This is a genomic window from Azonexus sp. GW821-FHT04F04 (assembly GCF_059420025.1).
The window spans coordinates 1-53,884 of sequence record NZ_JBWKSX010000009.1 but is presented as its reverse complement, the minus strand read 5'-3'; the positions used below and the strand labels follow the sequence as shown (position 1 = coordinate 53,884).

At 58.2% G+C, this 53,884-nt stretch carries 59 protein-coding genes and 1 pseudogene (1 of these 60 cut by a window edge); 47 read left to right on the top strand and 13 right to left on the bottom strand.

Going from position 1 to position 53,884, the window contains the following annotated elements; translation table 11 throughout:
• From ilvB to AC07TV_RS16690, 5 genes are all read left to right on the top strand, one after another.
• Positions 1-200 carry the end of a biosynthetic-type acetolactate synthase large subunit gene (gene ilvB, locus AC07TV_RS16710; RefSeq protein ID WP_494649495.1) on the top strand. 1,501 nt of this gene lie to the left of the window's left edge, so only the last 200 of its 1,701 coding nucleotides appear in the window; its start codon lies beyond the left edge, outside the window; its stop codon occupies positions 198-200.
• A 19-nt stretch (positions 201-219) separates the two neighbouring features.
• On the top strand, positions 220-711 hold the full coding sequence (gene ilvN, locus AC07TV_RS16705; RefSeq protein ID WP_494649494.1) for an acetolactate synthase small subunit: 492 nt from the start codon (positions 220-222) through the stop codon (positions 709-711).
• A 28-nt stretch (positions 712-739) separates the two neighbouring features.
• Positions 740-1,756, top strand: coding sequence for a ketol-acid reductoisomerase (gene ilvC / locus AC07TV_RS16700; protein WP_494649493.1), 1,017 nt, complete (start codon positions 740-742; stop codon positions 1,754-1,756).
• Between the two features lie 175 nt (positions 1,757-1,931).
• Positions 1,932-2,684 carry a CDP-diacylglycerol--serine O-phosphatidyltransferase gene (gene pssA / locus AC07TV_RS16695; RefSeq protein WP_494649492.1) on the top strand — a complete coding sequence of 251 codons (753 nt, stop codon included), beginning with the start codon at positions 1,932-1,934 and terminating at the stop codon, positions 2,682-2,684.
• 12 nt (positions 2,685-2,696) lie between these two features.
• A complete protein-coding gene (locus tag AC07TV_RS16690; protein ID WP_494649491.1) occupies positions 2,697-4,238 on the top strand; it encodes a 2-isopropylmalate synthase in 1,542 nt (513 codons plus the stop codon).
• Positions 4,239-4,267: 29 nt separating this feature from the next.
• On the opposite strand, the gene AC07TV_RS16685 is transcribed toward AC07TV_RS16690, so the two are convergent.
• Complete coding sequence (locus tag AC07TV_RS16685; RefSeq protein WP_494649490.1) at positions 4,268-4,639, bottom strand: DUF2069 domain-containing protein; 372 nt, start codon at positions 4,637-4,639, stop codon at positions 4,268-4,270.
• 2 nt (positions 4,640-4,641) lie between these two features.
• Positions 4,642-5,232, bottom strand: a complete 591-nt coding sequence (wrbA, locus tag AC07TV_RS16680) for an NAD(P)H:quinone oxidoreductase (protein WP_494649489.1) — start codon at positions 5,230-5,232, stop codon at positions 4,642-4,644.
• Between the two features lie 21 nt (positions 5,233-5,253).
• On the opposite strand from wrbA, the gene AC07TV_RS16675 reads away from it, so the two are divergent.
• A complete protein-coding gene (locus tag AC07TV_RS16675; RefSeq protein WP_494649488.1) occupies positions 5,254-6,087 on the top strand; it encodes a YihY family inner membrane protein in 834 nt (277 codons plus the stop codon).
• Here the strand turns inward: AC07TV_RS16675 and AC07TV_RS16670 are convergent.
• Positions 6,065-7,573, bottom strand: a complete 1,509-nt coding sequence (locus AC07TV_RS16670; protein WP_494649487.1) for a cyclic-di-GMP receptor FimW-related protein — start codon at positions 7,571-7,573, stop codon at positions 6,065-6,067. The genes AC07TV_RS16675 and AC07TV_RS16670 overlap by 23 nt on opposite strands.
• Positions 7,574-7,738: 165 nt before the next feature.
• Between AC07TV_RS16670 and rpsP the strand changes: the two genes are divergently transcribed.
• The 4 genes from rpsP to rplS are packed head-to-tail and all read left to right on the top strand — an operon-like array spanning position 7,739 to position 9,683.
• Entirely contained in the window at positions 7,739-7,993 is a 255-nt protein-coding gene (rpsP, locus tag AC07TV_RS16665) for a 30S ribosomal protein S16 (protein WP_494649486.1), read from the top strand.
• A 9-nt stretch (positions 7,994-8,002) separates the two neighbouring features.
• Entirely contained in the window at positions 8,003-8,515 is a 513-nt protein-coding gene (gene rimM / locus AC07TV_RS16660; protein WP_494649485.1) for a ribosome maturation factor RimM, read from the top strand.
• Positions 8,512-9,276 (top strand): tRNA (guanosine(37)-N1)-methyltransferase TrmD, encoded by a 765-nt coding sequence (gene trmD, locus AC07TV_RS16655; protein ID WP_494649484.1) that lies wholly within the window; start codon positions 8,512-8,514, stop codon positions 9,274-9,276. The genes rimM and trmD overlap by 4 nt, the downstream gene beginning before the upstream one ends.
• Before the next feature lie 26 nt (positions 9,277-9,302).
• The gene (gene rplS, locus AC07TV_RS16650; protein WP_494649483.1) at positions 9,303-9,683 is read left to right on the top strand and encodes a 50S ribosomal protein L19; all 381 of its coding nucleotides are present in this window, start codon (positions 9,303-9,305) and stop codon (positions 9,681-9,683) included.
• 113 nt (positions 9,684-9,796) lie between these two features.
• Here the strand turns inward: rplS and folE2 are convergent, their stop codons facing one another.
• The 4 genes from folE2 to xseB are packed head-to-tail and all read right to left on the bottom strand — an operon-like array spanning position 9,797 to position 13,619.
• Positions 9,797-10,615 (bottom strand): GTP cyclohydrolase FolE2, encoded by an 819-nt coding sequence (gene folE2, locus AC07TV_RS16645; RefSeq protein ID WP_494649482.1) that lies wholly within the window; start codon positions 10,613-10,615, stop codon positions 9,797-9,799.
• 18 nt (positions 10,616-10,633) lie between these two features.
• A complete protein-coding gene (gene dxs, locus AC07TV_RS16640; RefSeq protein ID WP_494649481.1) occupies positions 10,634-12,490 on the bottom strand; it encodes a 1-deoxy-D-xylulose-5-phosphate synthase in 1,857 nt (618 codons plus the stop codon).
• Positions 12,490-13,383, bottom strand: coding sequence for a polyprenyl synthetase family protein (locus tag AC07TV_RS16635; protein ID WP_494649480.1), 894 nt, complete (start codon positions 13,381-13,383; stop codon positions 12,490-12,492). Before AC07TV_RS16635 ends, dxs begins: the two co-directional genes overlap by 1 nt.
• Positions 13,380-13,619, bottom strand: a complete 240-nt coding sequence (xseB, locus tag AC07TV_RS16630; protein ID WP_494649479.1) for an exodeoxyribonuclease VII small subunit — start codon at positions 13,617-13,619, stop codon at positions 13,380-13,382. The genes AC07TV_RS16635 and xseB overlap by 4 nt, the downstream gene beginning before the upstream one ends.
• A 105-nt stretch (positions 13,620-13,724) precedes the next feature.
• Between xseB and AC07TV_RS16625 the strand changes: the two genes are divergently transcribed.
• From AC07TV_RS16625 to AC07TV_RS16605, 5 genes are all read left to right on the top strand, one after another.
• Positions 13,725-14,858, top strand: a complete 1,134-nt coding sequence (locus AC07TV_RS16625; protein WP_494649478.1) for an aromatic ring-hydroxylating oxygenase subunit alpha — start codon at positions 13,725-13,727, stop codon at positions 14,856-14,858.
• Positions 14,859-14,961: 103 nt separating this feature from the next.
• Entirely contained in the window at positions 14,962-15,813 is an 852-nt protein-coding gene (locus tag AC07TV_RS16620) for a DMT family transporter (RefSeq protein WP_494649477.1), read from the top strand.
• Between the two features lie 36 nt (positions 15,814-15,849).
• Positions 15,850-16,191 carry a SpoIIAA family protein gene (locus tag AC07TV_RS16615; protein WP_494649476.1) on the top strand — a complete coding sequence of 114 codons (342 nt, stop codon included), beginning with the start codon at positions 15,850-15,852 and terminating at the stop codon, positions 16,189-16,191.
• Between the two features lie 6 nt (positions 16,192-16,197).
• Entirely contained in the window at positions 16,198-17,037 is an 840-nt protein-coding gene (locus AC07TV_RS16610) for a sulfurtransferase (protein WP_494649475.1), read from the top strand.
• An 18-nt stretch (positions 17,038-17,055) separates the two neighbouring features.
• On the top strand, positions 17,056-17,229 hold the full coding sequence (locus tag AC07TV_RS16605) for a hypothetical protein (protein ID WP_494649474.1): 174 nt from the start codon (positions 17,056-17,058) through the stop codon (positions 17,227-17,229).
• On the opposite strand, the gene queG is transcribed toward AC07TV_RS16605, so the two are convergent.
• Entirely contained in the window at positions 17,210-18,256 is a 1,047-nt protein-coding gene (gene queG, locus AC07TV_RS16600; protein WP_494649473.1) for a tRNA epoxyqueuosine(34) reductase QueG, read from the bottom strand. The two genes, AC07TV_RS16605 and queG, sit on opposite strands and share 20 nt — an antisense overlap.
• Between queG and tsaE the strand changes: the two genes are divergently transcribed.
• Together tsaE and AC07TV_RS16590 are read left to right on the top strand one after the other, a co-directional pair.
• Entirely contained in the window at positions 18,251-18,766 is a 516-nt protein-coding gene (gene tsaE / locus AC07TV_RS16595) for a tRNA (adenosine(37)-N6)-threonylcarbamoyltransferase complex ATPase subunit type 1 TsaE (protein ID WP_409558009.1), read from the top strand. The two genes, queG and tsaE, sit on opposite strands and share 6 nt — an antisense overlap.
• Entirely contained in the window at positions 18,700-20,046 is a 1,347-nt protein-coding gene (locus AC07TV_RS16590; RefSeq protein WP_494649472.1) for an N-acetylmuramoyl-L-alanine amidase, read from the top strand. Before tsaE ends, AC07TV_RS16590 begins: the two co-directional genes overlap by 67 nt.
• A 7-nt stretch (positions 20,047-20,053) precedes the next feature.
• Here the strand turns inward: AC07TV_RS16590 and AC07TV_RS16585 are convergent, their stop codons facing one another.
• Positions 20,054-21,091: a GGDEF domain-containing protein gene (locus AC07TV_RS16585; RefSeq protein ID WP_494649471.1), complete on the bottom strand. Its 1,038-nt coding sequence runs from the start codon at positions 21,089-21,091 to the stop codon at positions 20,054-20,056.
• A 163-nt stretch (positions 21,092-21,254) separates the two neighbouring features.
• On the opposite strand from AC07TV_RS16585, the gene AC07TV_RS16580 reads away from it, so the two are divergent.
• Genes AC07TV_RS16580 through ispH form a run of 5 tightly spaced genes read left to right on the top strand, consistent with a single transcriptional unit; the run spans position 21,255 to position 26,813 of the window.
• Entirely contained in the window at positions 21,255-22,175 is a 921-nt protein-coding gene (locus AC07TV_RS16580; RefSeq protein WP_494649470.1) for a bifunctional riboflavin kinase/FAD synthetase, read from the top strand.
• 9 nt (positions 22,176-22,184) lie between these two features.
• Positions 22,185-24,983: an isoleucine--tRNA ligase gene (gene ileS / locus AC07TV_RS16575; protein ID WP_494649469.1), complete on the top strand. Its 2,799-nt coding sequence runs from the start codon at positions 22,185-22,187 to the stop codon at positions 24,981-24,983.
• The gene (gene lspA, locus AC07TV_RS16570; RefSeq protein WP_494649637.1) at positions 24,976-25,455 is read left to right on the top strand and encodes a signal peptidase II; all 480 of its coding nucleotides are present in this window, start codon (positions 24,976-24,978) and stop codon (positions 25,453-25,455) included. The genes ileS and lspA overlap by 8 nt, the downstream gene beginning before the upstream one ends.
• The gene (locus AC07TV_RS16565; protein WP_494649468.1) at positions 25,455-25,886 is read left to right on the top strand and encodes an FKBP-type peptidyl-prolyl cis-trans isomerase; all 432 of its coding nucleotides are present in this window, start codon (positions 25,455-25,457) and stop codon (positions 25,884-25,886) included. The genes lspA and AC07TV_RS16565 overlap by 1 nt, the downstream gene beginning before the upstream one ends.
• A complete protein-coding gene (gene ispH / locus AC07TV_RS16560; protein ID WP_494649467.1) occupies positions 25,887-26,813 on the top strand; it encodes a 4-hydroxy-3-methylbut-2-enyl diphosphate reductase in 927 nt (308 codons plus the stop codon).
• A gap of 28 nt (positions 26,814-26,841) precedes the next feature.
• Here ispH and AC07TV_RS16555 read toward each other — a convergent pair whose 3' ends face one another.
• Positions 26,842-27,333, bottom strand: a complete 492-nt coding sequence (locus AC07TV_RS16555; protein WP_494649466.1) for a hypothetical protein — start codon at positions 27,331-27,333, stop codon at positions 26,842-26,844.
• A gap of 318 nt (positions 27,334-27,651) precedes the next feature.
• Here AC07TV_RS16555 and AC07TV_RS16550 point away from each other — a divergent pair, with 318 nt between their 5' ends.
• The 7 genes from AC07TV_RS16550 (at position 27,652) to rpsT (ending at position 35,760) form a co-directional block, all read left to right on the top strand.
• Positions 27,652-28,170, top strand: coding sequence for a GspH/FimT family pseudopilin (locus AC07TV_RS16550; RefSeq protein WP_494649465.1), 519 nt, complete (start codon positions 27,652-27,654; stop codon positions 28,168-28,170).
• An 11-nt stretch (positions 28,171-28,181) separates the two neighbouring features.
• A complete protein-coding gene (gene pilV, locus AC07TV_RS16545) occupies positions 28,182-28,601 on the top strand; it encodes a type IV pilus modification protein PilV (RefSeq protein ID WP_494649464.1) in 420 nt (139 codons plus the stop codon).
• A complete protein-coding gene (locus tag AC07TV_RS16540; RefSeq protein ID WP_494649463.1) occupies positions 28,598-29,350 on the top strand; it encodes a PilW family protein in 753 nt (250 codons plus the stop codon). The genes pilV and AC07TV_RS16540 overlap by 4 nt, the downstream gene beginning before the upstream one ends.
• The gene (locus AC07TV_RS16535) at positions 29,347-29,943 is read left to right on the top strand and encodes a pilus assembly PilX family protein (protein WP_494649462.1); all 597 of its coding nucleotides are present in this window, start codon (positions 29,347-29,349) and stop codon (positions 29,941-29,943) included. The genes AC07TV_RS16540 and AC07TV_RS16535 overlap by 4 nt, the downstream gene beginning before the upstream one ends.
• A 5-nt stretch (positions 29,944-29,948) precedes the next feature.
• Positions 29,949-35,021 (top strand): pilus assembly protein, encoded by a 5,073-nt coding sequence (locus tag AC07TV_RS16530; protein WP_494649461.1) that lies wholly within the window; start codon positions 29,949-29,951, stop codon positions 35,019-35,021.
• 23 nt (positions 35,022-35,044) lie between these two features.
• A complete protein-coding gene (locus AC07TV_RS16525) occupies positions 35,045-35,419 on the top strand; it encodes a type IV pilin protein (protein WP_494649460.1) in 375 nt (124 codons plus the stop codon).
• Between the two features lie 71 nt (positions 35,420-35,490).
• A complete protein-coding gene (gene rpsT / locus AC07TV_RS16520) occupies positions 35,491-35,760 on the top strand; it encodes a 30S ribosomal protein S20 (protein ID WP_494649459.1) in 270 nt (89 codons plus the stop codon).
• Between the two features lie 71 nt (positions 35,761-35,831).
• Here the strand turns inward: rpsT and AC07TV_RS16515 are convergent, their stop codons facing one another.
• Positions 35,832-36,125 (bottom strand): DUF3579 domain-containing protein, encoded by a 294-nt coding sequence (locus AC07TV_RS16515; RefSeq protein ID WP_226400796.1) that lies wholly within the window; start codon positions 36,123-36,125, stop codon positions 35,832-35,834.
• A gap of 244 nt (positions 36,126-36,369) precedes the next feature.
• On the opposite strand from AC07TV_RS16515, the gene AC07TV_RS16510 reads away from it, so the two are divergent.
• The 6 genes and pseudogenes from AC07TV_RS16510 to AC07TV_RS16485 all read left to right on the top strand — a co-directional run bounded on the left by AC07TV_RS16510 (position 36,370) and on the right by AC07TV_RS16485 (position 41,032).
• Entirely contained in the window at positions 36,370-37,542 is a 1,173-nt protein-coding gene (locus AC07TV_RS16510; protein ID WP_494649458.1) for an aspartate aminotransferase family protein, read from the top strand.
• 3 nt (positions 37,543-37,545) lie between these two features.
• Entirely contained in the window at positions 37,546-38,466 is a 921-nt protein-coding gene (gene argF, locus AC07TV_RS16505) for an ornithine carbamoyltransferase (protein ID WP_494649457.1), read from the top strand.
• Between the two features lie 32 nt (positions 38,467-38,498).
• Positions 38,499-39,722 (top strand): annotated as a pseudogene (locus AC07TV_RS16500) (argininosuccinate synthase); the annotation flags it as partial.
• Positions 39,723-39,989: 267 nt separating this feature from the next.
• Entirely contained in the window at positions 39,990-40,214 is a 225-nt protein-coding gene (locus AC07TV_RS16495; RefSeq protein ID WP_226400794.1) for a DUF2788 domain-containing protein, read from the top strand.
• Positions 40,215-40,532 (top strand): pyrimidine/purine nucleoside phosphorylase, encoded by a 318-nt coding sequence (gene ppnP / locus AC07TV_RS16490; RefSeq protein ID WP_494649456.1) that lies wholly within the window; start codon positions 40,215-40,217, stop codon positions 40,530-40,532.
• A gap of 5 nt (positions 40,533-40,537) precedes the next feature.
• A complete protein-coding gene (locus tag AC07TV_RS16485; protein ID WP_117608222.1) occupies positions 40,538-41,032 on the top strand; it encodes a YajQ family cyclic di-GMP-binding protein in 495 nt (164 codons plus the stop codon).
• A 101-nt stretch (positions 41,033-41,133) separates the two neighbouring features.
• On the opposite strand, the gene AC07TV_RS16480 is transcribed toward AC07TV_RS16485, so the two are convergent.
• The gene (locus AC07TV_RS16480) at positions 41,134-41,847 is read right to left on the bottom strand and encodes a type 1 glutamine amidotransferase (protein ID WP_494649455.1); all 714 of its coding nucleotides are present in this window, start codon (positions 41,845-41,847) and stop codon (positions 41,134-41,136) included.
• Between AC07TV_RS16480 and AC07TV_RS16475 the strand changes: the two genes are divergently transcribed.
• The 7 genes from AC07TV_RS16475 (at position 41,846) to AC07TV_RS16445 (ending at position 48,128) form a co-directional block, all read left to right on the top strand.
• On the top strand, positions 41,846-42,508 hold the full coding sequence (locus AC07TV_RS16475; RefSeq protein ID WP_494649454.1) for a retropepsin-like aspartic protease family protein: 663 nt from the start codon (positions 41,846-41,848) through the stop codon (positions 42,506-42,508). The two genes, AC07TV_RS16480 and AC07TV_RS16475, sit on opposite strands and share 2 nt — an antisense overlap.
• Before the next feature lie 9 nt (positions 42,509-42,517).
• Positions 42,518-42,775, top strand: a complete 258-nt coding sequence (locus tag AC07TV_RS16470) for a hypothetical protein (RefSeq protein ID WP_494649453.1) — start codon at positions 42,518-42,520, stop codon at positions 42,773-42,775.
• Positions 42,772-43,368 (top strand): CoA pyrophosphatase, encoded by a 597-nt coding sequence (locus tag AC07TV_RS16465; RefSeq protein ID WP_494649452.1) that lies wholly within the window; start codon positions 42,772-42,774, stop codon positions 43,366-43,368. The genes AC07TV_RS16470 and AC07TV_RS16465 overlap by 4 nt, the downstream gene beginning before the upstream one ends.
• Positions 43,369-43,432: 64 nt before the next feature.
• Positions 43,433-44,356 (top strand): CobD/CbiB family protein, encoded by a 924-nt coding sequence (locus AC07TV_RS16460; RefSeq protein ID WP_494649451.1) that lies wholly within the window; start codon positions 43,433-43,435, stop codon positions 44,354-44,356.
• A gap of 22 nt (positions 44,357-44,378) precedes the next feature.
• Positions 44,379-45,560: an acetyl-CoA C-acyltransferase family protein gene (locus AC07TV_RS16455; protein WP_494649450.1), complete on the top strand. Its 1,182-nt coding sequence runs from the start codon at positions 44,379-44,381 to the stop codon at positions 45,558-45,560.
• A 204-nt stretch (positions 45,561-45,764) separates the two neighbouring features.
• A complete protein-coding gene (locus AC07TV_RS16450) occupies positions 45,765-47,177 on the top strand; it encodes a circularly permuted type 2 ATP-grasp protein (protein ID WP_494649449.1) in 1,413 nt (470 codons plus the stop codon).
• Between the two features lie 3 nt (positions 47,178-47,180).
• Complete coding sequence (locus AC07TV_RS16445) at positions 47,181-48,128, top strand: alpha-E domain-containing protein (protein WP_494649448.1); 948 nt, start codon at positions 47,181-47,183, stop codon at positions 48,126-48,128.
• A gap of 92 nt (positions 48,129-48,220) precedes the next feature.
• Here the strand turns inward: AC07TV_RS16445 and AC07TV_RS16440 are convergent, their stop codons facing one another.
• Positions 48,221-49,126 (bottom strand): MerR family transcriptional regulator, encoded by a 906-nt coding sequence (locus AC07TV_RS16440; RefSeq protein WP_494649447.1) that lies wholly within the window; start codon positions 49,124-49,126, stop codon positions 48,221-48,223.
• Positions 49,127-49,276: 150 nt separating this feature from the next.
• On the opposite strand from AC07TV_RS16440, the gene AC07TV_RS16435 reads away from it, so the two are divergent.
• Genes AC07TV_RS16435 through AC07TV_RS16415 form a run of 5 tightly spaced genes read left to right on the top strand, consistent with a single transcriptional unit; the run spans position 49,277 to position 53,644 of the window.
• Positions 49,277-49,795, top strand: coding sequence for a glutathione peroxidase (locus AC07TV_RS16435; RefSeq protein WP_494649446.1), 519 nt, complete (start codon positions 49,277-49,279; stop codon positions 49,793-49,795).
• Between the two features lie 8 nt (positions 49,796-49,803).
• The gene (locus AC07TV_RS16430) at positions 49,804-51,126 is read left to right on the top strand and encodes an NAD(P)/FAD-dependent oxidoreductase (RefSeq protein ID WP_494649445.1); all 1,323 of its coding nucleotides are present in this window, start codon (positions 49,804-49,806) and stop codon (positions 51,124-51,126) included.
• Between the two features lie 7 nt (positions 51,127-51,133).
• On the top strand, positions 51,134-51,895 hold the full coding sequence (locus AC07TV_RS16425) for a DUF1365 domain-containing protein (protein ID WP_494649444.1): 762 nt from the start codon (positions 51,134-51,136) through the stop codon (positions 51,893-51,895).
• Positions 51,892-53,076: a class I SAM-dependent methyltransferase gene (locus AC07TV_RS16420; RefSeq protein WP_494649443.1), complete on the top strand. Its 1,185-nt coding sequence runs from the start codon at positions 51,892-51,894 to the stop codon at positions 53,074-53,076. The genes AC07TV_RS16425 and AC07TV_RS16420 overlap by 4 nt, the downstream gene beginning before the upstream one ends.
• A 4-nt stretch (positions 53,077-53,080) precedes the next feature.
• Positions 53,081-53,644: a chalcone isomerase family protein gene (locus AC07TV_RS16415; RefSeq protein ID WP_494649442.1), complete on the top strand. Its 564-nt coding sequence runs from the start codon at positions 53,081-53,083 to the stop codon at positions 53,642-53,644.
• The last annotated feature ends 240 nt before the right edge of the window (positions 53,645-53,884 follow it).

The window sequence follows — 53,884 nt, the reverse complement described above, 5'->3', positions numbered from 1 at the left end:
AGCTGGCAGAAGCCTACGGGCATGTCGGCATGAAGATCGAAAAACCGGAAGATGTGGAACCGGCATTGCGCAAAGCCTTTACCGAGCACAAGGATGACCTGGTCTTCATGGACTTCATCATCGATCCGGGTGCCAATGTCTTCCCGATGGTTGCGGCTGGCAAGGGCTTGACTGAAATGATCCTCGCTGAAGATCTGTAAGCGAGGGAGGAAAAGAACAATGCGACACATCATTTCCATCCTGATTGAAAACGAATCGGGTGCTCTCTCCCGCGTAGCAGGGCTTTTCTCGGCCCGTGGCTACAATATTGAATCGCTGACCGTGGCACCGACGGAAGATCCCTCGTTGTCGCGGATGACCATTCTGACATCCGGCTCCGACGAGGTGCTGGAGCAGATCACGAAGCAGCTCAACAAGCTGGTTGACGTGGTCAAGGTGGTCGATCTCTCCGAAGCCGCTCACGTCGAGCGCGAACTGATGTTGATCAAGGTTCGCGCCACCGGCAAGGACCGCGAAGAGATGAAGCGCATGGCCGATATTTTCCGTGGTCGTATTATTGACGTTACGGAATCGACCTATGTTATCGAGTTGACCGGCGCAAGCTCGAAGCTCGACTCCTTCATCGCCGCGCTCGATGCAGGCCTGATTCTCGAAACCGTCCGTACCGGTGTCTGTGGCATCGGTCGTGGCGATCGTATTCTTAAAGTCTAACTATCTATCTGTACACAAAGAGGATTTCATGAAAGTTTATTACGACAAGGACGCCGATCTCTCCCTCATCAAGGGCAAGAAGGTCACCATCGTTGGTTACGGCTCGCAGGGCCATGCCCACGCCCAGAACCTCAAGGATTCCGGCGTCAAGGTCACTGTCGGCCTGCGCAAGGATGGTGCTTCCTGGAAGAAGGCTGAAGCCGCTGGCCTCAAGGTTGAAGAAATCGCCAAGGCCGTCAAGGGCGCCGACGTGGTCATGATCCTGTTGCCGGATGAAAACATTCCGCAGGTCTACAACGAAGAAGTTGCTCCGAACCTCAAGAAGGGCGCTGCCCTGGCCTTCGCGCACGGCTTCAACGTGCATTACAACCAGGTTGTTCCGCGTGCCGACGTCGACGTCATCATGATCGCCCCGAAGGGTCCGGGCCACACCGTGCGTTCCGAGTACCTCAAGGGTGGCGGCGTGCCGTCCCTGATCGCTGTGTATCAGGACGTCACCAAGAAGGCCAAGGACATCGCTCTGTCCTACGCTGCTGCCAACGGTGGTACCAAGGGCGGCGTCATTGAAACCAACTTCCGCGAAGAGACCGAAACGGACCTGTTCGGCGAACAGGCTGTTCTCTGCGGCGGCGCAGTTGAGCTGGTCAAGATGGGCTTCGAAACCCTGACCGAGGCTGGTTACGCTCCGGAAATGGCCTACTTCGAATGCTTGCACGAACTAAAGCTGATCGTCGACCTGATGTACGAAGGCGGCATCGCCAACATGAACTACTCGATCTCCAACAATGCCGAGTTCGGCGAGTACGTGACCGGCACCGAAGTCATCAACGAGCAGTCCCGTGCCGCCATGCGCAATGCGCTGAAGCGCATCCAGAACGGTGACTATGCCAAGATGTTCATTCTTGAAGGTCGCACCAACTACCCGGCCATGACGGCTCGCCGTCGCCTGAATGCCGAGCATCCGATCGAAACGGTCGGCGGCAAGCTGCGTGACATGATGCCGTGGATCAAGAAGAACAAGCTCGTCGACCAGACCAAGAACTAATTTGCCGGTTGCGGGCTCGGTAGCGCATTGTTGTTTACGCTTGCCGTACTAATGTACTGTGTTCGCGTGCGCGCCTAGCGCTACCTTCGCTTTGGGCGGTGTGGGAAACCTCACCGCCCAAGTTGTTTGGGGGATAGGTGTATCCTTGCACCATTCTGGATGATTCTATTAGCCAATGACCGAACTCAAACCCCGTAAATCGCTGTTCAATCCTGAAGTGAAGCGGCGTGGTATTTATTTGCTGCCCAATCTGTTCACTACGGCGGCCCTGTTTGCTGGCTTCTTTGCCATCGTGCAGGCGATGCAGGGTGACTTCGCGCGGGCGGCGATGGCGATCTTCATTGCCATGGTCCTTGATGGACTGGACGGCCGCGTGGCGCGTCTGACCAATACGCAGTCGGCCTTTGGCGCCGAATACGATTCGCTGTCTGACATGGTCAGTTTCGGTGCGGCCCCGGCGCTCGTGATGTACGAATGGGCGCTACGCGATATGGGGCGCCTGGGTTGGATCGCTGCTTTCATTTACTGCGCCGGTGCTGCCTTGCGTCTGGCTCGCTTCAATACGACGCTCGAGGTGATGGATAAGCGTTATTTCCAGGGCTTGCCATCGCCGGCCGCGGCAGCGCTGGTTGCCGGGCTGGTCTGGGTCATGATCGAGACGGGTATTTCCGGTAGCGATGTGCGCTGGCTCGCTTGCGTGCTGACGGTGTTTGCCGGTGTGACCATGGTTTCCAATATTCGCTTCTATAGTTTCAAGGACATCAATCTGAAGAAGAGTGTGCCTTTCTTTGCGATTGCGGCGATTGCCCTGGGATTTGCGCTGGTTGCCTATAGCCCGGAAATTGCCCTGTTCGGCTTCTTCGTTATTTATGGTTTGTCGGGCTACGTTCAGGCTGCAATCAGCTTGTTCAAGCGTAAAGCCCTGTAGTTCGGAGTATTTATGAAACAGCATCTGGTTATTTTTGATACGACCCTGCGTGACGGCGAGCAGAGCCCGGGCGCATCAATGACGCGGGAAGAGAAGATTCGCGTTGCCCGCCAACTCGAAAAGATGCGGGTCGATGTTATCGAGGCTGGCTTTGCCGCCGCTTCCCCGGGAGATTTTGATTCCATCCTGGCCATTGCTCACGCGATCAAGGATTCGACCATCTGTTCGCTGGCGCGCGCCAACGAAAACGACATCAGCCGGGCTGGCGAGGCGATCAAGCCGGCGAAGTCGGGCCGTATTCATACCTTTATCGCGACTTCGCCCATTCATATGGAAAAGAAGCTGCGCATGACGCCAGACCAGGTGGTCGACCAGGCGGTCAAGTCGATTGGTTGGGCTAGACAATTCACTGATGACATCGAGTTTTCGGCTGAGGATGCCGGACGTTCGGAAATCGACTTCCTTTGCCGCATCTTTGAAGCGGTCATCAAGGCCGGTGCCAGGACCATTAATGTCCCGGATACCGTTGGCTACGCCATTCCGTTCCAGTACGCTGAAACCATGCGCCAGCTTATCGAGCGTGTGCCGAATGCCGACAAAGTGGTGTGGTCGGTGCACTGTCACAACGATCTCGGGCTGGCGGTTTCCAATTCGCTGGCGGCTGTGTTGGCTGGGGCGCGTCAGGTCGAATGTACGATCAACGGCCTTGGCGAGCGCGCCGGTAACGCGGCACTTGAAGAAATCGTCATGGCCGTGCGCACGCGTCCGGACGTTTTTGAGCTCGAAACACGGATCGATACGACGCAGATTGTCCCGGCGTCCAAGCTGATCTCACAGATTACCGGTTATCCGGTTCAGCCGAACAAGGCGGTGGTCGGGGCCAACGCCTTCGCCCATGAGTCCGGTATTCATCAGGATGGCGTGCTCAAGCATCGCGAGACCTATGAAATCATGCGCGCGCAGGATGTCGGCTGGTCGCAGAATAAACTGGTTCTTGGCAAGCACTCGGGGCGCAATGCTTTCAAGAGTCGTCTTCAGGAACTGGGTATCGAGCTGGAGAGCGACGAAGCCGTCAACGCCGCCTTCGCCCGCTTCAAGGAACTGGCTGACCGCAAGCACGAAATCTTCGATGAAGACCTGCACGCGCTGGTTTCCGATGAGGTGGTGACCCCTGACCAGGAACATTACAAGCTCCTCTATTCGCACGTTTGCTCTGAAACGGGCGAGATGCCCCATGCCAAGGTAATCCTCAGCGTTGGCGGAGTCGAGCAAAAGGGTGAGGCTGAGGGCGGAGGTCCTGTCGATGCGACCTTCAAGGCGATCGAAAGCATCGTCAATAGCGGTGCGCAGTTGATGCTTTACTCGGTCAACGCGATCACTACCGGTACCGATGCTCAAGGTGAGGTGACGACGCGTCTGACCAAGGCTGACCGCATTGTTAATGGCAATGGCGCTGATACGGATATCGTCATCGCTTCGGCCCGCTCATATCTGAATGCGCTGAACAAGCTGCATTCTTCGCTCGACAAGGTGAAGGCTCAGGGCGACGTCTGATTCGACGTTAAACCCACGCGAAGGCCGCTTCAGCTCTGCTGGGCGGCTTTTTCTTCTTTGGGACCGCGGGTGGCGCGGACGAAAAGAATGGTCAGAACGAAAAGAGCGGTGGCCAGAACGGTCTCGACCACCGCTAGTTGCTGGATAAGACCGTGGTCGCTGGTGGCGCGCAGTAGCCCTTCCATCAGGTAGAACTGGATGAACAGTGACAGCCACTTGTAGGTGTAGCGTTTGCCGCGCAGGATGCCAAACAGCGGAACGAGGAGGAAAGCGCCTTTCAACACCATCCATGAACCGCCCGGTTTTAGCGGCGCCAGCCAGCCTTCCCAGGCCAGGCAAAGGAAAATCAGCGCGATAAGGCAGGCGCTGGCGGAAATTTGATAGCGGGTGGCGGATGTCACGGTCAACTCAGTTTTTTGGCTAAATTTGAAATGCGTTGTCCCTGGACGAAAGCCAGGCGGCTTTCGGCTTCGGTCAGCATCGGATTGCCTGTCGTCCCTGCGACGTGGCTTGGGCCGTAAGGTGTCCCGCCGGCAATTGTCGAAGAGAGCTCGGGTTCGGTGAAAGGCAGGCCCATGATCAGCATGCCGTGATGGAGCAGGGGCAGCATCATCGACAGCAAGGTGCTTTCGTTCCCGCCATGCTGGCTGCTGCTGGAAGTAAAGACACAGGCAGGCTTGTCGGCCAGTGTGCCGTTTTGCCAGGTGGTGATGGTGCCATCCCAGAAATATTTCATCGGCGCCGCCATGTTGCCGAAACGAACCGGGCTGCCCAAGGCCAGGCCGGCGCATTCTTCAAGGTCGGCGAGCTCGACGTAGGGAGCGCCGGATTTTGGAATATCCGGTTCGGTGGCTTCGCAAACGGCTGAAACTCGGGGGACGGTACGCAGGCGAGCCTGCATGCCGGGAACCGATTCAATGCCGGCGGCGATGCGTTCGGCCAGGGCGCGGACCGAGCCGCGGTGGCTGTAATAGAGGACGAGAATGTCTTGCATGGTCGGCTATTATACGGCCCCATGCAAAACCGCTCCCGATCTCGTCGCAGCCGCCTCAAGCCGCCAAAAAGTGTGAGCATTTTTCGGCGCTTTCACAGCGAGAACATGATGCAGACCAGTTCTGCGCTGGCGTTTACTACCCTGATGGCACTGGTGCCGTTGGTGGCGGTCGTGCTATCGGTTGCCGGTGCCGTTCCGTATCTCGATCTGTTGGCCGAGCGACTCGATTTGTTGATTCGCGAGGCCTTGCTGCCACCCGGCGCGGCCGGCGCCATTGCCGGGAACATCGGCAAATTTTCGCACAAGGCGCAGCGCTTGACGCTGGCCGGGATTGCCATGCTGAGCATTACCGCATTCTTGTTGATGAACACCATTGAGCGGGCGTTCAACCATCTGTGGCAGGTTCAGCCACGCCCGGTGCTGGCCCGACTGCGTTTGTACGCATTCGTAATGGCTGTCTGGCCGTTTGTACTGGGGGCGGTGGCGGGGGCGATGTCGTTTGCCGTGACGACGTCGCTGGGCTGGTTTGACGAGCCGGCCTGGTTCCGTCGCTTTGCCCTGAAGGCAGTAGCCACGGTGTTGCTCGGCCTGTTTTTCTCTTTTCTCTATTACGCGGTACCGAATGCGCCGGTTTCACGGCGCGCAGCATTGACTGGCGGCATCTTCGCTACGCTGGCCTTCTCGGTCATGCAAAAGGTGTTTGAAGTATTTTTGGTCAGTTCGGCCATGCTGAAAAGCATCTACGGCGCCTTTGCCGCCTTCCCGGTCTTTCTGGTCTGGCTGCATCTATCGTGGGCTGTCGTGCTCTTTGGCGGCCTGATCGCCGCCAGCATCAATCGTCCGGCAAAACGCTGAAGATTTCGATGGCACTCGTTTGTTCGTCTAGGCTGGTGGCCTGAACTTCACGAATCTCCAGATTGTCGGCCTCGATCACGACGATGATTCGCCGGGTATTTTCCCTGAGCAGGCCGGCCGGGACTACCAACGATTGCGATGGGCGTAGCGGTGGCGTCGGGGGCAGGATTAGCGCGGCAATGTTGCTCGACTCCAGTGCATAGGTGTGGGTAATTTCCACGGCGGTGGCCTTGGGAGCCAGAATCTGCAGTCCCAATTCGATATGCTCCGGATTTTCCGACACTGCCCAGCGAATGATGCAGACGTGCCATGCCGGCAGTGCCTCGGATTGATCGCCCAGAGTCTGCAGCGCGACAATGTCGCCAACACGCAGGTGCTGGGTTTGGCCCGACATGTGCATCAGCGAATAGCCATCCGGGCTTTCGTTGGTGACCATCCACTCGCTGAGGTCCCCGGGGGGGGCCTGAGACTTCATCAGTTGCCATAGATTACCAAGACCGGAACAGAGGTTGGCGCGATAAGACTGACGACGTCGCGAGAATCGCCGCTTGGTGGGATGGCCCCAGAGCCGGTTTATGCGCAGCAGGGTGCCCGGCCCGGTGTTGGTGTCGGCGAATGAGGGCAGGCCGAGTGTTTTCGCGGGAGTTCCCTGCAAGAGTGCGGTGCGCTGCTTCAATGCGTGCTCGGCGATGGCGTCGCATGAAAAATACAGCACCCGGGCGTCGGGTGATGGGATCCGGCGGATTAGCGCATGGGCGGGGAAGTCCTTGTCGAGGTCGACCCAGAAAATGCCAGTGCTATCGAGCGGGGGGGATTCGAGAAGATCAATGTTCGGGCTGCTGCCGTTGATGAACTGGCTGATAAATTCGAGTTCGGCGGGCGAGAAGGAAGCGGGCTGCGCGGCTGCGGCGAGCAGAATGCCGATGTAAATCTGGCGTATGGTCTGCGTGCCCTGCGGTCCGGGAAACTCTTCAAGGCCGAGGCGCCGTGCCGTGAAAAAGGCTGAATGCAATAGTTGCCAGAGCCCCGCCGATGCTGGCGCCGCTATCAAGTGTGTGATGCGTACTTGCCAGGCGATCGTGTGCATGGCTCGTCGCAGCGAAACGTGTGGCACTCGTGAGGAACCAGGTCCTTCCGGATCGAACAGTTCGGCCAGTGTGTTGAAATAATCCTGCGTCAGCGTTTCAAGCACATCGAGCAGGACGCGAACGCGCTGCCGTTGCTTGCGGGAAATAGGCAGGGTGACATCGTGCAGTCGCGGCAATTCGCCGTTGGCCACCCGTTCCGCCTGACCGTAGAGCAGGTCGAGCAACTTGAGGCGCTGGGCGTTGGGAATGGGCGCTTCGCGCAGTTGCAGAAGCTGGCGATACAGCTGATCAGCGTCTTCAGAGCCGGCTCTTCCGTGCGCCAGAGCCAGCCATTCAAGAATGCTCTTGACATTGGCGTCGGGTGGGGCTGGTGAAAGGGACTCCGGTGGGGTGATCATGGCTTTCGCAGAATAACAAAAATTTACCTTTTCGCCATTGGTGTAGCGCTGTCGACGAAGGCGGGTATTTGGCGCAGCAGTATTTCCCGTTTCCTAAGTGGCTTGTTTTTCCTTGATAAAGCGCTATAATTCCGGGTCTTTTTTCCAGCTAACGAAAGTATTCCCATGGTTGTTATCCGTCTTGCCCGTGGTGGCGCCAAGAAGCGCCCGTTCTACAACATGGTTGTTACCGATTCCCGCAATCGTCGTGATGGCCGTTTCGTTGAGCGTATCGGCTTCTACAACCCGGTAGCTTCCGGCAATGCAGAAGCACTGCGCGTTTCCGTCGATCGCCTGGCCTACTGGCAGAGCAACGGCGCCCAGCTGTCCCCGACTGTTGCCCGTCTGGTCAAGCAACACGCTGCTCAGCAAGCTGTCTAAGTTTTTGTTTTGACCGGCAACGATATCGTCGTACTGGGTCGGCTGGCCGACCCCTACGGGATTCAGGGCTGGCTTTGGTTGTACCCCTTCGGGGATGATCCGCTGGCCTGGGCTGAAATGCCTGTCTGGTGGATCGCCAGAGAAGGCGAACCGTGGCGCGAATGCAGGTTGAAAAGCCTGAAAGCCCACGGTAACGGTGTGGTGGTGCTGTTGGATGGTGTCGCCGATCGTTCTGCCGCTGAATCGATGAAGGGCGTTCTGGTCGGGGCGCCGCGCGAAGCGCTGCCAACGACTGACAAGAATGAGTTTTACTGGACTGATTTGATCGGTCTGGATGTCATCAATACCGCTGACGAGCGGCTCGGCAAGGTGGTCGGGTTGATCGAAACGGGGGCCAATGCCGTTTTGCGCGTCATGGGTGATGACCAAGTCGAGCGTCTTTTGCCGTTTGTTTCGGCTGTGGTGCTGACTGTCGAGAAGGAAGCCGGGCAGATTCGAGTGGAGTGGGGCAGCGACTGGTGATCCGGTTTGACTGCATTACCCTCTTTCCGGAGATGTTCGCAGCGGTAACGGAAAGTGGCATTACCCGGCGGGCGCTGGAAGAGCAGCGCTGGCAGTGGCAAGGCTGGAATCCGCGTGATTTTGCCGAGAATGCCTGGCGACGGGTCGATGATCGTCCTTTCGGGGGCGGGCCGGGCATGCTGATGCAGTCGGGGCCGCTGGAGAAGGCGATTGCGGCGGCCAAGGCGGAGCAGCGCGAGGCCGGGCTGGCGAAGAGCCGGGTCATCTACCTCTCGCCGCAGGGCGCGCCGCTCACCCATGAACGGGTGGTGCAACTGGCGACGGGCGATGAAGGGCTGATCCTTCTTTGTGGTCGTTATGAAGGAATTGATGAGCGGCTGATCGAGCGCTGTGTCGATGAAGAAATTTCGATCGGGGATTTTGTGCTTTCCGGTGGCGAGTTGCCGGCGATGGCCTTGATTGATGCCGTTGTCCGCCAGTTGCCGGGAGTGCTCGGAGATGCCGCTTCGGCGGTGGAAGATTCGTTTGTCGGTGGTCTGCTGGATTGTCCGCACTACACCCGCCCGGAAGTTTATGAGGGCGAGGCGGTGCCGGCGGTTTTGCTTTCAGGAGATCACAAAAAAATTCGTCGCTGGCGGCTCAAACAGTCGCTGGCCCGAACCCGGAAGCGCCGGCCGGATTTACTGGCGCACCGCAGTCTGACCGCGGAAGAAGCGCAACTCCTCACGGAAATCGTCGGAGAGGAGCAATGCGGTGAGTAAGTGTTTATAAAATTTAAGGATCTCACATGAACCTGATTCAACAACTGGAACAAGAAGAAATTGCTCGTCTGGGCAAGACCATTCCTGATTTCGCGCCGGGCGACACCATCGTCGTCCAAGTGAAGGTCAAGGAAGGCAACCGCGAGCGTCTGCAGGCTTACGAAGGCGTTGTTATCGCCAAGCGTAACCGCGGCCTGAACTCTGCTTTCACTGTGCGCAAGATCTCTTCCGGTGAAGGCGTCGAGCGTACTTTCCAGACCTATTCCCCGCTGGTCGCTTCCGTTGAAGTGAAGCGTCGTGGTGATGTCCGCCGCGCCAAGCTGTACTACCTGCGCGAGCGTTCTGGCAAGTCTGCACGTATCAAGGAAAAGCTGGTTCGCAAGGAAAAGCCGGTCGCTGCTGCTTAAGCGGTTTTCCCGGATTGAAAAAGGGCGCCTCGGCGCCCTTTTTTATTGTTCATTTTTGGCTAAAATTTCCGGTTGACCGTGGAGGTCACGATCGTGACCCCCATTCCACCTTGTCAGCCCCCGCTATGCGTGCCGGGATTCTTCTTGTCGTTCTCGATCAGGGCGTAAGCCGAGTGATTGTGGATCGACTCGAAATTCTCGGATTCGACCACGTAGGCATCGACGCGCGGCTCGGCGTTGAGGCGTGCTGCCACGTCGCGGACCATGTCTTCGACGAACTTGGGGTTGTCGTAGGCGCGTTCGGTGACGTACTTTTCGTCCGGGCGCTTGAGCAGGCCGAACAGTTCGCAGGAGGCTTCCTGCTCGACGAGTTGGACGATTTCCTCGATCCACACGAAATCGTTGGTGCGGGCGGTGACGGTGACGTGCGAGCGCTGGTTGTGGGCGCCGTACTCGGAGATTTTCTTGGAACAGGGGCACAGGCTGGTGACCGGCACGACGACCTTGACCGAGGTGGCGATCTCGCCGTGGCAGATGTCGCCGATGAAGGTGACGTCGTAATCCATCAGGCTCTGCACGCCTGAAATCGGCGCCGTCTTGTTGATGAAGTACGGGAAGTTCATCTCGATGTGGCCAGTTTCGGCTTCGAGCTTGGCGACCATGTCGCGCAGCATGACCGGGAAATTCTCGACCGAGATTTCGCGTTCGTGGCTGTTCAGTATCTCCACGAAGCGCGACATGTGCGTGCCCTTGAAATTGTGCGGCAGGCCGACGTACATGTTGAACATGGCGATGGTGTGCTGGACGCCGGTTGATTTGTCCTGGACCTTGATCGGGTGGCGGATGGACTTGATGCCGACCTTGTTGATGGCGATATGGCGCGTGTCGGCGGTGTTCTGGACGTCGGGGATACTGGTGTTCGGGGCGTTCATGGGCTGTTCTTCAATGAATTATTGTGGGGTGGTCCTGGCCCGTACTGCACGTACGATGCCGTCCTTGTCGAGGCCGAGTTCGGCCAGCAATTGTCCTTGTTCGCCGTGATCGATGAAGCGGTCGGGCAGGCCGAGGCGAAGCACCGGCACGTTCAGTCCGCGTTCCGCCAGTACACGCTCGATTTCCGAGCCGGCGCCGCCGATCACAGCGTTTTCTTCGACGCTGACAAGCAGCGAATGGTTCCCGGCCAGTTCGACAATCAGCTCGATATCAAGCGGTTTGACGAAACGCATGTTGGCCACGGTGGCGTCGAGTTCCTCGCCTGCGGCGATGGCGGCCGGCACCAGGCTGCCGAAGGCGAGCAGGGCGACAGCCTTGCCCTGGCGCCGAATTTCGCCCTTGCCGACGGGCAAGGAGTCGAGGCTACAGTGCGGTATTTTGCCGGTGCCGCCGCCACGCGGGTAACGGACCATGCTCGGGCCATCCAGCGAGTAAGCGGTGGACAGCATCTGGCGGCATTCGGCCTCGTCGGCCGGGGCCATGACGACCATGTTCGGGATGCAGGTGACGAAGGACAGGTCAAAGGTGCCGTGGTGCGTCGGTCCATCGGCTCCGACCAGACCGCCACGGTCAACCGCGAAAATCACCGGTAAATTCTGTAGGGCTACGTCGTGCACGAGTTGGTCGTAACCACGCTGCAGGAAGGTCGAATAGATGGCGACGACCGGCTTGAGGCCTTCGCAGGCCAGGCCGGCGGCGAAAGTGACGGCATGCTGCTCGGCGATGCCGACATCGAAATAGCGGTCGGCATGTTCAGCCGAGAAGCGCACCATTCCGGACCCTTCGCGCATGGCCGGGGTAATGGCGACGAGGCGCGAATCGGCCTTAGCCATGTCGCACAGCCAGTCGCCGAAAACCTGCGTGTAGGTCAGCTTGGCCGGACCCTTGGCCGACTGGATGCCATCGCAGGCGGCGAATTTGCCGACGCCGTGGTAAAGAATCGGGTCGTTTTCGGCCAGCTTGTAGCCTTGGCCTTTCTTCGTGATGACGTGCAGGAACTTCGGACCCTTGAGCTTCTTGAGGTTTTCCAGCGTCGGGATCAGGGCGTCGAGGTCGTGGCCGTCGATCGGGCCGTAGTAGTGGAAGCCGAATTCCTCGAACAGTGTGCCCGGGGCAATCATGCCCTTGACGTGCTCTTCGGCGCGGCGCGCCAGTTCGAGCAGCGGCGGGGCGAAGCCGAGCATGTGGCGACCAGCTTCGCGGGCGGCGTTGTAGGTCTTGCTCGAGGTCAGGCGGGTCAGGATGTTGTTGAGCGCGCCGACCGGCGGCGAGATCGACATTTCGTTGTCGTTAAGGATGACCAGCATGTCGGTATCGACGACGCCGGCATTGTTCATGGCTTCGAAGGCCATGCCGGCCGACATCGCGCCGTCGCCGATGATGGCGATGGCCTTGCGGTCCTCACCCTTGTGCTTGGCGGCCAGCGCCATGCCGAGGGCGGCCGAGATCGAGGTCGACGAATGGCCGACGCCGAAGGTGTCGTACGGGCTCTCGGCACGTTTCGGGAAACCGGAGACGCCGCCGTGCATGCGCAGCGTGCTCATGCCTTCGCGACGGCCGGTCAGCACCTTGTGGGCGTAGCACTGGTGGCCGACGTCCCAGACCAGGCGGTCTTCGGGCGTATTGAAGACGGCGTGCAGGGCGATGGTCAGTTCGACCGTGCCGAGGTTGGACGACAGGTGGCCGCCGGTTTTCGATACCGAGTCGATGAGGAAGGCGCGCAGTTCGGTCGCCAGTTGCGGCAATTGCTTGCGGTCCAGGCGGCGCAGGTCGGCCGGGCTGTTGATGCTTTCAAGCAGGCGGGAAGCGGTCATTAGAATTGCCGATGGCAGATGAAGTCGGCCAGTTGGGTCAGCCGGGCTGCCCGTTCACCGAAAATGGAGAGGGCGTCGAGGGCTTCGCTGCGCAGTTCGTCGGCATAGGCGCGGGCTGCTTCGAGGCCGAGCAGGCTGACGTAGGTCGGCTTGGCGGCCGCTTCATCCTTGCCGGCGGTCTTGCCGAGGGTGGCTGTGCTCGCCGTACAGTCGAGGATGTCGTCAACGACCTGGAAGAGCAGGCCGGCGCGCTTGGCGAAGCGGTCGAGATTGGCGCGTTCCTCGGCCGACAGCGGATTTCCGGCCAAGGCGCCGAGCAGCACGGCGGCGCGGATCAGGGCGCCGGTCTTCAGGGCGTGCATGAGCTCCAGTTCGGGCTGGTTGAGCGGTTGGCCGACCGAGGCGAGGTCGATGGCCTGGCCGCCGGCCATGCCGCGCGAACCGCTGGCATGGGCAAGCAGGGCGATCATTTCGAGCTGCTGTTTCGCTTCGCCGATGGGCTGGCTGGCGAGCAGTTCGAAGGCTAGCGTCTGCAGGCTGTCGCCGACGAGCAGGGCAGTCGGTTCGTCGAACTCGACGTGGCAGGTCGGCCGGCCCCGGCGCAGCACGTCGTCGTCCATGCACGGCAGGTCGTCATGGACCAGCGAGTAGGCGTGGATCATTTCGACAGCGCTGGCGACGATGTCCAGCTTGTCCGGCGTGGCGCCGGTCAGTTGGCCTGCCGCATGGGCGAGCAGCGGGCGGACACGCTTGCCACCACCCAGCGAGGCGTAGCGCATGGCGTCGTGCAGGCGGGCGGGGATGCAGTCACTGCCTGGCAGAAAGCGGGCGAGGGCGGATTCGGCGCGGTCCTGGGTGACGGCCATCCATTCGGCAAACGGGGTGGCGCTCATTGAGCCTCCAGCGTCTTGCGGTCGACGTCCTTGAATTCGCCGTTTTCGAGAATGCGGATCTGTTCTTCGGCGTTGGTGAGCTGGGCCTGGCAGTGCTTCATGAGTTCCATGCCGCGCTTGTAGGCGGCAATCGAGGCTTCGAGCTCGAGTTTGCCGCCTTCCATGCTGGAGACGATGTTTTCAAGCTCGGCGAGTGCCGTCTCGAATTTCATGTCGGCGATGGGCTTTGTGGCCATGTTTGAGGCGATCAAGGAAACACGCGAAAATACTCTATCAAGGGGCGCTTGGTCAAATATCGGGGTAAAATACATACCCCTTTTTAACCCCGCTGGAGGCTTGGAATGTCCGACTTGGCGACTCTGTCCCGGTTGGCCCCCGCAGTTTCCCAACTGCCGGTGGACTGGTATTTTGACGAGAAGATTTTTGAGCTGGAGAAGAAGCTCATCTTCGATGCCGGTCCGGGCTATGTCGGCCACCAGCTGATGGTGCCGAATGCCGGGGATTTCCGTTCGCTTGAGTGGAAGGACCACGGCCAGATGCTGCTCAACGGCGGCGGCGCAGGGCCAAACGCCGGCAGCTGGCAGATGTCGAACGTCTGCCGCCATCGCCAGGCGATCATGCTGCAGGGGTCGGGTACGCTGAACGGGCCGATTGTCTGTCCGATTCATCGGTGGACTTACGACCAGGGCGGCGACCTGATCGGCGCGCCGCATTTTCCGCAGAATCCCTGTCTCAACCTGAACAAGGCCAAGCTGGAAAGCTGGAATGGGTTGCTCTTCAAGGGGCCGCGTTCGGCCAATGGCGATCTGGCCGGCATGAAGGTCGCGCCGGAACTCGATTTCACGGGCTACAAGCTAGACCATGTCGAGATGCACGAGTGCAATTACAACTGGAAGACCTTCATCGAGGTCTATCTCGAGGATTACCACGTTGCGCCTTACCACCCGGGCCTTGGCAATTTCGTCACCTGCGACGACCTGACCTGGCAGTTCGGCGACTGGTATTCGGTGCAGCGCGTCGGCATCACCTCGCTGCAGAAATCCGGTTCCAAGGCTTACGAGCGCTGGCAGAAGGCGGTCCTCGATATTTACGGGACGGAAGGCAAGACGCCGGAACATGGCGCCATCTGGCTGACCTATTTCCCGAACATCATGGTCGAGTGGTATCCGCACGTGCTGGTTGTATCGACGCTGATTCCGCAGGGTGTGAACAAGACGCTCAATGTCGTCGAGTTCTATTACCCGGAGGACATCGTCGATTTCGAACGCGATTTCATCGAAGCCGAACGCGCCGCCTACATGGAAACGGCGATCGAGGACGACGACATCGGCGAGCGCATGGACCGCGGTCGCTACGCGCTGATGAAGGAAGGGCGCAGCGAGGTCGGGCCGTATCAAAGCCCGATGGAAGATGGCATGCAGCACTTCCATGAGTTCTATCGACGGATCATGCAGTCGGCCATCGAGACGCGCTGAAATTTCAATTTTGGGCCTTTTTTCGGGTTGACCGTGGAAGGCTGATTTCAAAGGCGGCGGGGTAAAATCCGCCGCCTTTTACATTTTTTAGAGCCACCGTTTCATGCAATCCCTGTGGATGATCGCCGCCAGTTTCCTGTTTGCCTGCATGGGCGTCTGCGTCAAGTTCGCGGCGCAGACCCATTCGGCGGTCGAGATCACTTTTTACCGCAGCTTCATCTCGCTGATCCTGATGTTCGGGCTGGTTCGCCTGAACGGCGTGCCGCTCGCCACGCCACACCTGCGCTGGCAGGTGACGCGTGGCGCCGTCGGCTTCATCGCCCTGTTCGCCTATTTCTACGCCATCACGTTGCTGCCGCTGGCGACGGCCGTGACCCTCAACTACACCTCGGCCATCTTCCTGGCGCTTTACCTCGGCTTCGCCGGCATGCAGCTGCGCAAGGGGATCATGGGGGCACTGGTGCTCGGGCTGGTCGGCGTCGTCATGCTGCTCAAGCCGACCCTGCACGCTGATCAGCTGGTTGGTGGCCTGATAGGCCTGGCCTCCGGCGTCATGGCCGGCATGGCCTATTTCAGCGTGCGCGAACTCGGCGCACGTGGCGAGCCGGAAATGCGCACGGTGTTCTATTTTTCGCTGGTCTCGTCGGTTGGCGCCGGCGCCTGGCTGGTTTTCAGCGACATTCACGCGGTCGACCTCAAAAGCGGCCTACTGCTGCTGGGCGTCGCCGGCTTCGCCACGGTCGCCCAACTTGCCATGACGCGCGCCTACACGCGCGGCAAGACGCTGATGTCGGCGGCACTGGCCTACAGCACGGTCATCTTCTCCAGCCTGTTCGGCATGGCCTTCTGGGGCGAGGTGCTCGATGCCTCGGCGTGGGCGGCAATCGGCCTGATTATTCTGTCAGGCATCGCAGCCACGCACTTTTCCCGCGCCAGCCCGGTCGAACAGGATTAAACTTTCTTCAGACAAAACCAACAACGGAGCAAAACCATGATCGTTATCGACCACCAACCGAGCCGTGTCAGCGTGGCCGTGTTCGGCGAATTCACTTTGGCCGATTACAAGGAGTTTGAGGAAGTCGTCAATTTCAAGGTCAAGTTCGAAGGCCCGGTCGATCTCTGCTTCGACCTGAGCCAGATGGCCGGCCTGACGCTCGATGTGGCCTGGGAGGAAATCAAGTTCTCGCGCGCCCATGCCAACGATTTCAAGCGCGTCGCGGTTGTCACCGACAGCCAGTGGGTGACGTGGAGCGCCTGGCTGTCGCAGACCTTCGTCAATGCCGACGTTGAAGTCTTCGAGAACGTCGACGAGGCGAAGGCCTGGCTGGGCTGATCCGGCATGAGCTTCACGACGCTGGTCGATGTCGCGACGCTGCAGGCGCATGTCGACGACCCCGGTTGGCTGGTCGTCGATGTTCGCCACCAGTTGGCTGATACCGGCTACGGCGAGCGCGTTTACGCCGAGGGCCACATTCCGGGTGCTGTCTTCCTGCATTGCGACCGTGATCTGTCCGGGCCGATGACCGGCTGCAATGGCCGTCATCCGCTACCCGACCCGGAAAAACTGGCGCAACGGCTGGGTGAAGTCGGCATTGGGGCGACGACGCAAGTCGTGGTCTACGACGACGCCCAGGGCATGATTGCCGGCCGTCTGTGGTGGCTGCTGCGCTGGCTTGGGCACGACCGCGTGGCGCTGCTCGATGGCGGACTGCAAGCCTGGCAGGCCGCCGGCGGCACGCTGACCACGGTCGTGCCGACTACGTCGCCGCATGTTTTCATCCCCCTGGCGCAGGATCATCTGGTCGAAGCCGATTACGTACTGGAGCGCATCGAAACGCCCAACATGCATCTGGTCGACGGGCGCGGCCCGGACCGTTTTCGTGGCGAGAACGAAACCATCGATCCGGTCGGCGGCCATATCCCCGGCGCGGTCAATCGTTTTTTCAAGGACAACCTGTTGCCCGATGGCCGTTTCAAGCCGGCGGCCGAACTGCGTGCCGAATGGTTGGCCATCCTCGCCGGTTCGCCGCCCGACCTGGTTGTCCATCAATGTGGCTCGGGCGTTTCCGCCTGCCTCAACATGGTCGCCATGGAAATCGCCGGCCTGCCCGGTTCGCGCCTCTATGCTGGCTCATGGAGCGAGTGGTGTGCCGATGCGGGACGCCCGGTGGCGCGCTGAGCGCATCGCCAAGTGAACATGGAAAGCCCGAAGACCGGCCTCATCCTTCTCGCGCTGGTCGCCATCACCACGGCGTCTGGCGCCTTTCTCGGCTGGACGCTCCGGCCGCCAGTGGCGCCCGTCGAAGTGGCAAAACCGGTTGCTGAAACGCCTGTCGACGCGCCGGCCAGTCTCAGGGTTCCAGCCGAGTAAGCGCCCATTCGACGTGCTCACGGACCAGCTCAGACGCATGGTCCGATTTCATTTTTAGCGCTTTTTTCCGGTCGACCGTGGCAGGTCCGTTGCCGAGCGCCACGGCGATGTTGCGCAGCCAGCGCTCATGCCCGATGCGGCGGATCGGGTTGCCGGCCAGCCGCTCGTTGAATTCCGCTTCCGTCCAGTTGAACAACTCGATCAGCGTCGCCGTATCGAGTCCGTGACGCGGCGAGAACTCCGGGTCACCGAGCTGGGCAAAACGATTCCACGGGCAGCACAGCTGGCAGTCGTCACAGCCGTAAATGCGGTTACCGATCAGCGGGCGGAATTCTTCGGGAATCGGGCCGGCCAGTTCGATGGTCAGGTAGCTGATGCAGCGCCGGGCATCTACCTGATATGGCGCGACGATAGCCTTGGTCGGGCAGGCGTCGAGGCAGGCCGTGCAGGTGCCGCAGTGTTCCTCGACAGGCGCATCTGGCGGCAGCGGCAGGTCGGTGTAGATGTCGCCGAGAAAACGCCAGGAGCCCTCCTTTGAGAGCAGCAGCGTGTGCTTGCCACGCCAGCCAAGGCCGGCCTGACGGGCGAATTCGACTTCCATGACCGGTGCCGAATCGGAAAAGACGCGGTAGCCGAACGGCCCGGTCAGCGCGGAAATCGCATCGGCCAGCTTCTGCAGTCGGCTGCGCACGACCTTGTGGTAATCGCGCCCCTGAGCGTAGCGCGAAATGGCCGCTTGATCTGGTCCTTCGGCCGTTTCGCGGTGTGGCAGGTAGTCGATGACAGCGCTGATTACGGTGATTGTCCCCGGATGCAGTTGCTGCGGGTCGGCGCGCAATTCGGCATGGCGGGCCATATAATCCATCTCGCCGTGGCAACCCGCCGCCAGCCATTCCCGCATTTTTTCGACGGCGGGGCCGGGGTCGGCCTGCGCCACGCCAACGGCCGCAAAGCCGAGTTCCCTGCCAGCCTCGCGGATTTTTTCCTTGAGCGCCGCGTAATTCACCGTGGAGTCCTGATCGTGCATAGCCCCGATGTTACCGCCGTTTTCGAATTGCCCGACGAGGCGGCCACCCAGCGCCTGGGCGAAATGCTGGCGCCATTGCTGCAACCGGGGATGGTCGTTTTCCTCGAAGGCGACCTCGGCGCAGGCAAAACCACGCTGTCGCGCGCGATGATTCGGGCACTTGGCCACACCGGCGCGGTCAAAAGTCCTACCTATTCACTGGTTGAAGTTTACGTAGTTTCGAGCTTATACTTATATCACTTTGATTTTTATCGTTTCGAGTCCCCAGAGGAGTTTCTCGATGCGGGCTTTGATGAATACTTTAATGACACTGCAATCTGTCTGGTCGAATGGCCGGAACGGGCTGCTGGCTGCGTTCCGTCGCCAGACTTGCGGTTGCGTATTCATCATGCAGGTGTCGGGCGTATCCTCGAAGCCGTGGCAGATTCACCGAAAGGGCAGGCATGTCTGAACACGCTCGTCCCAGCCATGGCCGCCGCCAGCTCCTCCGCTACGCCGGCGCCTCGCTGATCCTTTCCGTTACGCCGCTGGCCGGCGCCGCAGCCAGACTGCCGTCCGTCCTCGCCGTACGCGTCTGGCCAGCAGCCGATTACACCCGCGTCACGCTCGAAACTGACGCACCGCTCAAATTCACCCATTTCACCGTTGAGAATCCGGACCGCCTTGTTGTCGACATCGAAGGTGTCGAATTCAACAGCGTCCTCGACAGCCTCGCCCGCAAGGTCGCCACCGACGACCCGAACATCAAGCTGCTGCGCGCCGGTCGCTTCAAGCCGGGTGTTGTTCGTCTGGTCATGGAACTCAAGGGCAAGGTCAGTCCGCAGGTGTTCACGCTCGAGCCGGCCGGTGAATACGGCCGCCGCCTGGTGCTCGATGTCTATCCGGTCAATCCGCCCGACCCGATGATGGCGCTGCTCGAAGGCCGCAAGGATGGCGTCGAGCCGCTCAAGAACGAGCAGGATTTCCAGATTGCCGAAAAGCGGCCGGATGAAACCGTCGCCAGGAAGTCCGAAAAACCGATTGAAGCGCCAGAAATCCAGACCAGCAAGAAATCCGGCAAACCGATTGTCGACCGTCTGGTCACCATCACGCTCGACCCCGGCCACGGCGGTGAAGACCCCGGTGCGGTCGGCAGGGCCGGCACCTACGAAAAGAACGTCACCCTCGAAGTCGCCCGTCGCCTCAAGGCGCGCATCGATGCAGAGCCGAACATGCGCGCCGTACTGACCCGCGATTCCGATTTCTTCGTGCCGCTGCAGATGCGGGTCCAGAAGGCCCGGCGCATCCAGTCCGACCTCTTCCTGTCGATTCACGCCGATGCCTGGATCAAGCCGGATGCGCGCGGTTCATCAGTCTTCGTGCTGTCCGAAAAGGGTGCCTCCAGCACGCAGGCCCGCCTGCTGGCCCAGAAGGAAAATCAGGCCGACCTGATCGGCGGCGTCAATATCGGCAGCAAGGATCTCTTTCTGGCCCGCACGCTGCTCGACCTGTCGCAGACCGGCACCATCAACGACAGCCTGAAATTGGGCAAATACCTGCTCGGCGAACTGGGTTCGATCAATACGCTGCACAAGGCCCACGTTGAACAGGCCGGCTTTGCCGTGCTCAAGGCTCCGGATATTCCATCAGCACTGATTGAAACGGCTTTCATCTCCAATCCGGAGGAAGAAGCCAGGCTCAACGACGATGCCTATCAGGAAAAACTGGCCGGGGCGATTGTCCGCGGCATCCGGCAATACTTCATCAAGCATCCGCCCGGGCCGAAGGCTAAACTGGCCTTGCTCGGTTAGTTGCCAGCTAGAACAGCTCGACTTCGCCCTTGGCGATTTCCTTGGCGGCCACGTCGCCTGAGGCAACCAGCTTTTCATAGCAGTCCACCCGGTTTCGGCCATTGCGTTTGGCGAAATAAAGCGCCTCGTCGGCCCGGTCGATGACGTCCGTTGGCGTGTCGTTGGGCATCAGTGCACTGAAACCGATACTGACGGTAATGCGGCCAACCCGGCTGAACAGCTGTTTTTCAACATTGGTGCGGAAGCGTTCCAGCGTTGCCAGGGCGAACTGCTCATCAGTTGGCTGGAGCAGGGCGATGAACTCCTCGCCGCCGAAACGGAACAGCTGGTCATCAAAGCGGAAGGACTGGCGCATTTCCTGAGCCAGCATGATCAGTACTTCGTCACCGATCAGGTGGCCGAAGTTGTCATTGACCTGTTTGAAGTGGTCGATGTCGCAGACGGCCAGCCAGTGGCTGCTGCTGGGCGTACCGCGCCGCCGGCTCTCGGGGCCGCCGAGCAGCTCGTCGCTGGCAGCCTTGCCGAGCAGTTCAAAAAGATGCTTGTCGAAAGTCTTGCGGCTGGCCAGCCCCGTCAGGGTGTCGGCCTCGCCATAATCAAGTAGCGCAATGTGGTTGCCAAAGTACTCAATCAGGCCCATCAGCGTCACGCGATGGTCAGCTGAGAATTCGTCGGTGAGGGTGAGTTCGATCAGGTAGATCGGTTCATTGAGGCGGAGAACCGGAAAAACGATGCGGTGCGAGCCGTCGTCGAGAAAATCGATAACGGCTGAGAGTTCCTTGCGGCAACGGTTGAGTAGCGCGTCGCGCTCGATCGGCTGGCAGAAGCGGTGGTCCGGCAGGTAAGCGTTGCGCAGGAACTGGCCGTTCGGGCCGTAGCCGGCACAGGCAAAGACCATTGCCTTTTTGTTCCCCACGTAGCAGCGGTAGATGGTCAGGTTCTGCGGGTGAAAAAGGTTGATCAAGGTATCAACCATGGCCGAATTGATTTCGGTGCGGTCTCGTCGCGCCGAAATTCGGACTACATGGCTGATCAATTCGAGCATGAGTTTGGGAGAGGGGTGATTTTGTTAAACTCATTAATTATAGCGAAAAGGAGTCGCCACTGTTTTGGCATGTGCCGCGTGCTGGCCGACGCAAAGCTATCCGCCGGTATCCGAAGGGTGGCTTAAATCGTTATAATTCAACGTTTTTCCTGCCAATTTACTTATGCGCGTTTTTCGCGGTTATTCGCGTCCCGTTCCTGCTCCGGTTGTACTCGCCATCGGCAATTTCGATGGCGTCCACCTCGGGCATGCGGCGCTGGTCAAACACTTGGCTCAAGTGGCCATCGAGTGCCAGTTGGCGCCTACGGTGCTGACCTTCGAACCGCATCCGCGCGAATTTTTTGCGCCGGACTCGGCGCCGGCGCGGTTGACGACGCTGCGCGAAAAACTTGAATTGCTCGGCGAGTGTGGCGTTCGTCAGGCGGTGATTTGCCCGTTCAACGCGGCGTTTGCCGCCCTGTCGGCCGACGAGTTTGTCGAGCAGGTCCTGGTGCGCGGGTGCCAGGTCCGCCATTTGATCATCGGCGACGATTTCCGTTTTGGTCGCGGGCGTACCGGCGATTTTGCCCTGTTGCAGGACGCCGGGCGGCGTTTCGGCTTCGCCGTCGAGGCGATGGGCAGCGTGCTGGCCGATGGCGAGCGTGTCTCCAGTTCGGCTGTTCGTCGGGCATTGCTGGCCGGCGACATGGAACATGCGGCGCGCCTGCTGGGTCGCCCCTATATCATCGACGGTCAGGTGTCGCATGGCCAGAAGCTCGGCCGGCAGATCGGTTTTGCGACGGCCAACCTGCGTATCAAGCACAATCCGTTGCCGATGACCGGCGTCTTCGCCGTCGAGGTCAGCGGTCTGGGTGACAAACCCCTGCCTGGCGTTGCCAATCTCGGGGTCCGGCCAACGGTGGGGGGCACCCGGCCCTTGCTGGAAGTTCATCTCTTCGATTTCGATCGTGATATTTATGGGGCGCACATGTCGGTGCGTTTCGTCCATAAGTTGCGCGACGAACAACGTTTTCCCAATATTGACGCCCTCAAGGCGCAGATCGCGGCGGATGCCGCGGCTGCCCGGGCTTTTTTCGAGTTGTGAGCACGCAAAATGGCTGATTACAAAGACACCCTGAACCTGCCTGATACGGCTTTCCCGATGCGCGGCGATCTGCCCAAGCGCGAACCGCAATGGGTCGCCCAGTGGCAGGAGAAAAAACTCTACCAGCGCATCCGCGAGATCAGTGCCGGGCGTCCGCGTTTCGTGCTGCACGATGGCCCGCCCTACGCCAACGGCGACATTCACATCGGTCATGCGGTCAACAAGGTGCTCAAGGACATCATCGTCCGCTCGAAAACGCTGTCCGGTTTCGATGCGCCCTACGTGCCGGGCTGGGACTGCCACGGCTTGCCCATCGAGCACCAGATCGAGAAGCTTCACGGCAAGGCCATCCCGGCCGACAAGGTGCGCGAACTGTCGCGTGCCTATGCCGCTGAACAGGTCGAGCGCCAGAAGAAGGATTTCATCCGTCTCGGCGTGCTTGGCGATTGGGACAATCCTTACCTGACCATGAATTTCGCCGCTGAAGCCGGCGAAATCCGCGCCCTCGGCAAAATTCTCGAACGCGGCTACCTGTACCAGGGTCTGAAGCCGGTGAACTGGTGTCTGGATTGCGGTTCGGCGTTGGCCGAAGCCGAGGTCGAGCACGAGGACAAGACCTCGCCGGCCATCGACGTCGCTTTCGAAGTGCATGAAAACCACGCCACCAAGCTAGCCGCGGCTTTCGGCCTGACGCATCTGCGCGGCCCGGCCTTCGCCGTGATCTGGACGACGACGCCATGGACGCTGCCGGCCAACGAAGCGGTCAGCGTGCATCCGGAACTGACCTACGACCTCGTCGAGACGGCGAAGGGTGCGCTGATCCTGGTGCACGAACTGGCCGAATCGGCGCTCAAGCGCTACGAACTCGAAGGCACGGTGATCGCCTCGACGACTGGTGACAAGCTCGACCAGATCCTGCTCAAGCACCCCTTCCAGCCGCGCGATGTCGCCATCATCTGTGGCAAGCATGTCACCACCGAGGCCGGTACCGGCCTGGTGCACACCGCGCCGGCGCATGGCGTGGACGACTACAACGTTGGCCGCCAGTACGGTTTGCCGGTGAACAACCCGGTCGGCAACGACGGCCGCTTCATTTCGACCGTTCCGGCGCTGTCGACCGGCGAGCTGGCCGGCAAGACGGTCTGGGAAGCCAATCCGCTGGTGCTCGCCGAACTGGCCGCCAGCGGTCGACTACTGCACGAAGAGAAAATCCGCCACAGCTATCCGCATTGCTGGCGCCACAAGACGCCGATCATCTTCCGCGCCACGACGCAGTGGTTCATCGGCATGGACCGCAAGCAGGACGAGAATGCGCCGACCCTGCGCTGGATCGCCGAGCGCGCCGTCGATGAAACCCAGTTCTTCCCGGCCTGGGGCCGTGCCCGCCTGGAAGGCATGATGAAGACCCGCCCGGACTGGTGCGTCTCGCGCCAGCGCAACTGGGGCGTGCCGATCCCCTTCTTCCTGCACAAGGAAACCGGCCAGCCGCATCCGCGCACGGCCGAACTGGTCGAGCTGGTTGCCCAGCGCGTCGAGAAGGCCGGCATCGAAGCCTGGTTCAGCCTGGATGCGGCCGAACTGCTCGGCGCCGAGGCTGATCAGTACGTCAAGATGAAGGACACGCTGGACGTCTGGTTCGACTCCGGCACGACGCACTGGCATGTGCTGCGCGGCACGCATGCGGCCGACCTCGCCTATGTCGCCGATCTTTACCTCGAAGGTTCCGACCAGCATCGCGGCTGGTTCCAGTCCTCGCTGCTCTCCGGTTGTGCCATCGACGGTCGCGCTCCTTACAAGGCGCTGCTGACGCACGGCTTCGTCGTTGACGGCAAGGGCCACAAGATGTCCAAGTCCAAGGGCAACGTCATCGCGCCGCAGCAGGTGTCCGACAAGATGGGCGCCGACATCCTGCGTCTGTGGACGGCTTCTACCGATTATTCAGGCGAACTGACCATTTCCGACGAAATCCTCAAGCGCGTTGTCGAAGGCTATCGCCGCATCCGCAACACGCTGCGCTTCCTGCTCGCCAATGTTTCCGATTTCGACGCCAATGCCGACATGCTGCCGGTTGAGCAGTGGCTGGAAATCGACCGCTACGCGCTGGCCCTGACCCGTGAATTGCAGGAAAACTGTCGCGTCGACTACGACAAGTACGAATTCCACCGCGTCGTGCAGGCAGTGCAGACTTTCTGTTCGGAAGATCTCGGTGGTTTCTACCTCGACATCCTCAAGGACCGCCTGTACACGACGGCGCCGAAGTCGGTGGCGCGTCGCTCCGCCCAGTCCGCGCTGTGGCATATCACGCAGGCTTTCGTTCGCCTGTTGGCGCCGATCACTGCCTTCACGGCTGAAGAGGTCTGGCAGGTACTGACCGGCAAGGACGATGACTCGGTGATGTTCCAGCAATGGCACGAGTTGCCGGCGCAGGCCGGCGAGGGCGATCTGCTCGCCAAGTGGGCATTGATCCGCACGGCGCGCGCCGACGTGACCAAGGCGCTCGAAGCGCAGCGCGAAGCCGGCAAGATCGGCTCGGCGCTGCAGGCGGCGGTCGAAATCCATTGTGCCGGGGAGAAGTTCGATGCCCTGGCCTCGCTCGGCGACGATTTGAAATTTGTGCTGATTTGCTCGTCGACCGTGGCAATCCGCGACGAAAACGAACAAGTCATCGCCACACCGCTCGAACACGCCAAGTGCGAGCGCTGCTGGCACGTCCGTGAGGATGTCGGAGCTCACGCCGAACATCCGGGACTGTGTGGTCGCTGCGTCAGCAACCTGCATGGTGACGGCGAGGCGCGTGCGTATGCCTAGTGCCGGGCGCTGGTACGCGCTGGCCGGGCTGGTCGTTGTTCTCGACCAGCTCAGCAAGTGGCTGGTACTCGAGAACATCGGCTTCGGTGAAACGATTTACGTCGCGCCGTTCTGGAATTGGGTACTGACTTTCAACCCCGGCGCCGCCTTTAGCTTCCTGGCCGACCAACCCGGCTGGCAGCGCTGGCTATTCACGGCTCTGGCGCTCGGTGTTTCCGGCTGGATCGCTTACATGCTCCGCCAGCATCCGCAGCAAAAGCTGCTGTCGCTCGCCCTGACTCTGGTCATGGGAGGCGCACTGGGCAACGTGATCGATCGGGTCCGTTTTGGCGCCGTCGTTGATTTTGTCCAGTGGCATGTCGCCGGCTATTACTGGCCAGCTTTCAATGTTGCCGATTCCGCCATCACGCTTGGCGCGGTTCTTCTCGTAATCGAGCAGTTGACCGCAACCAACAAAAAAGAGATTTCCTGATGACCGCCACCGTCCGTTCCGACAGTTTTCTGACCCTGCATTACCGCATCAATGCGCTAGATGGCGAAGAGTTCCTGTCCACCTTCGACATGAGCCCGGCTACGCTGCAAATGGGTAGCGGCCAGCTGGCCGAGAACCTTGAGTCGGTGCTGATCGGCCTGCCGGCGCATGAAAGATTCGTCTTCGAACTCGAACCCGCCCAAGCCTTCGGCATGCACAACGACCGCCTCGTCGAACGCATCGCCCTGAGCGGATTGCCGGCCGGCGTGGAACTCAAGGAGAATTCCGTCGTCGAATTCACTGCCCCTAACGGTGGCACCTTTGCCGGCTTCCTGCGCGAGCTCGATGCCACGCACGCCTTGTTCGACTTCAATCACCCGATGGCCGGAAAAACGATCCGCTTCGAGGTGGAAATCATCGGAATCATGTAAATGCAAGTCATCCTCGCCAACCCCCGCGGCTTCTGCGCCGGCGTCGAACGTGCCATCGCCATCGTCGAGCGCGCTCTGGAAAAATTCGGGGCACCGATCTACGTCCGTCACGAAGTCGTACACAACAAGTTCGTCTGCGACGACCTGCGCTCGAAGGGCGCAGTATTTATCGAGGAATTGAGCGAGGTTCCATCAGGCAGTACAGTTATTTTCAGCGCTCATGGCGTTTCCAAGGCCGTTCGCGCCGAAGCCGAAGAGCGTGGCCTCAAAGTGTTTGACGCGACCTGTCCGCTGGTCACCAAGGTGCATGTAGAAGTTGGCAAAATGCGCAACCAGACCCGCGAAGTCGTCATGATTGGCCACAAGGGTCACCCAGAAGTTGAAGGGACGATGGGGCAGAGTAGCGGCGGCATGTATCTCGTTGAAACGGTTGAGGATGTTGCGACCTTGAAGGTCAAGCACCCCGATCAACTTTCCTTCGTCACCCAGACTACGTTATCGGTCGATGATGCAACAATCGTTATTGATGCTCTGAAGGCCAGCTTTCCGGAAATCCAGGGGCCGAAAAAAGATGACATCTGCTACGCCACCCAGAATCGACAAGATGCTGTCAAAGCACTAGCGGATGTATGTGATCTGGTCATCGTGGTGGGTAGTCAAAACAGCTCGAACTCACGGCGGCTCAAAGAGGTGGCGATCGCTCGGGGCGTAGAGGGAATCCTCATTGATGGTCCCGATGAAATCGATGAGGCATGGTTCTTAGGAAAGAGTCGGATTGGTGTGACTGCAGGAGCCTCTGCTCCCGAAATTCTCGTTTCTCAAGTAGTCGACCGCATCAGGATATCTGGTCTTGCTCCTGTGCCCGTAGTTCAATTCGATGGGGAAAAGGAAGGCGTTTCCTTTCCTTTGCCAAGGGAGCTGGCCTAAGTTCGTCTCTGTCGCTGGAGCTAACAGGTCAGGATGACGAATAGTCTATTTCAACAATCCGCCAGCTCTTGATTGCTCTTCCACCCGATAGTCCGGGGCTGAACTTGGCTGATTTGAATAGCACGATTAGCGTAGAGGCATAATTTTCCGCGAAATTCGATTCAAGCAATTCCACGTTGTCCGCGAAGCCTTCTTCATTGACGAATACTTTTATGCGCATGAAGCCTTCGACGCTAAATGAGTCTGAGGGTAGAGGCAGATCCAGTGGGTCTATGATGCTTGCCATTTGTTCTATGCTATCTGGCGAGGCATATGGAAATTCTTCAGAAATCTCCTCAGTAGGGGGCGCAACAAAATCTGGTGCGACAGGTTTTTCAACTGCATTCCCGACTGGCCTGGGGATCGGCGATACAGACTTCAAGGTAGGCTGATGTTTATCCAGAACCACACGTACGAGCAGATCGGCGCTTGAGTGGACAAAAGTCCGGTTTACCCTGCTGTCATTTGTACGGAATGCCATGTTTGCCACAACAATCGCGTGTACCACTAGCGACAACAGAAGGCTGAATGTCAAAGAACCCCACTGATTTTGACTAGCTATGGCGTAATCAAAAGATACTGGTTTGACAGCGCTGAAGGGATGCCAGAAATCCCGGGTTGGGAGATGCACAGCCAAAATTCAAGAGCCTCTGAATTTGAGTAGATGTATTTTTGCATTTCTTGAATTATTAGGTGTTACCGGTCGTCGTGAAAATTGATCCGCTGGGCAGACATCGCAAACAAACTTTAGCGGCATCTGCGATGATTCAACCAAACGCAATATAGGTGCGAGGTAAATATGCGGCTGGTATCAGGTTTCACTTTGGTGGAAATGATGGTTGTTGTGGCCATTATGGCAATTCTTGCTGCGGTTGCTTTGCCGTCGTTTCGGCCGTTGATTACCAACAATCGAATTGTGGCCAATACAAATGATCTGGTCGCCGATCTGGCTTTGGCTCGTAGTGAAGCAGCAAAACGTGGTGGCACAACGGTGGTCTCCGTCTGCGCCAGCAGTGATGGAGCTTCCTGTTCGGGATCGACCGACTGGTCGGCGGGGCGTCTGGTGTTCGTTGATGGCGGAGCTCAAGGAGCTGTCGACGGTACTGATTCGAACAATGTATTACGCATCAGTCGGGCTGTAAACAATCTGGTGCTTACATCGACAGTTGCTTCGTATTCCTATTTGTCTGATGGTTCCGTTACCTCAAACCTACCCGGAACAGTGACGGTCTGTAGCAGCGGCGTCATTGGGCGAGTTGTCTCTATTTCAAACATCGGCCGTACCAAGGTGGATGCTACGGCAGCTGCGTGCTCCTAGAGGAATATCAAATGGTTGCTCCACACATGTCTATTCGGCAGCGCGGTATGGCCCTTCTGGAGGCGATGATTGCCGTTGTTGTGCTTTCCGTTGGCTTGCTCGGTCTTGCCGGGCTCCAGCTAGCCGGGATAAAAAGCAACCAGGTCGCCTATGAACGATCAGTGGCTACCATGCACGCTTATGGAGTGGCGGATCGAATAAGGGCTGGGATGAGCTCGACTCAGTACAAGCCTCCCACCCTCAGTGAAGCGCAGGCTGCTGCGACTGCATGGGGGGCGGAAAATGTTCTGTTGCCGGGAGAGTCGATTGTCATAGCCCAAGTCGACAACCGATTCAATATCACTGTTAAATGGACAGAGAGATGTGCAGCGAGTGAAACCGGCTGTTCTTCGTCCGGAGATCGGAGCTTCGTGACGGAGTTCTTGCCATGAAATTGAATATTTCCATAGGTCCTGCAACTGTAGCGATTCGCTTGGAGCAGGGGTTTTCACTGGTCGAACTGATGGTTGCGATGGTGATTGGCCTGATCGTCCTGCTGGTCGTCGGAACCTTGTTTATGAACAGCAGGCAGACTTATCTGGCTCAGGATGCAAGTTCTAGGCTGCAGGAAAATGCCCGTTACGCCAACGAATTGTTCGGGCGCCAGATTCGCTCGGCTGGCTATACGGCTACCAGTTTCAATCCATTGTCAGGTGCGGATCTTTTTGCCAAGCCACCTAGTACCAAGTTCTCCGGAACAGCAATTTCTGGGGTTGAAGTCAGCGGTGGCTCAGATACGCTTACCTTGAGTTTTGACGGTAGCAAGGATTGTGTGGGGCAGGTGGCTACGCAGCCCAGCAATCTTTTTCGGGTGAACTCCTCCAGTCAGCTTGAGTGTGTTGCTGGGGGAAATGTCGGGGTGATTCTCGATGATGTGGAGTCAATGCAGGTCACTTACCGTGAGAAAGACAAGACGGCATATGACTCTGCCAGTGCGGTGAATATGGCTAACGTCACGAGCGTTCGGATTTGCTTGCTTCTGCGTGCCAAGGCAGATGGAAACCAACGTGCGACTGAATCGGGCCAAGGCCAGACCTATGACGATGATTGTTCAGCGGCTACTGTACCAGTAAGCAAATCTGATGGTTATATTCGTCGAGCAATAGGAATGACGTTCGTTTTGCGGAACCAGATGCCATGACAACAACTGAAGTATTTGAACGCCCGGTGTTGCAGGTAGGAAGTGCTGCGAAGGCGGAGCGGGTGCGGGCTCGCGAGCGCGGTGCATCCCTTGTGGTTGCGCTTATTTTTCTGATAATTCTCACCATATTGGGCCTGACTGCAATGCGTGTGGCAACCATGGAAGAGCGCATGTCAGGCAATTCACGCGATCGCAGTCTGGCCTTTCAGGCGGCCGAAGCAGCCTTGCGTGATGCTGAATTCGATATCGAAGATCTAAAAGCGGATGGCTCGCGGAAAAACGTAAATCGTATCTCTGGGCTGGCGGGAGCAGATGCTAGTTGCACGAATGGCCTTTGTTGCAACCTGAGTGGCTTGACCTGCATCGAGCCAAGTACTCCTGTTTATAGCAGCAAGAATTTAAAGGCGGCCCCAAGCGTAGAGTATGGCCAATACACGGGAGCGCTTCCGATTAACGGTTTGTCGTTGCAGCCGCGGTACCTTATTGAGCCTTTTATTCTTAACGAAGTGAATCATTACCGTATCACCGCGCGCGGCTACGGGGTGAATCCGGATACGCAGGTAACCCTGCAAGAAATATATAAGAAGGAGTAATTGCCATGTTCAGCTTCAAGACAATTCGTCGTATTGGCGTTTTCCTGGCTTGGGCATTGGCTTGGAGTTCCCAGACTCATGCTGCCGTAATTACCATTCCGTCTGGTCCTCTGTACGTCGGTGCCGCGGTAGCGCCACTGGTAATGCTTGATGTCACCAAAGACCAGAATCTCTACAAGAAGGCCTATGACGACTATACGGACCTGAACGGGGATGGTTCTGCGGACACGACATACGATCACACCATTGATTATTACGGTTATTTCGATAGCTATAAGTGTTATTCCTATGTCAGCGGTGTTTTTTCACCCGACGATGCTGTTTTCGATAACGCTACCAAAAAATTCATTAAGCCCGCTGACTGTGCTGGCAAGTGGCATGGAAATTTCCTGAATTGGGTGACGATGAGTCGCATGGATACCACGCGTAAATTGCTCTACGGTGGCTATCGTTCGACAGATACCTCAATGAAAACAGTTCTTGAACGCGCATATATTCCGACGGATGCCCATGCTTGGGCAAAGTATTACAACCACTCTACCGCGCGGCAAATGTATGGCGGCGATGCCAGCCGCTTTCCCGACACCAACAAGCTGACCCCTTTCAATCCCGTAGTCTCACCGAGTGCCATTTCTGGTACCAGTGCCTCGTCTGTGACGATAGCCGGATCGCAGTCTGCGCCAATCGGTGTGACTTTGACCGTGACCGGCAATACCGACAAGTTTTCCTATGGTGATCAGGTTCTGGTTGAAAAGGATGCCAGCAACTACATGATCGGTGTCGTCAGTTGTGTCAATGGCGCCGGCATCAATATGTTCAATGGACTTGTCTCGAACGCATCGAGCTGCGCGGCAAACCAGATCAAGGTGGTCGTTGAGAATAAAGTTGGCAGTGGGAGTTCGACGAATTGGAGTGTCTATAATTACACTCAGACGGGTATCTCGTTTTGCAATGCAACCCCGGACGTTAGTCCAAAAACCTCTCAAACCAGTACGGCTGTACCTCTGATGCGCGCAGCTCTTGGTAATTTTTCGCTTTGGTCGGCAAACGAACGATGGCAGTGTCATTGGCGCGAGAGTTTACCCAGCGAAGATACCGGTTCACTTGGTGGAACAGGCGCTTCGGGCAACCGTGCTGCGCTGAGTGGTCTCTGGGCTAGTTCGATTAGTCCAAACAAGACAACTACGTCAAGTGGTCGAGTCGCTAACGGTGTCACTGGCGCCAGTTCCGACTATAACGTGCGGGTCGAGGCATGTGTGAGCACCAGCACCAGCACAAGCAAGTTGGGTAACGAAAAATGTGCCAAATATGGTTCTGGTTACAAGCCGATAGGGCTGTTGCAGTACTATGGCGAGAGCGGGCAGCTCATGTTCGGGTTGATGACAGGGTCCTATACGAAAAACCAGTCTGGCGGGGTCTTGAGAAAAAACATCAGCAATATTTCTGATGAAATCAACCTTGTAGACGGGACGATCAAAACTATTGCACCTTCATCTGGCTCTATTATTCAATCGCTCGACAAGATGCGTATTGTCGACTACCAGTACAGTGATGGTACCTACGGTAGTGGATGTACGTTTGGGCAGACGAGCTTTACCCAAGGAAATTGTCGGTCGTGGGGCAATCCGATCTCAGAGCTCTATTTGGAATCGCTCCGCTACCTCGCGGGTAAGTCACCAACCACCGCCTTTACGATGTCCACCTCGACTGATGATGCTATTACCGGCTTGCGCTCGGCGACTTGGACGGATCCTCTTTCTTCGACAAATTACTGTGCGCCACTTAATGTTCTCGTGTTCAATTCGGCCGTAAATAGCAATGAGCATGATAGCCAGATGGGCGGAAGCTCCGATATCGGTACTTCCGGAAATACATGTGATGCGGCAACCTGGACAGATAAAGTTGGTGAGGAAGAGGGGATAAAAGGGCAAGCCTGGTTCGTGGGGAACAACGGTTCCGGTAGCACGCCGGCGGATCTCTGTTCGACGAAGACGGTGAATAATTTTTCTGCCCCCTACGGTATTTGTCCTGAAGGTGCGGGTACTGAAGGTTCCTACATGATGAGTGGGTTGGCGTATTTTGCGCGAACCAAGCAGATCAGAGCGCCTGGGACGCTGTCTGTGCCGAATAGTGATGTGCGCTCGCTAAAAGTGGCTACCTTCGGCATTGCCTTGGCGACCAATACACCCAAGGTTCGTGTTTTGGTTGGCGGCAAGCCGGTAGTTATTGTTCCTCAGGGGCGGTTGGATCGGAGCGGATTTGGCAGTGGAGCCATTGTCGACTGGAAGATCGTCTGCGAAATTTCCGCGGATGCCAGCGATGCGACAGTCACGCAAATGACCAAATTGAGTGCGGGTCGCTGCAGCACCAAGGGTACTGGCGCTTTCTACTGGAACGAAGAGGATAGCGAACAGGGCGGTGACTATGACCAAGACATGTGGGGCCGCGTGCAGTACGATGTTGTTAGTAGTGGCAGTATCAAGGTTACGACTGATGTGGTCGCGCAATCCACGCCATATGTCTTCGGTTTCGGATACGCAATATCCGGAACTACTCAAGATGGGCCTCATTTCCATACTGGGATTAATGGTTTTAAGTTTACAGATGTGACCGGGGTTACTTCCTGTAGTGGCTCTGGCTGCGTCTTTGGTGATTCTCCGACCTCTTTTACCTATTCGGTGAGCAGTGCCAGTGCAGACACCGTACTGAAAGATCCGCTCTGGTACGCGGCAAAATATGGCGGCTTCAAGGATAGCAACGAGAATGGCAAGCCTGATCTGGCGACAGAGTGGGATGTTCGTAACGCCGATGGGGGTACGACAGGTTGTACCAGTACCAAGTGTGATGGTGTTCCGGATAACTTCTTCCTAGTAACAAATCCAAATTATCTGGAAGAGGCTCTTGATTCGGCATTTGTCGCGATGCTCGGCCAGTCGTCCTCCTCTTCAGTGGCGACCAACTCAACGTCTTTGCAAACCGGAAGTTTCATATACCAGGCTCGTTACAATTCAAACGACTGGAGTGGCCAACTGCGAGCGCTGGAGTTGAATACTACTTCTGGCGACGTAATTGAGCCTGCAAAGTGGGATGCTGGGCAGGTAATTAATACTCAAACATCCCGGCAGATTATTACCATCGGCTTGGATTCCGCTTCAAAAAAGGGAATCCCGTTTACTTGGTCGAATATCACAGCTCAGGTCGATGGCACGACGCAAAAAGATGCGCTAAATAGCAATGGTCTCGGTAGCGCTGATACATCAGGATCTGGCCGCGTAGACTATCTCCGAGGGTCGCAAGCTAACGAAGGAAAATCGGCGATTAACTTCAGGCCTCGTCCGACCAGCCGACTTGGGGATATCGTAAATTCAAGTCCAGTTTATGTGGGAGTCCCGGAAGCTGGATGGGCAGATCCCGCATATGCAAGCTTCGTGCAGAACAAAGGTACCAGAACAGCGATGATTTATACCGGTGCCAACGACGGTATGTTGCATGCCTTCCAGGCTAAGGATGGCGTGGAGCGCCTTGCCTATGTGCCGGGGGTCTTCTATAACAATTCCGCAACCCGTTCCAACCTTAGCCAATTGAGCAATCAAGGCTACAGCCACAAGTTTTATGTTGATGGAACGCCGATGGTCAATGACATCGAGGTCGGTTCCGCGACTACGTACCAGTGGAAGACTGTTCTGGTCGGTGGTTTGAACTGGGGGGGGCGCGCATATTACGCGCTTGACGTCACAAATCCAGATGATACGTCCTCAACCGATTCAGTAGCCTTCTCGGAAACGAATGCGGCAAATATTCTGATGTGGGAGTTTACCAATGCGAACGACTCTGATCTCGGGTACACGCATAATCAGCCGACATATCCGCCATTTAAGGGGATCGCAAGGCAAATAGTGAAAATGCGCAATGATAAATGGGCTGTTGTAGTGGGTAATGGTTACAACAGCGATGATGGCAAGGCAGCATTGTTCATTTTCTTCCTGGATCGCGCGCGGGCAGGTGGGCTTTATAGTTCGACCTGGGTTTTGGGGCAGGACTACATCAAGATCGTCGCCGATGCTCAGTCCCCTTCTAATTTTAACGGCTTGTCTACTCCCTATCCCTTCAGTGCCCGGGGTGACGGTAAAGCCGACTGGATATACGCTGGGGATCTGAACGGGAATCTCTGGAAGTTCGATGTCAGCGATGTTGATCCAGCCAACTGGAAAGTCGCCTACAACACCGGAACCTGTGCAGTCGGTAGTCCCTGTACGCCTTTGTTTGTCGCCAAAAATTCGTCTGGTACACGACAGGCAATCACGACTGCGCCACAGGTCGTACGTCATCCGACTAAAGGTGCGGTGATTCTGTTCGGTACTGGCAAGTATCTTGAAGGTACGGATACGACCTCAACAGCGTCACAGAGTTATTTCGGTGTATGGGACGACGGAACAAATTCCGCTTCCAACATGGATCGATCCACGCTCTTGGAGCAAATAGTTGTTTCGACGAAAGATGTCGGGAGTTTTAGCTATCGGCTGACTACTGATTATTGCATTGGTGCTTCAGGCACTAAGTCCGGAAAGGATGCGCTCACAGGGGGTAGCACAACAGTCTGTAGCGATAATTGGGGGGCTACTGGTGCGCAGAAGGGGTGGTATATGGATTTGCCGACATCCGGGGAACGGGTGGCTTTCAACGGGATTGTGCGTAGCGACCGCATAGTATTCCCGACCCTTATTCCATCGCCCCAACCTTGCCTGGCTGGCGGTAGTTCCTGGTTGATGGAGCTTGATGCTCTGACAGGGCGCCGACTGGATGTCACGCCATTCGATGTGAACGGCGATGGTAAATTCAACAGCAATGCCGGTAGTGATTCTGATTTGGTGAACTTCTCGTCCAATTGCAGTAGTTGCATTGTCGGTGGGCAGAAGCCGGCTGAGGGCGGTGTCATTACGACGCCTACTGTTATTAAGGGCAAGCCTGGTTCTGGAAATGAGTTCAAATACGCCAGTAGTTCGACCGGAAAGGTTGAGAAGACAACTGAAAGCGCAGGTCGAACTGGTCGGATATCTTGGCGAGAAGTAGCGCCGTAGTGCTTGATGGGAAAGGATGCGTTATGAGTGAAATAAAACGGGATCAGAGTGGGTTTACGTTGATTGAATTAATGGTGGTCGTGGCCATAGTCGGTATTTTGGCTAGTATTGCCTATCCCGCCTACATTGAAAGCGTCCGCAAGGCTCAGCGTGCCGACGCTAAGGCTGCGCTCGCTCAAGCTGCGCAGTTTATGGAACGGAACTATTCATTAACGCAGAAGTATTCAGGTGTAAGTTTGCCTTCCTCAATCTATGCGGCGCAGTATGCGATCAGTATCAGCGCGCAATCGGATACCTCCTTTACACTTCAAGCTGTCCCTAGTAATGATCCAACGTGTGGGACTCTTACCTTGGACAATGCTGGCGCGAAGACACCCTCAACCGCTGGGTGTTGGTGATGGATATTGTTGTAATGGAAATTATTTGATAGAATATCAAGCTCTCTATTTGATGTTCAGGATTACCTTTAATGGCCAATAGCGCACAAGCCCGCAAGCGCGCCCGTCAGGCTGACGGGCAGCGTTCCCATAACGCCAGCCTGCGTTCGACCCTGCGTACCGCTATCAAGCGTGTTCGTCAGGCGATCGAAGCTGGTGATAAAGCCGCCGCTCAAGGCGTCTTCCAGCAATCCGTTGCGGTTCTCGATCGCATCGCTGATAAGAAGATTGTTCATAAGAACAAGGCTTCCCGTACCAAGAGCCGTCTGTCTGCTCAGATCAAGGCTCTTGCTGTTGCTTGATCGGTTGAGGGCTCAAATAAAAATGGCGCCTTTGGGCGCCTTTTTTGTTTTTACGGTTTGGGTTGTTTGGTTTATTTTTCCAGCGAGCAAACGCCGTCAATGATCTGCAGGTCGTTGTCCTGGGCGAAGTTGAGCATGAAGCGGTAGGCCATTGGTTCAATTTCGCCGAGGCGACCGTCGACGAAGACGGCTTTTTCGCCGTTGTAGTCTCCCGGGCCAACGTAGGGGGAGTATTTCATCTTGCGCTCGGCGCCGAAGGCTGACATGACGCCGCACAGGCGTTCTGCCCAGTCGCTGGGACGAAATTTCTTGCCTTGCTTGGTGAGGCCAACAATGATGAATGTGGTCGAGTCTGTAGTTGTCATTGTTCTAGTCTGCGTTGGGCGATGCGACCTTGCGTTGGCGAATTCTAGCAGAAGCCCGAAGCCTTTCCATAATTATGGCGCATGGCCGCCTGGGCTGGCGTGCGCGGGTGTTTTTGCTGTTCTATACAAGGTCTTGCTTTTGACCTAAAATTCAGGCCTGTGTTGCTCTTGCGGGGTGCTTGCCCGTTGAGTGGCGATCATTCCGGCGGCGATGACCGCCGTTTTCGTTTTTTGGGGTTGCCTCATGTCGCATGTCATGAATACCTATGCCCGGTTGCCGGTGGCTTTCAGCCATGGTCAGGGTTGCCGGATTACAGATACCGAGGGCAAGGAATACCTGGATGCGCTGTCCGGGATTGCTGTTTCGACGCTCGGTCATGCCCATCCCAAGCTGGTGTCAGCGATTGCCGCGCAGGCCGGACGCATGTTGCACACTTCCAATCTTTATCGAATTCGCGAGCAGGAGTTGCTGGCCGACAAACTCGCTGAAATTTCCGGCATGCAGGAGATCTTTTTCTCCAATTCCGGTGCAGAAGCAAACGAGGCAGCGATCAAGCTGGCTCGCTTCTACGGTCACAAAAAGGGAATTGAAAATCCAACCGTGATCGTCATGGAAAAGGCGTTCCATGGACGGACCATGGCGACGCTTTCGGCAACCGGGAACCGTAAGGCGCAGGCAGGCTTTGAGCCGCTGGTTTCTGGTTTTGTCCGTGTTCCCTATGATGACCTCAATGCCATCAAGGCGGTTGCCGAGCACAATAAAAATATCGTTGCTGTCATGCTGGAAATTATTCAGGGCGAAGGTGGTATTCACCTGGCTTCACTTGAATACCAGAAGGCCTTACGCCAGTTGTGTGACGAGCATGGCTGGTTACTGATCTGTGACGAAGTGCAATGCGGTATGGCGCGTACGGGAAAATGGTTCGGGTATCAGCATGCTGGCATTCAGCCTGATATTGCGACGCTGGCCAAAGGTTTGGGTTCAGGGGTGCCGATTGGTGCCTGCATGGCTGGTGGCAAGGCAGCCGGCCTGTTCGGCCCGGGAAATCACGGTTCGACTTTTGGCGGCAATCCGCTGGTTTCCACTGCCGCACTGACGACGATTGAAACCATCGAAGCGGAAGGTTTGATGGCTAACGCCGAACGTATCGGCGCCTTGATTCGCTCGTTGATGGTCGAGGCGCTTGCCGGTACGGCCGGGCTTGTTGAGATTCGCGGCCATGGTTTGATGATCGGCATCGAACTAGACCGTCCTTGCGGTGAACTGGTCGGCAATGCTTTGGCTGCTGGGCTGTTGATCAACGTCACGGCCGAGAAAGTAATTCGCTTCCTGCCACCACTGATATTTAGTGAAAATGATGCCCGGGAACTGGTTGACCGGTGCGCCCCTCTCATCAAGGATTTTCTGGCGGCCTAAATCATGGCGATCAAACACTTTCTGCAGTTCAAGGATTTCGCGCGCGACGAACTTGAATATGTTTTCGAGCGGACGCGCTGGATCAAGAACCAGTTCAAGTCTTACCAGAAGTACTGGCCACTTTCTGACCGGACGCTGGTGATGATTTTCGAGAAGGCCAGTACGCGGACGCGACTGTCCTTCGAGGCCGGCATGCAGCAGTTGGGTGGGTCGGCGATTTATCTGAATACGCGCGACTCGCAACTGGGCCGTGGTGAGCCGGTCGAGGATGCGGCGCAAGTCATTTCGCGGATGAGTGACATCGTGATGATCCGCACCTTCGAGCAGGACATCATCGAACGATTTGCCGCCAACTCGCGGGTGCCGGTGATCAACGGGCTGACCAACGAATATCACCCGTGCCAGATACTGGCTGACATCTATACCTTCATTGAGCATCGCGGCTGCATCCAGGGCAAGACGGTCGCTTGGGTTGGGGATGCCAACAATATGTGCAATACCTGGCTGCAGGCGGCCGAGGTGCTTGATTTCAAGGTACACGTGTCGACGCCGCCGGGTTACGAAATCAATGCCGATCTGGTTGGCAAGATTGATCCGGCCCGCTTCAAGGTTTTTGCCGATCCGATGGATGCTTGTCGGGGCGCCGATCTGGTGACCACTGACGTCTGGACGTCGATGGGCTTCGAGGCTGAAAACGAAGAGCGGATCAAGGCTTTCGCCGACTGGTGCGTTGATGGCGAGATGATGCGCGTGGCCAATCCGCAGGCCGTTTTCATGCATTGCCTGCCGGCGCATCGCGGCGAGGAAGTTACCGCCGAGGTGATCGACGGGCCGCAATCAGTGGTTTGGGACGAAGCAGAGAACCGTCTGCACGTGCAGAAGGCGTTAATGGAATATTTGCTGCTGGGCCGTCTTCAGGGCTGAGTGGCACGGTTAATCGAAACAAGGGAACAGAAATGAGCGACATCAAGAAGGTTGTGCTGGCCTATTCGGGCGGTCTGGATACCTCGGTCATCCTCAAGTGGCTGCAGGATGTTTATAAGTGCGAAGTCGTCACTTTCACGGCCGATCTCGGCCAGGGTGAAGAACTCGAGCCGGCGCGTGCCAAGGCCCTGAAGGCCGGCATCAAGCCGAAGAACATCTACATCGACGACGTGCGCGAAGAATTCGTCCGCGATTTCGTCTTCCCGATGTTCCGCGCCAACACCGTCTACGAAGGCGAGTATCTGCTCGGTACCTCGATTGCCCGGCCGTTGATCGCCAAGCGCCTGATCGAGATCGTCAATGAAACGGGCGCCGATGCCATCTGCCACGGTGCGACCGGCAAGGGCAACGACCAGGTCCGCTTCGAACTGGGCGCCTACGCGCTGAAGCCGGGCATCAAGGTCATCGCCCCGTGGCGCGAGTGGGATTTGATGTCGCGTGAGAAGCTCATGGCCTATGCCGAGAAGCATGGCATCGAAATCGACATGAAGCACAAGAAGGGTGGCTCGCCATATTCGATGGATGCCAACCTGCTGCACATTTCCTACGAAGGTCGCCACCTGGAAGATCCGGCCGCAGAAGCGGAGGAGTCGATGTGGCGGTGGACGGTTTCGCCGGAAAAGGCACCGAATAAGGCCGAGTACCTTGACCTCGAATTCGCCAAGGGTGATGTTGTCGCCATCAACGGCAAGAAGATGAAGGCACACGAAGTGCTCGGCACCCTCAACGAAATCGGTGGCAAGCACGGTATTGGCCGCCTCGATCTGGTCGAGAACCGTTATGTCGGGATGAAGTCGCGCGGCTGCTACGAAACGCCGGGCGGAACGATCCTGCTGCGCGCTCACCGCGCCATCGAGTCGGTCACGCTCGACCGCGAAGTCGCCCACCTCAAGGACGACCTGATGCCGCGCTACGCCAGCCTGGTGTACAACGGCTACTGGTGGAGCCCGGAGCGCAAGGCGCTGCAGGTGCTGATCGACCATACCCAGGGCAGTGTCAACGGCGTGGTTCGCCTGAAGTTGTACAAGGGCAACGTGATTGTTGTTGGCCGCGATTCGGCAACCGATTCGCTGTTCGATTCGACTATCGCCACCTTCGAGGACGATGCCGGCGCCTACGACCAGCGCGATGCTGGCGGTTTCATCAAGCTCAACGCACTGCGTTTGCGCATCGCGGCCAATCTCGCCGCGAAAAAAGCGGGCAAGCCGGTCAAGCCAGCTGCTGCCAAAAAGACTGTGACAGCAAAGCCGGCAGCTAAACCTGCAGCAAAGGCCGCTGTCAAACCGGTTGCCAAGGCTTCCGTCAAGAAGGCTGTAGCCAAACCAGCAGCGAAGCCGGCGGTCAAGGCCGCTGCCAAGCCGCTGGTCAAGCCGGTTGCAGCCAAGGCAGTGGTCGCCAAGGCCGTGAAAGCACCAGTCAAGCCAGTGGCCAAGAAACCGGCTGCAAAGAAGAAGGGTTAATCAATGGATGGCGGCACCGTATTCGGGCTGAATGAAGAACAGATCGCAGATTTCTTCTCGACCTGGGGTGTTGGCGCCTTCATCCTCTTCATGTTATTCATTATTGGCGAGATCGCCTACAAGTCGAAGGCTGGCAAGACGGGCACCTTTGTGCTTTTCTTCGTGCTGGCATTCGGTATGGTTGGCTTCATCGCCAAATCAGTCATTCAGAAAATCTGGGGTATGTAAATGTCGCAATACGACAACGTTTCCGTGGTCAAAAAGGCCAATGTTTATTTCGATGGCAAGTGCGTCAGCCACACCGTGGTGCTGGCCGATGGTACAAAAAAGACGGTGGGCGTGATCCTGCCGTCGAGCCTGACTTTCAATACCGGTGCGCCGGAAATCATGGAAGGTGTTGGCGGTTCATGCCGCGTCAAGCTCAAAGGCGAAAGCGAGTGGAAGACTTATGGCGATGGCCAGTCTTTCAACGTGCCGGGCAATTCCAGCTTCGACATTGAAGTGGCTGCTGGTGATGCTTACCACTACGTCTGCCATTTTGGATAATTGCCATGCCGAGCTTTGACTTCACCTCCGAAGCGGACATGGTGGCGTTGAAGAACGCCATCGATGTCACCTCCCGTCAGATCGACAATCGCTACGATTTCAAGGGTACGACCGCCAAGGTCGAGCTCAATGAGAAAGACAAGGTCATCACCCTGTGGGGTGATTCAGACTTCCAGCTTGATCAGATCAAGGACCTCCTTTTTCCGGCTATGGAAAAGAAGGAGAAGGAAAGCGTCAAGCGTCTGGATCACCAGAAAATCGTCAGTGTCTCTGGCAATAAGGTGAAGCAGGAAATGAAGATCAAGGACGGGATCGACAGCGATCTGGCCAAGAAAATCGTCAAGCTGGTCAAGGATGGCAAACTCAAGGTTCAGGCAGCGATTCAGGGCGAAACCGTGCGTGTCACCGGCGCCAAGCGGGACGATCTGCAGGCTTGCATCGCGCTGATTACCAAGTCGATTACCGACTTTCCGATCAAGTACGGTAATTTCCGGGATTAAGCGACCTTCCACGGTCAACCGGGCTTGCTACGGTCTACCGTAAAAAACGGGTAAAAATGAAACCGGGCTGTGCGAGCAGCCCGGTTTTTTCTTGGGCGGATTTAGCCGGCCAGGCCCTTGATCCACACCGAGTAAAGCTGCTCCGAGAGCTGACGCATGGCCGGCAGCTTGGCCGAAATTTCAGCCAGCATGGCTTCAGGCATCTGCGCGCTGGGCAGGTCGGCGACGGCAATTGCTTCATCGGCCCACTGCTCGCACCACGTGGCGATCATTTCCGGCGTCATTTCGACGTGGCATTGCATGGCGAGGTGCGGGCCGGTGACGAACATCTGGTTGGCGCAGTAACCGTTGGCCAGCAAGCGGGTCGCCCCGCTCGGGATGCTGAAGGTTTCGCCGTGCCACTGGAAAACCGTGCCATTTTTGCCGGCGAAATCACCCAGCCAGTGGCGGGCGATGGCATTGTCTTCACCGTGTGCGCTACTCCAGCCGATCTCCTTGACGGGATTGCGCGTGACCTGCCCGCCGAGTGCCTTGCTCATCAGTTGCCCGCCGAGACAATGGCCGATGACAGGCACATTTTTCGCCGCCGCTTCGCGAATCAGCGCGCAGACGGGTTCTATCCACGGTAGCGGGTCGTTGACGCTCATCGGACCACCCATGAAACAAAGGCCGGAGAAACCGTCAACGCTCAACGGAACCGCGGCGCCTTCGTCGAGAGCAATCAGCTTCCATGGAATGCCTTGCTGCTCAAGGAATATGGCAAAATAGCCCGGTCCTTCAGTGGGGGAGTGGCGAAAGATGGCGACAGGGTGCATGGCGGCGTTGGGATTCGGAAAAGTGAAGCGTCATTTTACGCTGCTTGCGCTGTTGGCGTTGCTGCTGCCAGCCGCAGGAATGGCACAGGATGTCGGGCTGGCCGGGATCATGGGCAGCAAGGCGATGCTCATGATCAACGGTGGCGAGCCGCAGGCGGTACCGATTGGCAAGACGGTGGATGGAGTCAAGTTGGTCTCTATCCAGGACGATCAGGTGACCATCGAAGTGGGCGGCAGGAAGCGTCCCTTGCGCGTCGGCCAGCATGCCATCGGCGTTTCCGGCGGCGACGGCTCGGACAAGATCGTCATGACGGCAGACGTGCAGGGGCATTTTTACGCTACTGGAACGGTAAACGGAACTTCCGTCCGCTTCGTCGTCGACACGGGAGCCACGACAATTGCGCTTGGCCCGAACGATGCCCGGCGTATCGGCCTGGACCTCCGGCAGGGACAGCGCGGCCTGACCAGCACGGCAAATGGAACGGTCGTTGTTACACGCATACCGCTGGACACGGTGAGAATTGGCGGTGTCACCATGCACAATGTGGAGGCGGTGGTGCTACCCACCGAAATGCCGATCGCGCTACTTGGCATGAGTTTTCTGAACCGCATGGAAATGCAGCGCGATGGCAGTACCATGACATTGAAAAAAAGATTCTAGGAGAGAGAAATGCCCCAAAAAGATCAGGAAATAGCCTTGCTGCGTGACGAACTGGAAATGCTCATGGGCGAACGTCAGGCGCTGTTGCGTGTCGCCGGCGCTTCGGCAGTCATGATCGCCAGCATGGACAGCAAGCGTTTGCCGGTCGGCGCCATCGAGTCGGCCGATCTGGTTGCGACAACCATCAACGACCTGTCCGAAGAAACCCTTCAGGATGCGCTGGCTGCGGTCAACGCTGAAATCGAGGAAGATTCCAAGGCCGCATGACGCTCGATCTGGAGCGCTTGCGCGCCAGCCTGTTAGCCGAGCCTCTAAGCGGACATTTCGTCCAGGAAGATGGTGTCGATGACCAGCCGCTAACCCCGGCAGCCGTGCTGTTTCCGATCGTCCTGCGCGATGGCGGGCAGACGGTGCTGCTCACCCAGCGCACGGCGCATCTGCGCGATCACGCCGGGCAAATCAGCTTTCCCGGTGGGCGGGTCGAGGCCGAGGATCTTTCTCCATCGCACACCGCCTTGCGCGAAACCGAGGAAGAAATCGGCCTGCCACGCGAGCGCATCGAAATTCTCGGTTTTCTGCCCGAGTACCGGACGGGAACGGGGTTTCGTGTGACCCCGGTTGTCGCACTGGTCCAGCCACCGTTCGACTTGCGGCCAGACCCGTTCGAGGTGGCCGAGGTCTTCGAAGTACCGCTCGCCTTCCTGCTCGATCCGGCTAATCACCAACAGCATTCGCTGCATTATCGCGGTGCGTTGCGTAATTACTTTGCCATGCCTTACGGCGACTATTTCATCTGGGGCGCCACTGCCGGCATGATCCGTTCGCTGAGTGAGCGCCTTGGCCTTCTCCACGGTACTTGAGCTTGTGGTATCGTGGCATTTTAATACATGAAAATAAGCCGAATACGGCAATCATCGGCACCCCATGAGTCTTCTCTCGCTCATCGCAGTTTTCCTCCTCGAGCAACTGCAACCACTTGACTACCGTCGCATCGTTGCCGACCCGGTAGGTGCGTGGGCGGATTACATCGAATCGCGCTTCAACGCCGGGGCTTATCGGCATGGCGTACTTGCCTGGTGTTTTGCCGTCCTGCTGCCGGTGGTTCTGCTCGCCGTTGCATACGGCCTGCTCTATTCACTGAATCCGCTTTTCGGCTGGGCGCTCAACGTTGGTGTGCTGTACCTAACCATGGGCTTCCGCCAGTTCAGCCACCACTACACCGAAATCCAGCTGGCCCTGCGCTTGGGTGACCTTGAGCGAGCCCGCCAGTTGCTCGCCGAGTGGCAAGGTATATCGACCTACGGCCTTGGCTCGGAAGATATCGCCCGGCTCTCCATTGAGGGCGCGCTGGCCGCCTCACATCGCCATGTCTTTGCTGTCGTGCTCTGGTTTGTTCTATTGCCAGGCCCCTGTGGTGCGCTGCTCTATCGGCTGTCGGCCGTTGTTGGCGACCGCTGGAATGCCAAAAACATGGCCCAGCAAAGCGATTTTTCCGCATTCTCGCGGCTGGTTTTCGGTATGATCGACTGGCTACCCTCCCGGACTACGGCGGCAGCCTTCGCCATCGTCGGTGACTTCGAGGATGCGGTTTATTGCTGGCGTACCCAGCCGGCGCAATGGCCGGATCGCGATCTTGGTATCGTCCTAGCGGCCGGTGCCGGCGCCTTGGGGGTCCAACTTGGCCGGCCGGTGGTGGATGGCGTTGAGGTCTCTGATCGGGCCGAGCTCGGGCTGGGCGATCCGGCTGATGTTGATTTCATGCAGAGTGCCGTCGGACTCGTCTGGCGAGCGACTGTGTTGTGGATGTTGTTGCTGTTTTTGTTAGGGCTTGCCACCTTGGTGGGCTGAATGATTCTTACAGGAGATTTACATGAGCAGAGATGTCGTCGTTCTAAGCGCAGTTCGTTCCCCCATCGGCGCTTTTGGTGGTTCCCTGGCTGATTTTGAAAGCACGGAACTCGCCGGCATTGTCATGAAGGAAGCGATTGCCCGCTCCGGTGTTGATCCGCAAGCCATCAACTACGTTACCGTCGGTACCACGATGCCGACCGATTCCCGCTACGCTTACGTTTCCCGCGTTGCCTCGATTCAGGCTGGTCTGTCGATGGATTCCGTCGCCATGCAAGTGAGCCGCCTGTGCGCCTCCGGTCTGCAGGGCATCGTCACTACCGCCCAGAACATCATGCTGAGCGATGCCGACTACGGCATTGGCGGCGGCGTTGAAGTCATGTCCAAGGCTGCTTACCTGATGCCGGCTCTGCGCAACGGCGCCCGCATGGGTGACACCAAGGCCATCGACTCCATGGTTGCCGTGCTGACCGATCCGTTCGGCGTTGGCCACATGGGGATCACGGCTGAAAACCTGGCTGCCAAGCATGGCTTCACCCGTGAAGACCAAGATGCCTTCGCAGTCGAATCACAGCGCCGTGCTGCGGCTGCCATTGATGCCGGCTACTTCAAGTCGCAGATCGTGCCGATCGTCAAGCAAACCCGCAAGGGCGATGTCGTATTCGACACCGACGAGCACCTGAAACGTGGCACGACTATGGAATCTCTGGCCAAGATGAAGCCGGCCTTCAAGAAGGACGGTACCGTCACCGCCGGTAATGCTTCGGGCATCAACGATGGCGCAGCCTTCTTTGTGCTGGCTGCCGCCGATGTTGCCGCCAAGGCTGGTCAGAAGGCCCGTGCTCGCATCGCTGGCTACGCTGTTGCCGGTGTGCCGAACGACATCATGGGCGAAGGCCCGATCCCGGCCACCAAGCTGGCCCTCAAGAAGGCCGGCCTGACCCTGGACCAGATGGATGTCATCGAGTCCAACGAAGCCTTTGCCGCTCAGGCCCTGTCCGTTTCCAAGGTGCTCGGTCTCGATCCAGCCAAGACCAACCCGAATGGCGGCGCCATCGCCCTCGGCCACCCGGTCGGCTGTTCCGGTGCCTTTATTGCTACCAAGGCTCTCTACGAACTTGAGCGTATCGGTGGCAAATACGCACTGGTTACGATGTGTATCGGTGGCGGACAAGGTATTGCGGTCATCTTCGAACGCGCCTGATCGCTGCGGCGTTTCAGTTGTACAGAAACCCACCGGAGCGATCCGGTGGGTTTTTTTATTTGCACCAGATTGAAATTGCCCTGCACTGTATTGGGGCATGACCTTGCGCCATGAAATTGTAATATGCTGATTTTGTGCGCTTTTGTTCCGTGGCATGGAACCTGCTGAATTAGCGTTGAGAGCATCCTCAGCGACGAGTCCAATATGAATTTCTACAACGAAATGATGGACGCCAACGGTGGCGTCCGAGCTCACTACCAGGGTTACGATTCATGGCTCAAGGCGACGCCGCCTGAGCGAATTGCCCGCAAGCGGGCCGAGGCCGATCTGGCCTTTCATCGGGTCGGTATCACCTTTGCCGTCTATGGCGAGGAAGCGGGCAAGGAGCGCCTGATTCCCTTCGACATCATTCCGCGCGTCATTCCATCGGCCGAATGGAAGTCCCTGCGCTCCGGACTACGCCAGCGCGTCAAGGCGCTCAACATGTTCCTGGATGACGTCTATCACGATCAGGAAATCCTCAAGGCCGGCAAGATTCCGGCCGAGCAAGTGCTCAACAATGCCCAGTTCCGCCCGGAAATGATGGGCGTCGATCTGCCCGGCAACATCTACGCGCACATCGCCGGCGTTGATATTGTTCGTGCTGGCGAAGGCGAGTTCTACGTTCTCGAAGACAACCTGCGCGTGCCGTCCGGCGTCTCGTACATGCTCGAAGACCGCAAGATGATGATGCGCCTCTTCCCTGAATTATTTGCCAAGCACAAGGTAGCGCCGGTCCAGCATTACCCGGACATGCTGCTGGAAAAGCTGCGCGCCGTGGCGCCGAAGGGCGTGTCCAACCCGACCGTCGTCGTGCTGACCCCGGGCGCCTACAACAGCGCCTATTTTGAACACACTTTCCTGGCCCAGCAGATGGGCGTCGAGCTGGTTGAAGGCCGCGATCTCTTCGTCAAGGACGAGGTGGTTTACATGCGCACAACGCAGGGGCCACAGCGCGTTGACGTGATTTACCGCCGCCTTGACGACGACTACATGGATCCGCTGGCTTTCCGCGCCGATTCGTCGCTTGGCGTTCCGGGCATCCTGAAGGCTTACCAGGCTGGCAACGTCACGCTGTCCAATGCCATCGGTACCGGCGTCGCCGATGACAAGTCGATCTACCCGTATGTGCCGGACATGATCCGTTTCTACCTCGGCGAGGAGCCGACACTGAACAACGTGCCGACCTACATGTGCCGCAAACCGGACGATCTCAAGTACGTGCTCGATCATCTGGCCGAACTGGTCGTCAAGGAAGTCCATGGTGCCGGCGGTTACGGCATGCTGGTCGGCCCGGCATCGACCAAGGAGCAGATCGAGCACTTCCGCCAGTTGCTGATCGCCAAGCCGGACGGCTACATCGCCCAGCCGACGCTGGCTTTGTCGAATTGTCCGACTTTTGTCGAGGAAGGCATCGCGCCGCGTCACCTCGATCTGCGCCCCTTCGTGTTGTCCTCGGGCAAGTGTGTGGACATGGTGCCGGGCGGCCTGACCCGCGTTGCGCTGACCAAGGGGTCGCTGGTCGTCAATTCGTCGCAGGGCGGCGGTACCAAAGATACCTGGGTTCTGGAGGATTAAGTCATGCTGAGTCGAACTGCCGATCACCTGTTCTGGATGTCGCGCTACATCGAGCGCGCCGAGAATCTTGCCCGCCTGCTCGATGTCACCTGGCAAATGTCGCTGGTGCCGCAATCGCTCGATGCGATCAATCAGAGCTGGGCTGCCATCATTGCCCTGAACAGCCTCGAAGAGGCGTATGCGAAGAAGTATTCCACGGTCAACGGGGAAAATGTCCTGAAATTCATGGTTAGCGACCCGGACAACTTTGCGTCCATTCACAGCTGTCTGCGCATGGCGCGTGAAAACGCCCACGCCGTGCGCGGCACACTGACCACGGAAATGTGGGAAACGCTCAACTCGACCTGGCTGGAAGCGCGCGAGAAGACCTTCGACCAACTCTTCAATGCCGGTATCGGTGAGTATTTCGAGTGGGTCAAGATGCGTTCGTCGTTGTCACGTGGCACCACGCTCGGCACCTTGCTTCAGGACGAGGCCTACCACTTTATCCGCCTCGGTACCTTGCTTGAGCGTGCCGACAACACGGCGCGCATCCTCGACGTCAAATATCACGTGCTGCGTCCGCAGGGCGACGAGGGAGCGACCGATTTTTACGAGTGGGGCGCGCTGCTCCGTTCCGTCTCGGCCTTCGAGGTCTATCGCAAGGTTTATCGCGATGTCATTACGCCGGAACGGGTCGCCGAGTTGCTGATCTTCAATCAGGACATGCCGCGATCGCTGCAGTTCTGCATGAACAGCGTGGTCAAGAATCTTGACCTGATCGCTAACAGCAATTCCGGCGAAACCCAGCGCCAGGCCGGCATGCTGCACGCCCATCTGCGTTACGGGCGTATCGAAGACATCCTCGAGCACGGTCTGCACGAGTGGCTCAGCGATTTCATGGATCGCATCTATCTGCTCGGCAACGGCATCAGCAAGGACTTTCTGGTGCCGATGGAAGAGGCCGCCTAGTCAGGCCTCGCTTCGGGGCTTCTCCCGAGTTAGCTGCAGCCAGCTTCGGCGCCCGATGATTCCGGCGCCGAAGTGCATTTCAGGGCTTGCTTTCAGGCGTGTCGCTCGCGCCAGGCGGTCAATGCCGCGAGCGCATCGTCGAGCGTCGTGATCAGCTCGGCATCGCCCGTTCTGGCGATGCGGGCGACGCCACCACCACCTGCCCACAGTGCTGTTTTCTCCGGCAGGACCAGCCGCAATTGCTGGAGCAGGCCGGGAATCTGCCGTTGCGGGAAGGCCAGCGAGAAGGAGAGGGCGACGATGTCGGCCTGATGTGCCTCGGCGGCGCGACCGATTTCGAGCAGCGGCATTTGCGTGCCGAGCGGAATGCACTCGGCGCCCTCCAGCGCGAACAGGGCCTCGACCATCAGCAGGCCGAGGACATGCGGTTCCTCCGGCACGCTGGTGAGCAGCACACGCGGGCCGCGCGGGCCACCGGGCAGGGTCGCGATGGCCTGGCGCAAAAGGCGCTTGGTCAGCTCGGTAAATAGGTGTTCTTCAAAAACTTCGAAGCTGCCGTCTTCCCAGTTGTCGCCAACCTGACGCGTCAGCGGCGCAACAGTGTCCTGGACAAAACGCTGTAACCCCTGGCGGGCCAAACGCTGTTGCATGGCCTGCTGATAAGCAGCGGCGTCGTGCTGTTTGATCAGGGCGAGCAATTCACCTAATTCGCCGTCGTTCGCAGAAAACCCCGCCACCGCTGATTTGGACCGGCGGGAAGTGAGCGCACCCAGTTCCTCCTGAGGCGTGGCGATCAGCTTCCCGGGCCGATGTCCGAGATCCATCAGCCTTTTTATCTGGCGCAGACGATCGACCTGATCGGCCGGATAGCAGCGTTCTCCATTGTTGTCGCGACTGGGTACGGGAAAGCCATAGCGGCGTTCCCACATGCGCAGGACGTCTTTTGAGAGTCCGGTATCGCGCTCGACGGCGGCGATATTGAAAGTGGCGTTATTCATATTTGTCCTAAACAAATGTTAGACAAACCGTTGACAAGTCAGTCTTTGGTCGTTATCTTACGAACAAATGTCCAATTTGTCTAGGACAAAACAAACAAGGAGCTGAACATGGTCTCAAATGTGAAACGTTGGATTGTTATGGCTGGGCTGATGTCGGTCAGCGTTATGCCGGCTATCGCCGCCAGCGACTGTCCGCCGCTGCTCAAGCACGACTTCACCAGCTTGCAGGATGGCAAGCCGATGCCGCTCTGCCAGTACGCCGGCAAGGTCATCCTCGTCGTCAATACCGCCAGTTACTGCGGCTTCACTTCGCAATACGAAGGGCTGGAAAAACTCTACGCCCGCTTGAACGACAAGGGGTTGGTCGTTCTCGGCTTTCCGTCCAACGATTTCGGCGAGCAGGAGCCGGGCAGCGAGAAGGAAATTGCCGATTTCTGCCGCCTGACCTACGGCGTCGAGTTCCCCATGGTTGGCAAGACCGTGGTCAAGGGCAAGGGTGCCAATCCCTTTTACCTGAAGCTGGCCGAGGTGACGGACAGCCGGCCGAAGTGGAATTTCCACAAATACCTGATCAATCGCGATGGGACGCAGGTCGTTGCCTATTCGAGCTTTACCAAGCCGGATGACCGCGATCTGGTCAGGAAGATCGACGAATTTCTGGGCAAGTAGGTGTGAACATGACATCAAGAAAACGAATTGCTGTGGTCGGCGCCGGTATTTCAGGCCTGGCCAGCGCCTGGCTGCTGAGCAACGAGCATGACGTGACGCTGTTTGAAGCTGGTGCTTATCTTGGCGGCCATACCAATACGGTGGACGTGACCCTGGACGGCAGGACCCATCCGGTCGATACGGGATTTCTGGTTTTCAATGACAAGACCTATCCCAACCTGATCGCGATGTTCAAGGTACTCGGTGTGGACAGTGTCGAAACCGAGATGTCCTTCGCCGTCAGCCTGGAAAATCCCGATCTGGAATGGGCCGGCAGCAGCCTGGCGACGGTTTTCGGCCAAAGGCGCAATCTGTTTCGCCCGCAATTCTGGTCGATGCTGACCGATATCCTGCGTTTCAATCGCGAAAGCACGGCGTGGCTGGCGAAGCATCCGGACAACGAACTCAGTCTGCGGGATTTCCTGAGTGACGGCGGCTATTTGAGCGCGTTTGCCGACTGGTATCTGCTGCCGATGGCGGCCGCCATCTGGTCCTGCCCGACCGGACAGATGCGCGACATGCCACTCGCCACCTTCATTCGGTTCTGTCAGAACCATGGCCTGCTGCAGGTTTTCGACCGGCCGATGTGGCGGACGGTGCTCGGCGGCGGTCGCGCTTATGTGCGCAAAATCGCCAATCGGCTGATCGCCAACGGAGCCGAAATCCGGCTGGCCTGCCCGGTCAGTGCGGTTACTCGCGAAGGCGGCTGGCTCAAGGTTATTCACGCTGCCGGCAGCGAGCATTTCGATCAGGTCGTCATGGCCTGCCACAGCGATCAGGCCCAAGCCATCCTCGGTTTCACAGCGACGGACGGCCAGCGCGAGGTGTTATCGGCCATCCGCTATCAGCCTAACCGGGCGATCTTGCACACTGACCGCACCCTGCTGCCGCGTGACGAGAAGCTGTGGTCGGCGTGGAACTATTTTGCCGGAAATGGTGAGCCGGGCGAGCAACCGGTCGGCGTCTCCTACCTGATCAACAAGTTGCAACCGCTGCCGTTCGAAACGCCGGTCGTTGTCACTCTGAACCCGGCGCGCGAGCCGGATCCGGCTACGGTGATCGCCGAGTTCGATTACGCCCACCCAATTTTCGACCGCCCGGCCATCGCCGCCCAGCAGCGGCTGGCCGATGTCCAGGGTGAAAACGGCATCTGGCTGGCCGGTGCCTGGGGCAGCTACGGCTTCCACGAAGATGGTTTGAAATCGGCGCTGCGCGTCGTTAATGGCCTCGGTGTCATGGCGCCGTGGCAAGTCGATGCGGCCACCGTCAAACCTGAGTTGGAAACGGTCTGAGCCGGCCATGAACAACCCCCTCCTTTTCCTCGGCCATGTCATGCACCGGCGCCTGCGGCCGGCGGTCAATGCCTTCGTCTATCCGGTCTTCTACGTGCAATTGCCGGTACGCGACCTGGCCTTGGCAAATTGCCCGATTTTTTCGGTTGACCGTGCAAACCTGCTCAGCTTCCGTCAGAAAGACCATGGCCCACGCGACGGCAGCCCGTTGTTGCCATGGATACAGGCCCAACTGCGCCAGCACGGCCTGCCTGATGACGGCGAGATCACGCTGCAATGCTTCCCGCGCGTCTTCGGCTTCGTCTTCAATCCGGTCAGCTTCTGGTTTTGCCGTAACAACGAAGGTGCGCTCATCGCCGTGCTGGCTGAAGTCAACAACACCTTCGGCGGCTATTACAGCTACCTGCTGTACAACGCGGATCGCTCCCCGCTGCAGGACGGTCAGGAACTGCGCGCCATCAAGGACTTCCACGTCTCGCCGTTCAACGAGATCGAAGGCGGCTACCGCTTCCGTTTTCATCTCGACCGCACGGTGCCGCTGGCCCGCATCGATTACGACGACGCCGATGGCGAACTGCTGCTCACCTCGATCTCGGGCAAGCCGCGCGCCTGGTCCATGGCTGCCTTGCTCGGCGCCTTCCTGAAAATGCCTTTCCTCACCGCCGGCGTGATGTTCCGCATCCACTGGCAAGCCTTGAAACTGTGGCTGAAAGGGGTGCCCTTCCGCGGTGCCCACGTTCCTCAACCCCTCCGGGACTCGACAAAATGAACAACACGATGATTTTGCGCGGCAGCGAGAGGCTGGCCCGCGACACCCGCCTGGTCTTCGACCTGCTCGAAAAACTGCAGGGCGGAATGCTTGAAATCCGTTTGCCGGGCGGCGCCAGTGCGCTGTTCGGCGACGGCGAACATGGCGTCACCATGCAGGTCCATGATGAAGCGATGTTCAGCCAGGTGCTGGCGCGCGGCGACATCGGTCTGGCCGAAGCCTACCTCGACGGTCAGTGGGATTCGCCCGACGTCACCGGGCTATTGAAGTTGCTGGCAGCCAATCGCGAACAGCTCAAGAAGGCCGTCTATGGCTCGTGGGGCAGCCTGCTCGCCGCCCGCGTCCGCCACTGGCTCAACAGCAACAGCCGTAGCGGCAGCAAGCGCAACATCATGGCCCACTACGATCTCGGCAACGACTTCTACAAGCTGTGGCTCGACCCGAGCATGAGTTACTCGTCGGCCGTCTATCGCGAAGCCGACGACGGTTCGCTCGAAACTGCGCAGCACGCCAAATACCGCCGCATCCTCAACTGCCTGAAGGCGGCGCCCGGCCAGAACGTGCTGGAGATCGGCTGTGGCTGGGGCGGTTTTGCCGAACTGGCGGTGCAGGAAGGCTTGCGCACCACCGGCCTGACCCTGTCGCCAGCCCAACTCGACTGGGCGCAGAAACGCGTGCCGAGTGCCGACCTGCGCCTGCAGGACTACCGCGATCTCGACGAGCAATTCGACCACGTCGTGTCCATCGAAATGTTCGAAGCCGTCGGCGAACGCTGGTGGCCGACCTATTTCAAGACGCTGGCCAAGGCGCTCAAGACCGAGGGCAGGGCGGTCGTCCAGAGCATCACCATCCGCGATGACATCTTCCCGGAATACCGGCGCAGCACCGATTTCATCCAGCAATACATCTTCCCCGGTGGCATGCTCCCCTCGCGCGCCGCTTTCCGGTCGGCTGCGGCCAAGCAAGGCCTGATCGTCCGCAACGAATACGCCTTCGGGCAGGACTACGCCAAGACCCTGGCCGAATGGCGCCACGCCTTCGAAGCCAACTGGCCGGAAATCCAGAAGCTTGGTTTCGACGAGCCCTTCCGCCGCCTCTGGCGCATGTACCTTTGCTATTGCGAGGCCGGCTTCCTGGCCGGGAATATCGATGTCGTCCAGTTTGAACTCACGCACCGTTGATCTGGTGGCCGCCGGGGCGCATTTGAGCGAATCCCACGGTCAACCGGAAAAAAAGGCCAAAAATGAAATGGCCTCGGGTGCGCGCCGTCGGCTTTTGCTGGCGCTCGCCGCGGCGCCGTTCGCGGCATTTGCCAACACTGACCCGACGGCCGGCCTGAAGCGCTGGGGCAATGGCGAGTTTCGGCGCTTCGGATTTCTCGTTTATGAAGCGACGCTGTGGGCGGGGGATGATCCGCAACGGCCGCCGTTGGCGTTGCGGCTCGACTACAAGCGGACGCTTGCCGGGGCGGCCATTGCCGAAGCCAGCGTCAAGGAAATGCGGGGGCTGGGGGCGGATGAGGCTTCCCTCAAGCGCTGGGGCGAGCAGATGACGCGGATTTTCCCGGACGTGAAGGAAGGGGATTTCATTATTGGGCAGTACGAGCCTGGGGTTGCGCGGTTTTACTTCAATGGTCGTTTGCTTGGGGAAGTTGCCGACGCGGATTTTGCGCGGGCGTTTTTTGGCATCTGGCTGGATGCGAAGACGAGTGCGCCGGGGTTGCGGGCGGCGCTGTTGAGGCGGGTGTGATGCGCTCTACTTCTCCCTTGCTGCTGGCAGAGTCCTCCTTTGAGGCTTGGGGTTCCGCCTTGTTGGCGGGCGTACTTTCTTTTGCTTCGCCAAAAGAAAGTAGCCAAAGAAAAGGCGACCCCAGGGTCGGCGCCCTTCGGGTTCCTTGCGCTACTCGGCAGGTCGGGCGGCTTGCTAAACTCGCCTGCGGCTCAGACAACGCAAGCCGACTGCCCCCGGCCCGCCTGCGTTGCTCAGCGC

What these genes read in the sequence shown, in the direction of transcription:
- ilvN (WP_494649494.1), top strand. Translation starts at nt 220, where the DNA reads ATGCGACACATCATTTCCATCCTGATTGAAAACGAATCGGGTGCTCTC.
- ilvC (WP_494649493.1), top strand. Translation starts at nt 740, where the DNA reads ATGAAAGTTTATTACGACAAGGACGCCGATCTCTCCCTCATCAAGGGC.
- pssA (WP_494649492.1), top strand. Translation starts at nt 1,932, where the DNA reads ATGACCGAACTCAAACCCCGTAAATCGCTGTTCAATCCTGAAGTGAAG.
- AC07TV_RS16690 (WP_494649491.1), top strand. Translation starts at nt 2,697, where the DNA reads ATGAAACAGCATCTGGTTATTTTTGATACGACCCTGCGTGACGGCGAG.
- wrbA (WP_494649489.1), bottom strand. Translation starts at nt 5,232, where the DNA reads ATGCAAGACATTCTCGTCCTCTATTACAGCCACCGCGGCTCGGTCCGC.
- AC07TV_RS16675 (WP_494649488.1), top strand. Translation starts at nt 5,254, where the DNA reads ATGCAAAACCGCTCCCGATCTCGTCGCAGCCGCCTCAAGCCGCCAAAA.
- AC07TV_RS16670 (WP_494649487.1), bottom strand. Translation starts at nt 7,573, where the DNA reads ATGATCACCCCACCGGAGTCCCTTTCACCAGCCCCACCCGACGCCAAT.
- rpsP (WP_494649486.1), top strand. Translation starts at nt 7,739, where the DNA reads ATGGTTGTTATCCGTCTTGCCCGTGGTGGCGCCAAGAAGCGCCCGTTC.
- rplS (WP_494649483.1), top strand. Translation starts at nt 9,303, where the DNA reads ATGAACCTGATTCAACAACTGGAACAAGAAGAAATTGCTCGTCTGGGC.
- folE2 (WP_494649482.1), bottom strand. Translation starts at nt 10,615, where the DNA reads ATGAACGCCCCGAACACCAGTATCCCCGACGTCCAGAACACCGCCGAC.
- dxs (WP_494649481.1), bottom strand. Translation starts at nt 12,490, where the DNA reads ATGACCGCTTCCCGCCTGCTTGAAAGCATCAACAGCCCGGCCGACCTG.
- AC07TV_RS16635 (WP_494649480.1), bottom strand. Translation starts at nt 13,383, where the DNA reads ATGAGCGCCACCCCGTTTGCCGAATGGATGGCCGTCACCCAGGACCGC.
- xseB (WP_494649479.1), bottom strand. Translation starts at nt 13,619, where the DNA reads ATGGCCACAAAGCCCATCGCCGACATGAAATTCGAGACGGCACTCGCC.
- AC07TV_RS16625 (WP_494649478.1), top strand. Translation starts at nt 13,725, where the DNA reads ATGTCCGACTTGGCGACTCTGTCCCGGTTGGCCCCCGCAGTTTCCCAA.
- AC07TV_RS16620 (WP_494649477.1), top strand. Translation starts at nt 14,962, where the DNA reads ATGCAATCCCTGTGGATGATCGCCGCCAGTTTCCTGTTTGCCTGCATG.
- AC07TV_RS16615 (WP_494649476.1), top strand. Translation starts at nt 15,850, where the DNA reads ATGATCGTTATCGACCACCAACCGAGCCGTGTCAGCGTGGCCGTGTTC.
- AC07TV_RS16610 (WP_494649475.1), top strand. Translation starts at nt 16,198, where the DNA reads ATGAGCTTCACGACGCTGGTCGATGTCGCGACGCTGCAGGCGCATGTC.
- AC07TV_RS16605 (WP_494649474.1), top strand. Translation starts at nt 17,056, where the DNA reads ATGGAAAGCCCGAAGACCGGCCTCATCCTTCTCGCGCTGGTCGCCATC.
- queG (WP_494649473.1), bottom strand. Translation starts at nt 18,256, where the DNA reads ATGCACGATCAGGACTCCACGGTGAATTACGCGGCGCTCAAGGAAAAA.
- AC07TV_RS16590 (WP_494649472.1), top strand. Translation starts at nt 18,700, where the DNA reads ATGTCTGAACACGCTCGTCCCAGCCATGGCCGCCGCCAGCTCCTCCGC.
- AC07TV_RS16585 (WP_494649471.1), bottom strand. Translation starts at nt 21,091, where the DNA reads ATGCTCGAATTGATCAGCCATGTAGTCCGAATTTCGGCGCGACGAGAC.
- AC07TV_RS16580 (WP_494649470.1), top strand. Translation starts at nt 21,255, where the DNA reads ATGCGCGTTTTTCGCGGTTATTCGCGTCCCGTTCCTGCTCCGGTTGTA.
- ileS (WP_494649469.1), top strand. Translation starts at nt 22,185, where the DNA reads ATGGCTGATTACAAAGACACCCTGAACCTGCCTGATACGGCTTTCCCG.
- lspA (WP_494649637.1), top strand. Translation starts at nt 24,976, where the DNA reads ATGCCTAGTGCCGGGCGCTGGTACGCGCTGGCCGGGCTGGTCGTTGTT.
- AC07TV_RS16565 (WP_494649468.1), top strand. Translation starts at nt 25,455, where the DNA reads ATGACCGCCACCGTCCGTTCCGACAGTTTTCTGACCCTGCATTACCGC.
- ispH (WP_494649467.1), top strand. Translation starts at nt 25,887, where the DNA reads ATGCAAGTCATCCTCGCCAACCCCCGCGGCTTCTGCGCCGGCGTCGAA.
- AC07TV_RS16555 (WP_494649466.1), bottom strand. Translation starts at nt 27,333, where the DNA reads ATGGCATTCCGTACAAATGACAGCAGGGTAAACCGGACTTTTGTCCAC.
- AC07TV_RS16550 (WP_494649465.1), top strand. Translation starts at nt 27,652, where the DNA reads ATGCGGCTGGTATCAGGTTTCACTTTGGTGGAAATGATGGTTGTTGTG.
- pilV (WP_494649464.1), top strand. Translation starts at nt 28,182, where the DNA reads ATGGTTGCTCCACACATGTCTATTCGGCAGCGCGGTATGGCCCTTCTG.
- AC07TV_RS16540 (WP_494649463.1), top strand. Translation starts at nt 28,598, where the DNA reads ATGAAATTGAATATTTCCATAGGTCCTGCAACTGTAGCGATTCGCTTG.
- AC07TV_RS16535 (WP_494649462.1), top strand. Translation starts at nt 29,347, where the DNA reads ATGACAACAACTGAAGTATTTGAACGCCCGGTGTTGCAGGTAGGAAGT.
- AC07TV_RS16530 (WP_494649461.1), top strand. Translation starts at nt 29,949, where the DNA reads ATGTTCAGCTTCAAGACAATTCGTCGTATTGGCGTTTTCCTGGCTTGG.
- AC07TV_RS16525 (WP_494649460.1), top strand. Translation starts at nt 35,045, where the DNA reads ATGAGTGAAATAAAACGGGATCAGAGTGGGTTTACGTTGATTGAATTA.
- rpsT (WP_494649459.1), top strand. Translation starts at nt 35,491, where the DNA reads ATGGCCAATAGCGCACAAGCCCGCAAGCGCGCCCGTCAGGCTGACGGG.
- AC07TV_RS16515 (WP_226400796.1), bottom strand. Translation starts at nt 36,125, where the DNA reads ATGACAACTACAGACTCGACCACATTCATCATTGTTGGCCTCACCAAG.
- AC07TV_RS16510 (WP_494649458.1), top strand. Translation starts at nt 36,370, where the DNA reads ATGTCGCATGTCATGAATACCTATGCCCGGTTGCCGGTGGCTTTCAGC.
- argF (WP_494649457.1), top strand. Translation starts at nt 37,546, where the DNA reads ATGGCGATCAAACACTTTCTGCAGTTCAAGGATTTCGCGCGCGACGAA.
- AC07TV_RS16495 (WP_226400794.1), top strand. Translation starts at nt 39,990, where the DNA reads ATGGATGGCGGCACCGTATTCGGGCTGAATGAAGAACAGATCGCAGAT.
- ppnP (WP_494649456.1), top strand. Translation starts at nt 40,215, where the DNA reads ATGTCGCAATACGACAACGTTTCCGTGGTCAAAAAGGCCAATGTTTAT.
- AC07TV_RS16485 (WP_117608222.1), top strand. Translation starts at nt 40,538, where the DNA reads ATGCCGAGCTTTGACTTCACCTCCGAAGCGGACATGGTGGCGTTGAAG.
- AC07TV_RS16475 (WP_494649454.1), top strand. Translation starts at nt 41,846, where the DNA reads ATGGCGGCGTTGGGATTCGGAAAAGTGAAGCGTCATTTTACGCTGCTT.
- AC07TV_RS16480 (WP_494649455.1), bottom strand. Translation starts at nt 41,847, where the DNA reads ATGCACCCTGTCGCCATCTTTCGCCACTCCCCCACTGAAGGACCGGGC.
- AC07TV_RS16470 (WP_494649453.1), top strand. Translation starts at nt 42,518, where the DNA reads ATGCCCCAAAAAGATCAGGAAATAGCCTTGCTGCGTGACGAACTGGAA.
- AC07TV_RS16465 (WP_494649452.1), top strand. Translation starts at nt 42,772, where the DNA reads ATGACGCTCGATCTGGAGCGCTTGCGCGCCAGCCTGTTAGCCGAGCCT.
- AC07TV_RS16460 (WP_494649451.1), top strand. Translation starts at nt 43,433, where the DNA reads ATGAGTCTTCTCTCGCTCATCGCAGTTTTCCTCCTCGAGCAACTGCAA.
- AC07TV_RS16455 (WP_494649450.1), top strand. Translation starts at nt 44,379, where the DNA reads ATGAGCAGAGATGTCGTCGTTCTAAGCGCAGTTCGTTCCCCCATCGGC.
- AC07TV_RS16450 (WP_494649449.1), top strand. Translation starts at nt 45,765, where the DNA reads ATGAATTTCTACAACGAAATGATGGACGCCAACGGTGGCGTCCGAGCT.
- AC07TV_RS16445 (WP_494649448.1), top strand. Translation starts at nt 47,181, where the DNA reads ATGCTGAGTCGAACTGCCGATCACCTGTTCTGGATGTCGCGCTACATC.
- AC07TV_RS16440 (WP_494649447.1), bottom strand. Translation starts at nt 49,126, where the DNA reads ATGAATAACGCCACTTTCAATATCGCCGCCGTCGAGCGCGATACCGGA.
- AC07TV_RS16435 (WP_494649446.1), top strand. Translation starts at nt 49,277, where the DNA reads ATGTCGGTCAGCGTTATGCCGGCTATCGCCGCCAGCGACTGTCCGCCG.
- AC07TV_RS16430 (WP_494649445.1), top strand. Translation starts at nt 49,804, where the DNA reads ATGACATCAAGAAAACGAATTGCTGTGGTCGGCGCCGGTATTTCAGGC.
- AC07TV_RS16425 (WP_494649444.1), top strand. Translation starts at nt 51,134, where the DNA reads ATGAACAACCCCCTCCTTTTCCTCGGCCATGTCATGCACCGGCGCCTG.
- AC07TV_RS16420 (WP_494649443.1), top strand. Translation starts at nt 51,892, where the DNA reads ATGAACAACACGATGATTTTGCGCGGCAGCGAGAGGCTGGCCCGCGAC.